A 57,047-nucleotide genomic window follows, 5' to 3' on the forward strand; every position below is an offset into this window, starting at 1 on the left:
CTACAAACCCCTGCCGGTTTTCAAGACCGGTGCATTCGACCACTCTGCCATCTCTCCACATCGTGATGCGAGAATAATACTTAGCTGAATCGGCTGTGTAAATAGGAAAAAGTTTGTTTGCTTGTTTTTTGAGCGTAAAGAGAGGGTTTTTTGTAAAAAGGTTTAATTATTTGCTGTTTTTAACTTAAAAGAAGGGGGTTGGGGCAGTAAACGGAGGAGCTAAAGAAGGATCTTCATTAGTGGTTGGGTGTTTACTGCACCGATAAAGTAACCATGGTTGGGGGTTACTTGTGTTGTACTGCGCCGCCAAGTGCTAGTTTTTTTCCGTAACGGTTTAACTTAGCAAGCATTTTTGCTTTTCTGTTAGTTGGTTTTACGGCAACATGAGTTGCTGCACTTTGATTGAGTGTATTAATCGGGTTCATTACTTTGCTCCAAGTTGTGTTTGGTTGAAAACATGGGTATTTTGCAACCAAACTGGACAAAAATAAAACGATAAAAATTGAGTCTATCGGATAACTTTTTTTAATCCGAATCTGCTTTATTAACAATGCGTTAAGTTTTCTTTTTTGCTATGGGTTGCATGGTTATGCAAGGTGTTTTTTTATTAACTTCAGGTATATAAAGAGTTTTTGTTTTATGTTGTTTTGTTTATGCGTTTTTAAATTTATAAAGTGACTAAATATTCAGATTAATATAATTTGAATGGGTGGCTATTTTTGCCCTGTCTGAAAAGAAGTAATCGCTGATGTTGATAATAATAAAGCCAAGCGACAAAAAAAATCATAAAAACAGTGTTGATTGGTTAATAAAAGAATGTAAAAAAAGACAGATCGAGCCTGAATTGTATTTAACCACAGGCAAGTTTGAGAATGATTGCGCTGATATTGCGCTTTTGGCTAAAAACCAAACTCAAGTCGTGGTGATTGGTGGTGATGGAACTTTACACTTAGCTGTTAATGCACTCATAGAGAGTGATTGTTCAATTGCGTTAATTCCTGCTGGCACAGGTAATGATTTTGCTCGCGGCTTTGCGTGTAAACAACAGGCTTGGTATGAAGCCGTTTTTAATAGCCGTACAGAGTTAATCGATATTGGGCAAATAAACCAGCGCTATTTTATTAATGTAGCGGGAATAGGCTTTGACGCTGAAGTGGTGGCTCAGCTAAATAAGACTGAAAGCTATGGTTCATTCGGCTATATTTGGCAGGGTGTAAAACAGCTGTTTTCATTTCAGGCTAAGCCTCTACACGCTGCGTTTAATGGTAAAGCACTCAACTACAGTAACTTAGTGACGATATTTGCCAATCATCAATATTTCGGTGGTGGTTTAAAAATCGCCCCAAAAGCACAGCTAAATGATGGTCAGCTTGACTGTTACTGCATGCCCGCAGATGGTTTGCTGAAAAACCTGCTCAGTTTTGTGTATTTACTACTGGTAAAGCATCATAGTTTGAAAAGGCTAGAATATTCACAACTAGTCAGTGCAGAAGTAACCACCCCTAGACAGCTTATTGAGGCAGATGGTGAGCTGGTGGGTTATACGCCTGCGAAGGTCAGTATTCACCCGCAAGCACTTCGTTTTCATGTGCCATAAAAAAGCGCCGGCAAAATTTGCCAGCGCTTGGTGTTAGAGGCGACATAGTCACTTCTAACTGGGGACGGAGCCTTTTTGCTGAATACTGCGAGCAGCAAAAAAAGCTTTAATCTGTTTTGTTGGTGTTAGCACAATGGCATTGCCAAATAAAACTAAGCTAAATCCGATAAAGGTGTTCGCTTGCCATTCGAATCCTTCAAATAAGGTACTTAGTACTACTGCAACCAGTGGGAATAATACGATCACATAACTTGCCCGTTCTGGGCCGATATTTTTTAGTAGTGCAAAATAACAAGCAAATGCGATAACTGTACCGAACACAGCTAAATAGAGCAGCGACACCCAATAACTTGTTGGAGCATTCAAGGTAAGCTCTACATCGCTTACTAAAACATAAGCAGCCAAGCCTAAAGCGCTATATAACATACCCCATGCGTTGCCTTGTAGTACGCCAATATTACGCTGAGAGTTTCGAACACTGACCATATTTCCCAATGAAGCCACAAAGGTTCCTGATAGCGCAAGTAGTAACCCGACCAACGCACCATTACTCAAGTTGAATTGCTGAATTTGTGGCCAAAACAAGCTAGCAATCCCCATCACTCCAAGAAGTGCACCAAAGTAAATTCGCTTGGCGATAGGTTTGGCAAAGAATAACCGTGTATTGATGATATTCATCAATAACAGCATGGAAAAAGCAATCGATGCCATGGCTGAAGTGAGGTAATTTTGTGCCCAATATAAAACAAGATAGTTTAAACCAAAGTTGAATAATGCCAGTAAAGCGAAAAAGCTATGATCACGCAGTGAATATTGCATAGGTAGCTTTTTTATCAGTACGAAAGCCCACATTAAAACGGCTGCAATAGCAAAGCGATAAAACAAGGAGATTTCAACGGCAACATCGCCTAGTTGAAACTCAATCGCTAGCCAAGTTGACCCCCAAATTAGTACCGTGACAAGGTAAAGAGCGGCACTTTTCATAGTTAGTACTCAAAAGTTTAAAGTATGTTCATTTTAGGCCTCTTCTGTATACTTAACATATACAGAAAACTAAAAATATAACCTATACAGTTTGGTGTCCGATGTCACAAGTGATCAGTCGCAGTAATAGTGAGTTTTTATATCAACAGGTGATTCAGCTAATAAGAGATCTTTGCTCACAAGGGTCGCTATTACCTGGAGAGAAGTTACCGTCGCTGAGAAAAATGGCTGATAAGTTAAATGTAAGTATCCCAACAGTGAAACAAGCTTATCAACTTTTAGAAGGGCAAGGGTTGATAGAAGCCAAAGAAAAGTCAGGATACTTTTTAAAGTCTTCTCAATTAAATCAATCGCGGCCGAAACGAGTGAAGCTAAGTCGCGAGCCAATGATGGTGAATAAGCAAGGCTTGATTGAGCAAGTTTATAGTGCCATACATAAAGCCAATGTTGTGCCATTCGGTATTGCAAACCCTATTGCAGCAGCACCTACAGATAAAGCGCTAGCACGAACAATGCGACGTGTAATGACACTGGCTGGCGCATCGGCAATTAACTACGGCCCAATGGATGGGTTTGCACCGTTGAAAAAGCAATTGATCCATCGCTATTTAGACTTTGGTATTGGTGTTGATAGTGATGAATTGGTGATCACCAATGGCGCACAAGAGGCATTGGCAATAGCACTTAAATGTGTCGCTAAAGCTGGCGATATCATCGCCATTGAATCACCTTGTTATTTTGGCATTATTGAATTGATTGAAAGCTTAGGCTTAAAAGCGTTGGAAATCCCTCTGTGTCCTGATGAAGGAATTTGGCTAGATGATTTGGCTCAAGCCCTCGATGAGCATGATATCAAAGCGTGTGTTTTTTCAACGTCGTTAAATAACCCCGTTGGTAGTTTTATGCCAGAGACGAAACGCGAGCAGTTAGTGACTCTTTTAGAAGAGCGTAACGTTGTGCTCATAGAAGACGATGTTTATGGCGATCTACATTTTACTGCTAAACGTGCTACGCCAGCGCAAGCTTATTCAAAAAAAGGCTTAGTGATCACCTGTGCGTCGTTTTCAAAAACAGCTGCACCAAGCTATCGTATTGGTTGGATCATTGCGGGCAAGTTTGCAGAGCAAGCAAGGCGTTATAAACGTGCTCTGAGTTGCTCCGCGCCACTTATTAATCAATGGACTCTGTATGAGTTTATCGCCAGCGGTGAGTACGATCGTAATCTGCGTTTGTTGAGGCAGCGCTTGAGTACAAATAAAGAACGTATGATTTGGTGCTTACAGCAATATATGCCAAGTTGTGCGCGCATTAGTAATCCGCAAGGTGGCTGTGTGATTTGGATTGATCTTGGGGGGCAGTATGATGCGGTAAAGTTATTCCATTTAGCGTTAGAGGCGGGAATTAGCATTACTCCAGGGTTAATATTTTCAGCGGGTAAAAAATACCGCAGCTGTTTTCGCTTAAGCTATGGTTTACCTTGGTCTGAGCATTTAGAACAAGCAATTAAAACCTTGTCACAGCTCACAGTATTAGCCAAAAAATAAAAAGCGCAGAGCAAGCTCTGCGCAAAACCAAGTGCGTTGGTTCAGGGATATCTTACTCAGCATGCTGTTTAAATGTGAACAGCTGGTATTCTTTTAATTCAGGTACTAAAGCGACGAGTTCTTGCTCTTTATGGGCAATATCTGCAAAACTGCCACAGAGTGCATCGGCACGCTCTTCTAGTTGTGCGGCTTGAGTTTCTACGCGCGCTTCGATTTGTTCACCCATGTTTTCCATGCGCTTTTCAAAAGCATCCATATCACCACCTGAGCCGATTAATTCAGAGCCAAGAGCAACTAAAATACTGCCCATTGATTGCATCATGGCTGACTCAACCGCTGATTCGATTTGCTCATCAAACTGATTCTCAAAGTTTTGGCCAAACTTTTCGAAATTTTGCTGACCTATAGTGAATGCACCTTGTTGATAGAAAGCGTTCTGCACTTCTGCGCTAATGTCATCCATTAATTCAGATATGTCGTTTAGGCCGTCAATGTTAAAAGCATTAGCAACTTCTTCGATTGCGACACCTGCGATTTTTACCCCATCAAGCGCGATGTTTGCCACCTCAGGGAGTTGGCTGCGTAAGCTGTCGGAATAAGCGGCAATAGCCTTTTGCTGTGAAGAGTTGAGGGATACGCTTTGACCATCAATATATAAATTATTTTGGTTGATGATTTTCATAGTACGATTATCGGCTGTGTAAACTTCTAACTCGCTTGGCGTAATACGAACATCATTTTTAAATTCAACATCACATTGCTCACCACTGAATGAAATATTTGTATCATTATCGTTATGAGCCATAGCACTTGTGGCGATAAATAAAGAACTTGCTAACAATAACTTTTTCATTTTTTTCTTTCCTGTTTGAAATGACAAAGTTTAGTAATCAAATAGAGTGCCAAACTTTTAAAGTTATTTAATATCAATCGGTTGGTTGTTTTTGTTTATTTTGGGAAAAGAAATAGAAATAAAATTTTAACCATTTTTTGGTCAAATTAACCAAAAAATTCATATGCATAAATGAGTTTTATCGAAACGATAAAAAACTCTCACTTTTCAGAAATCGAATTTAGCGCTATTTATTCACAATATTGACATATCACCTATTTAGCATGGGGGTATGGCTTTATTTTGGTAGTTTTTAGGTACTAAATTACTACTGAGCTTTTTAAACTTTGCTAATTCATGGAACAAATTTAAAACCGTTGAATTGGTCTCAAACACTTTATGGAGTGGGTTGTGGGTAAGACATTTAGTTATGACGCGCTAGATGACGATTTTGTTGAAGACGAGTACGAAATGGTCGGGCGTAATCAACACGACAAGAAAAAGCAACGCGTTAAGAAGAAGTTGGAAGACTATCTTGAACAAAAACGCTTGCGAAGAAACTTAGGTGAAGATGATTTTGATGATTATTTGAACGACTAAGTATAAATTTAGATAAAGAGGCGCTGCGCCTCTTTATTGCTTTTTGACGTACGCTTTATTTATGTAATGCCGCTACAATGGTTGATTCTATTTGTTCTGGTTTTGTTAGTGGTGCAAAGCGTTTAATGGCTTTACCATCTTTGCCAATTAAAAACTTGGTAAAGTTCCATTTTATTTTGCGGGTGATAAAGCCTGGCAATTCGGACTTTAGATGTCGAAAAACGGGGTGTGCGTGTTCGCCGTTTACATCAACTTTGCTCATCATTAAAAAGCTGACACCATAGTTGATTAGACAGCCCTCTTTTATTTCTCTAGCATCACCAGGTTCTTGCTTACCAAATTGATTACAGGGAAAACCTATAATGACTAAGCCCTTATCATGGTATTTTTCATGTAGCTTTTGGAGCCCTTCATACTGTGGAGTAAAACCGCACTCACTGGCTGTGTTTACCACGAGCACAACCTTATTTTCAAAGTCAGAAAAGTCGATAGTTTGGCCTTGAAGGCTAGTAGCAGAAAGTTGGTAAAATTCGCTCATAATGATAACTTTTTATTATTGTTACACTGATTCTAACGTGCTTGAGATTTTTCTAAAAGCGTAAATTTTAATCAGCGAATGCATCGGTTAAATGCTCTATCAATAAACGTACGCGAAATGGTAATAGATCTTTACGAGGGTATACTAGCCAAGATGCATTATCGCTGACTTGAAACTCATCAAGTACACTTACTAATTGGCCATTATTCAAATAAGGTTCAACAATATCTAGAGCAAGGTGTGCAATACCAACACCCGCAACAGCGGCACTTAAAATAGCTTGTGGGTGGTTGCTACGCCAATTACCATCAATGCGAACCTCTTTAATTTGATTATCAATATTAAATCGCCAGCGTTTTCGCATGGTAATTAGACAGTTATGCTCAGTGAGATCAAAAGGCGTATTAATAGTTGGGTGATTAGCTAAATACTCTGGGCTTGCAACGAGTGTCATTACGCGTTTACAGAGTGGTCGTGCAATTAAATTTGAGTCTTGCATTCTGCCAAAGCGAATGGCTAAGTCAAAACCTTCTTCAACTAAGTTAACGTTACGACTATTAAAGTCGAGGTCGACTTCAACCTCAGGGTAGCGTTTGACAAACTCTGCGACTTTGGGAGCGACTTGGTTTGCTACAAATTCACCTGCGCCAGTAATACGTATTAGGCCTTTTGGTTGGCGTTGTTCACCCTGTAGTTGGTTGTTTGCATCAATCAATTCTTGGCGTATTGCTTTTAATTTTACTGCGTATTCACGCCCTGCATCAGTAAGGTTGATTTTACGTGTGGTGCGTTGAAATAATACCGAACCTAAACGACTTTCCAACTGTTGTACTTGCCGACTTATATGTGAGGTTGATACTTCCATAGCCTTGGCTGCATGTGTAAAGCTGCCATGCTCAACGACATATAAGAATTCTTCCAAGCCTTGCCACATTTTCGATCCTTAGGGTGCTGCATCAAATTAAGACTATTTTATGCTGATTATTGTTGCATGTCTGCAAAAGTGATTATTTATTTTCATCCTTTATCCCTATATGAAAATAACTACAATAGTCGTGTCACTGATTAATACTCACAAATATGAGAGCGTAAGCATGTTAAATTTTAGCTTTGAGAATCCAACCAAAATTCATTTTGGTGAACAACAAATCAAAGAGATTCAAAATGAGATCCCAAAAAATGCCAAAGTACTAGTTACTTATGGCGGCGGCAGCATTAAGAAAAATGGTGTGTATGATCAAGTTAAAGCTGCATTAAGCGAGCATACTTGGTTTGAGTTTGCCGGTATTGAACCAAACCCTAGCTACCAAACATGTATGAAAGCAGTTGAACTAGTCAAAGAGCAGCAAATTGACTATATCCTCGCGGTTGGTGGTGGTTCTGTGGTTGATGGTAGCAAATTTATCGCAGCTGCAGCTGAGTTTGTTGGCGAACCATGGGATATTTTAGCAAAAGGCGCTGAAATAAAGTCAGCTGTGGCACTTGGCGTTGTTTTAACCTTACCTGCCACGGGTTCGGAATCGAACACCTTTAGTGTGGTATCAAACTTAGAGACGCAAGATAAACTGCCGTTTGCCAGTGAGTTTGTGCGTCCTCGTTTTGCTGTGCTCGACCCTGCTGTGACATTCTCATTACCTGAGCGTCAGATAACGAATGGTATTGTTGATGCGTTTGTACACACAATGGAGCAATACCTAACATATGATGTGGGTGCCAAGTTACAAGATCGCTTTGCTGAAGGGATTTTGATGACGCTTATCGAAGAAGGCCCTAAAGCATTCTCTGAACCCGATAACTATCAAGTGCGCGCTAATATTATGTGGTCAGCGACGATGGCACTCAATGGCCTAATAGGAGCTGGCGTCCCGCAAGACTGGGCAACTCACATGATAGGTCATGAAATGACTGCTGTGTATGGTTTGGATCACGCACAAACATTAGCGATTGTATTACCACGTATGATGGCAGAGCAAAAAGACACTAAGCGTGACAAGTTATTGCAATATGCTGAGCGAGTATTAGGCCTTGATATTAAAGATGAAGATTCAGCAATTGATAACGCGATAGCTGCAACAGAAGCATTTTTCCACAGTGTTAAAATGCCAACTCGTTTAAGCGATTACGAGTTGGATGAAAGTGTTGCCGATAAACTTGTGGCTCAGCTTGAACGTCATGGTATGACGGCTCTTGGTGAGCGCGAGCAAGTTACGCTTGAGAAAAGCCGCGCGATTTTACTTGCAAGTGTCTAACTTAAGATTATAAATAATCCCATCCCTGCCAGTGTTGTGTAGTAAATATTGTGTGTTTTATAAGCCACAATAACGGATACGATTGCAGCACTTAGGTAGGGATTTTGCCAATCTAGATTTATCTCTTCGTCATTAATAAACACAATGGGTACCCAAATTGCGGTAAGTACTGCAGGGGCACTAAAACTTAAAAATTGCTGCATTTTCGGGCCGACTTTAAACGGTAGCGCACGGTGTAAAAATAAGTAACGGCTGAAGAAGGTGATACACGCCATCAATAAAATAGTCATCATCATTGTACGTGCTCCTCTTTTGCTCTCCAGCGACTAATTACATAACCCACCGTCATAGCGATAAGGGCCGCTGTGACTAGCCACAGTTGAAAGCCTTGGCTTTTCAATAGCGTTGCGACAGCACCTGCGGTGATCACGGTCGCTAAGGTAGCAAGGTTCTTTACGCCAGGAATAACTAAAGCAATAAAGGTGGCTGCGATGGCAAAATCAAGGCCAAGATTTGTTAAATCGGGGAGTAAGCTTCCCGCGACTATGCCTAGCAGGGTCCAAATATTCCACGCAATATAAAAACTAAACCCAGCACTTAAAGCATAAATAAGGCGTACTTTTGTTCGATAGGCTTTGCGATGGTGTGAGAAAGCAAATAATTCATCAGTGAGAACAAAACTAACAGGAAGTCGCCAACGAAAAGGCTGATCGATGACCTTGTGGCGCACTGCTAAGCCATATAAAAAGTGCCGTGAGCTAATAATGAGTGTGGTAAACAAAATAGTTAAAAGCGGTGTATTGCCGGCTATTAATTCTATGGCGACCAACTGCGCAGACCCTGCAAATACCAGTAACGACATTGCTTGTGTTTCAAATGCGCTAAAACCATTTTGAATTGCTAAAGAGCCACATAAAATCCCCCAAGGTAACACCGCAAGGCATAAGGGGAGCATGTCGAAAAATCCTTTTAGCAAGGCTCTTAGAATGGGTTTTTGCATCTTATCGCTCTTGTTTGTTGTTATGGCTCAGATCAAAACACCTATTATTGGAGTGTGTCAAAATCGTCGAAGTTTGCAATAATATACATTTCTTAGGGAGGGTTACAATGTCTAAAGTCAAAGTATGGGATGGCTTTATAAGAAGTTTCCATTGGTTGTTGGTTGCGGCTATCGCGACACTTTATTTTAGTGCCGAAGAGGGCATGCTTGAGCTGCACTTTGCAGCAGGGTATTTCACCCTTGCATTGCTAGTTACTCGTCTTATCTGGGGTATTATTGGTAGTAAAACTGCGAGGCTATCAGCACTTATTCACTCTCCTGTTGCTGCGATTAAGTCGTTCACGAGTAGTGAACATAAAGCGGGTCATGGTGCGGCTGGTAGCTATATGGTGATAGCCTTTTTTGCTTTGCTTATCGTGCAGTTAACTTCTGGCTTAATGACGAGTGACGATATATTAACGGATGGTCCGTTAGTAGCGCATGTATCCTCAGATACCGTGGAGTTTGCAGGTTGGTTGCATCATCTTAATTTTGATATTTTGTTGTATGCTATTGTATTGCATGTTTTGGCGATTGTTATTTATCGTATAAAGGGTAAGAATTTAGTAAAGCCTATGCTTACGGGCAGTAGCGATCAAATCTCAGCCACGGAGCCTGTGACTAAATCACCCGTTATCGCATTCGTTATTTTTGCCGTGTGCTTAGTGTTGCTATTTACGACTTGGGGGGCAGAGCCACTCAGTTATCTGCTAGGGTAGCTATCTTAAGGCATTAAAAAAGGCGCTAATAAGCGCCTTTTTAGTTTAAGTTTTAATTAGTCTTTGAATGATTTATGGCAATCTTTACAACCTTTAGCCCACGCGCCGAATGCTTTACCAATCACTTTTTGGTCGCCACTTTGTGCAGCAACGGCTAGTTCGTCAGCATACTGTTGGAACGCCACTGCTTTTTTCATGAAGGTTTCGTTGTCGCTCCATACAGCTGCAAGTGCAGATGTATCGCCCTTATCAGAACCCGCTACGAAAGCTTCCCAAGGCATTTTTGATAGTGCTGCTGCATTGTTTGCACGCATCTGAAAACGTTCTGCATCAAAAGGTACTTTTCCTTTTAGCATATCGCCCATGTCACCAATTTGTACGCGAATCATTGAAAATGCCGCTTGGCGGTATTCGATAGCGTCACTTGGCTCTTCAAATACAGAGTCTGCCGATGCGCTAAGTGCCATAGTCGACAGTATCGTACCTAATACTAATTGTTTTAATTTCATTCCTTTTGCCCCTTAATATGTCATAAAGATAAATTAACCGAGTTTTATCTCAGCTAAATAGATTATTCAAGTGTAATGCGGTTAATCTTAACTTAAGTTTAATCTAGGGCGTATTTACCTTTGTAGATTAAAATTTGTTCACTCTAGGGGCGATTTAATCGCGGCGCGAGATTTGTAACCTAGTGGACTAAGTAAAAATCGAGCAACAAAGAGTTAATCGCCCCTAGGAAGAACCCGAAGGGCAGCGCGTGTTTGGCATTGATGCTGCGTTATCGCCTATTTATGTGGAGCAACCACACTACATAGGCTCTGCCTTGCCAAAATACCAAACACACTGCTGCAAAATTAATCATAAAAGGTCAATACGCCCTAATCATTTATATCAATATCTGCGAAGATCATGCCACGGCGCATACTTCGTGTTGCTAAGAAAACTTCACCTAGCAATGATAAAAAGGCAAAAATCAGTAACGCCATTGCAGCAACAAAGCAGCTTGCAATCGTCACACTTAAGTTAATAGATTGAATGTGTGAGAGAAACAAACACATGACCACAGCACAAACGAGTAGGGCACTAAGCACACTTAAGCTAAATGCAATATGGATGCAGCGCGAGCGTTTCAGCAAGGCTCTTAATTCGGTCGTTAACGATAGATTAAAGTCCTCATCAGTACTTACTTTTAGCTTACGCTCAAGCTGTCTTGCGCGGTCAGTAATGCGTGCAAGGCGATTAGATAAAACCCCTAGTGTTGCCGCAATACCAGTAATTAAGAAAACGGGGGCTACGGCTGTTTGGATTACCTTTGCCATCGTTAAAATGTTAATGACGTCTGAGTTCATTTTATCTCGCCTTGCGTTTAAAAAGACAATATTCGTTTACAAACATTTACAACTTACTGTTTTTTATAAAAATATTTTAAAAACAATGAGTTTGAAACAATGTTGTGTCTATTTTTGTGGTTATTGTAATCATAATGTAATTATTTTGTTGTTCCTGTTTGTGGTCCCGTTTTATATTGACGCCGAAACTCAGTTTCAATCACTGTCAAAACGATAACATAACATATCCTAGGGGACCCTATGTCTAATAATCTAATAAAAAGAACAACAGTCGCACTCGCTGTTGCAAGTGCGATGTGTGCAAGTGCTCAGGCAAATGATTTTTCAAAGTATAACCTAGCGGGTAAAAAACTAATTAAGCCAGTCGCTGTTACCAAACAAGAACGAAACGTAAAAGGTGAAGCAACAAGCTGGTTGGTTAAACTGAAAGTACCTGCAACAGTTAACGCAACAACCATGGGTGCTAATATTGCCTCAGTACAAGCAGTTGCTAAGACGGCGCAAGCATCAGTCGAGCAAACTATTGAGAGTATGGATTTACCTGTGCAAGTTATTGCTAAAACATCAACACTTGTTAGCTCAGTTGTTGTCAATGGTAGTAAGCAAGATGTCGCCATGCTTTTATCGAATCCTCAAGTCGAAGAGATATACCCTGTTTATGACTATGAGCTACATGTTGCGGATAGTGCTGATTATATAGAGGCAACCCCACTTGTCTCGAATGGTCTTGCTACAGGTGCAGGTGTTCGTGTTGCTGTACTTGATACCGGTATTGATTATACCCATACAGCGTTTGGCGGTGAAGGTACCGATGCAGCCTATGCGGCAGCGGCGGCCGATCCAACAAGCGTTGATTGGCCACAAGGTAAAGTGTTAGGTGGCTATGATTTTGTAAATGACGATGCTGATCCGATTGATGTAACAACTGATCATGGTACCCATGTATCTCATTCAGTGAACGGTATTGCGCCTAATGTGGACTTATTTGTTTACTCTGTTTGTGCCGCAGAATGTGAAGGAAAAGATCAATTACTTGCATTAGAAAGTGCAATGGACCCGAATGGCGATGGTGATATCTCTGACCGTGTAGATGTAATTAATATGTCTTTAGGTGGTGATTATGGTGATGTTGCCAACGATGCTGTGAGCTTATTTATAAATGAGGCTGTAAAGCTAGGCACAAATGTTGTTATCTCTGCTGGTAATGATGGTGCATATCCATTTATTGTTGGCGGTCCTAGTACAACTGAAAATGCACTTTCTGTAGGTGCTATGACTCATCCCACTGAACCTAGTAATGTGTTTAGTAATGAAGTAAATGGTGATCAAGTTGAAACAGGTCTTGCTTCATTTGGTAACACGGATGCGTTTGAATTGACCAGTGAAGATCATGAATTGGTTCACCCAAGTGATAACGCAACGGCATGTGTGGACTTTGCTGAAGATATTGATTTTACAGGTAAAGGCGTCATTATTGACCGTGGTGCATGTGGTTTCTCTGCGAAGGCATTGCGAGCACAACAACGTGGGGCTGCTTTTGTCATTATTGCAAATAATGCTGAAGGAAGCGCACCTGGTATGGCAGCAGGCCCAGAGGCAGACCAAGTAACTATTCGTGTACTATCTGTAACTCAAGAAGTCGGACGACAGTTAAAAGAGCAGCTAGCGGCAGGTGAGCAGCCTGAATACCAATTTCAACTTGAAAAGCTAGTTCTTACAGGAGCAATAGCTGATTTTACGTCTCGAGGCCCATCAATGGGAGGCTTACTTAAGCCTGAGATTACAGCCCCTGGTGTGAATATCATGACAGCGCAGCCTGGACTTGGTAATGGTTTAACTGGCGTATCAGGTACATCTTTCTCAGGACCTATTACCGCAGGTGCTGTAAGTCTTTTAAAAGAAGCACAACCAGAGCGCAATGCGTTAGAGCTTAAAGCGACACTAATGAATACGGCAAATTTAGATGTCACCATGGAGCCTCGTGCAATAAACCCAGATGCTGAACTTGCTCCTATTAGCTATATCGGCGCAGGCTTAGTTGATGTTAATAAGGCTGCTAACTTACCTGTTGCTGCATGGGCTGCTGATACTAAACAAGCGGCGCTTTCATTCGGTCTAGTTAACGCTTCTGAGACTGTTGAACTAACAAAGACCATTCAAGTAAAAAACTTCTCGAACGAAGTGAAAGTATATTCGTTATCACTTGAGCAGCGTTATCAAAATGACATAGAGCGCGGTTCATTTTCATTAGAGTACCCAGAAACCATCACTGTTCCAGCAGGTCAAACAATGTCATTTGATGTGACGGCAACAATTGACCCTGCTACGTTGCCTGAGTGGACGTTGACTGCTGGCAATATTGGTTCACAAGCGACAACGGCAGATTTAACCAACTTGGAGCTAGATGGTGCGTTAGTTTTCTCTGATGGCGGCGAGCCTGCTTTCCACTTGGTCTATCACGTATTACCAAAAGCGAATGCTGCTATGAGCTTTACACCCGTTGAAACTGAAAGTGGTGTAGCGCATCAGTTGACTAATACAGGCGCGACAACGCTAAACCCTGTTTTTGCACCAACAGTGATGACTGATGAGATTGATGAAGCGCATCGCTTTGATTTAGTTGGTGCATCAATAGAGACCTCTTCTATCGAAACAGAGTTTTGTGAAAGTGGTTTTGTGACTTCTACTACGATGGTATTCAATGAAGGTATTACCCATTCATACATCGCAGGCTTTTTGGCGGACTTCGACCTTGATCAAGATGGTATTTACGATATAACAGTACAAAATGGTAAGCTAGAATGGTTCTTTAGGGATATTGAGCCTGGTACAGCAATTACTTTCACTCATGGGTATGGCAGCGCTTCAGGTCAAATAAATAATATTTTTCAAATTATCGGTAACAATCATTTGACCCTTCAAACTTGTTTAGAAACATTTGGCTTAACAGCGGATGACCTAGACAATGTAACTGCAAATGTTCGTTTTAGAACTGAAGAGGAGCTGTTTACTCCACTGGCAACAAACCAAGGTGATGTTGCAATGGGAACTTATACATTCAGTGATGCATCTAAAAATGTCTACGCGGCTTTAATTGATGATGCTGGGAATACTGTTAGCTCATTAGCGCCTGGCGAGTCTGCAACTATGTTTAATGCAGGAGCTGATTTCTTAATTTTATCTGACTCAGGTTCGCAAGCATATGTTGCTACTCCGCAAAGTGATGCTAACACCTCGCCTGTTTTAGCGGATGCTGAGTTCTCAGTGGATGAAAATGCAGAGAATGGTACGGTAATTGGCACCTTAGAAGCTAGTTTTGGTGCAGACCTTGCTAACCCTATTTCTGAGTTTATTGTTTTAAACTCTACTTCTACAGCTGTTTCAGTCACTTCCGAAGGGGACGTTGTCGTGATGCAACAAGAAGTCTTAGATTATGATGCAGGAATGACCGCCATTGAACTTGAAGTGGTTGTCAGTGATAAGTCTGGCAATATCTCGGAGCCCGCCATGGTAACTGTACTTGTTAATAACCTTGCAGATGAAGCATCGGAGATGCCAGTAGAACCTGCGCCTTCAGCAAATAGATCGCGTTCATCGGGTTCACTTGCATGGTTAGCTTTGTTAGCTGCGCCGTTTGCATTTGTGCGTCGTCGTAAGCAAAAGTAGATAATCAATACGTTTATATAAAGGGAGCTGCGGCTCCCTTTTTACATTGCTTCACAAAGCCTACTTATATCAGGAGTTAATTTTACTTATATTAAAGTCGGGATAAAAAATAACTCAGGAACCCTATGAAAATTAGTCACTCTCTTTACTTGTTAGCTATACCACTTGCTATCGTTGCGGCGTGTAACAAAATACCGAGTTCTGTAAACGAGTCCAGCTCATTTTCAGCTGCAGATAAAGTAAACACCTTGGCACCTGTAGCCAAAAAAATACCTCATGAGATGACTATTCACGGTGATAGCAGAGTTGATAACTATTATTGGATGCGTGACGATACTCGCACCGACCCACAGGTTCTTGCCCATTTAGCAGCTGAAAATAGTTATGTAGAAAAAATGATGGCTCATACAAATGCTTTACAAAATAAGTTATTTGAAGAGTTGAAAGGACGTATTGAAAAAGATGATGAATCAGTACCCATAAAAAAGGGAAGCCATTATTATTTTTCACAAACTCATGGTGATAATGAATACCCTGTTTATATACGAAGTACTGATAAGCAAGGACAGCATCAGCAGGTTATTTTAGACGTAAATAAGCTTGCTAAAAATCATGATTATTTTGCAATAACAGGACTTGATGTAAGCCCAAATGGTGCTTTATTAGCCTATGGTAAGGATACGTTGAGTCGGCGTATATACACTATAAAAATTAAGGATTTGACAACCAATCAATTATTGCCGGATACAATTGAAGGCAGCGAAGGTGATGTTGTTTGGGCGAATGATAATAAAACCTTTTATTATATTAAAAAAGACCCGCAAACCTTATTGGGATATCAAGTTTTTCGGCACAGGTTAGGCACGTCTCAAGCGGATGATGAGCTCGTATATGAAGAGCTGGACATGAGCTATTACACCAGTATTGAGAAGAGCAAAGATCACCAAGAGATTTATATCAAGCATAGTAGCACGAGTGCTTCTGGGGTGTCGGTTATTGATGCAAACGATATCAGTGCCATGCCAAAACGTTTAATTCCACGTGAAACAGGACTCGAGTATGACATTAAGAAATTAGGTGACTGGTATTACATAGTCACTAATTTAAATGCCGTAAACTTTCAGTTAATGAAAGTGCATCGTGAACAAGCTCAGGATAAAGCGAAGTGGCAAACGCTGATTGCTGGGCGCGAAAATATAAAGCTGGAAAGTATTGAGTTATTTAATCATCACTTGGTATACGAAGAGCGCACAATGGGGCAGACCTCTTTAATTATTCGTGATTTACGTGATCAGCAAGAACAAGTGATTGCCTTTAAGGATCCGACATATACGGTTTCTAGCTATGGTAACTATGAGCTAGATAACCCTAACTTACGTGTTTACTACTCAAGTATGACCACGCCAAGTACAAGTTACGATATTAATTTAGAAAACGGTGAAAAAACGCTTCTCAAGCAGCGCAAAGTGTTAGGTGACTTTAATCCAGATAACTATATATCTGAGCGGGTGTATGTGACAACGCGAGATGGTGTCGATGTACCTGTGAGCCTCGTTTATCGTAAAGATAAGTTTGATAAAAACGGTACTAACCCGTTATTACAGTATGGCTATGGTTCGTATGGTGCGACGATGGATCCGAGTTTTTCGAGTTCGCGACTAAGCTTGCTTGATCGCGGTTTCGTGTTTGCAATTGCACATATCCGCGGTTCACAAATGCTTGGGCGCCCATGGTACGAAGATGGCAAGTTGTTACACAAGAAAAACACATTTAACGATTTTATTGATGTGACAGAATCTCTAGTTGCACAAAAGTATGGTGACAAAAATAGCATTTTTGCCATGGGGGGCAGTGCAGGTGGCTTGTTAATGGGGGCGATAGTAAACCAAGCGCCAGAACTTTATAAAGGAGTGATTGCAGCTGTTCCTTTTGTTGATGTTGTAACAACGATGCTTGATACCAGCTTACCGCTCACGACCAATGAATATGATGAGTGGGGTAACCCAAATGATAAAAAGTATTATGACTATATGTTGTCATATTCACCTTATGATCAAGTGAAGCAACAAGCCTATCCAAATATGTTGATCACAACGGGGCTACATGACTCACAAGTACAATATTTTGAACCGGCAAAATGGGTGACTAAATTGCGTGAGCTGAAAACGGACAACAATGTATTGTTATTCAAGACCGATATGGAAGCAGGACACGGTGGTGCGTCAGGGCGGTTTAAAAGTTTAGAAGATACCGCACTGTATTATGCGTTTATGCTTGATTTGGCAGGTATCAAACAATAATCAATATACGCACCAGTGGGTGATTCGACCTTAAACTGGTGCATGCTTCGTTAAGTTAAAGCGAAATTGGGTCCCCTTACCCAGGGTACTGTGTACTTCAATATCACTATTCATTAGTTTAAGTAGCTGTTTGCAAATAGCTAAACCAAGTCCACCTTGGCCTCGTTTAATACTATTACGTGCTTGGTAGTGAGGTTCGAAGATTGCCGTTAACTCATCAGCGTGAATGCCTACACCCGTGTCAGAGACTGAGACAAATACTTGTTCGTTGAGTTGAGACACTTCTACAGTGATTAATCCTTTGGAGGGGGTATGGCGTATCGCGTTTTCTATAAGGTTAGTCAGTACACGCTCTAGTTTGGCAATATCTGCTGTCACTGGAAAGTCACAAATTTTGGGAGTGACTTTTATTGTCACCCCAGCTGCTTCAGCGTTTAATGCTAATTTGGCGACACAGTCGTAAATTAATTCGCCAAGATTAAACGTTTCCGTTTTTATCTTTACTTGGCCACACTCTAAATTAGCCAGTTCAAAAATTTGTTCAATTAACAACTTTAATTGCTGGCAATTATCCATTGCAAGGCTGAGATAACGTTGTTGCTCGTGCTCACTCAGATGGGGGTGTGGTTTTTTTATAACCTCAAGAAAACCATGTAATGAAGCCAGTGGCGTTCTTAAATCGTGTGATAAATGAGTAAGTAATTCTCGGCGTTGTTTATCGATTTGCTGCAAAGATTTAAATTGCTCATCAATACGAGATAGCATGCCATAAATTCCCTTACTTAAGTTGCCAATTTCGTTATTCCCCATATAGCTCGGACTAAGCGCCATTTCTGTGAGGCTGTAGTTGGCTGCTTTTATTCGGCTGACCTCTTTATTTAATTGCTTAAGTGGTGAGGTGAAAAAGCGAAATAACAACAACATAGTGATAAATAGCGCGACCATAGCTGCTACAAACCACATTGCCCCTAGCCAAACTGGGTTATCACGTTTGACCTCGTTCAGCGTTGCATCAAAAGCTTGACCACCAATGATCATATACAAGTAACCTTGTAGCTTTTGTTGATTGTAGACAGGTGCAGCAGAGAATATTTTTTGACCTTCAACGTTACGCGGGTCGTCACCATAAATAGGTGTAGAGCTAGGCTGTGCAATTAACTTTTTTATTGGGCTTAGGCTTATTTTCTGTCTCACTACTTTGCCTGGTTTGGCTGAATAGGTCAGCAAATTACCTTCAGGGTCTACAAAGTAATATTCGAAAGCAGGTCCCAACACCATTAAGGTATGAAATAAGTTTTCTAACGCTTTATAGTCATACACACCTTGTTTTATTAATGGATTATCGTTTACAAGGTGCTCAGCGAGGTGGATGTGTAATTGCTGCTGTGCTTGGTGCTGAGAATGTTGTTCAAGCTTTTTACTCCAATTAAATATAAGCGCACACAACAGGCTAAAAATAATGACTAGTGACCAAGCTAGTTTTTGGTAAAGGGTCATCGAAAACATCATTGTATATTTAACTGCCCTGGATTTAATCTATAACCGACACCCCATACTGTTTCTATAAATAGAGCACGATGGTACTGTTCAAACTTATTGCGAAGGCGATTGATATGGGAATTAACGGTATGCTCGTAACCACTGTGTTGGTACCCCCAAACTTGATCAAGTAGCTGCTGGCGGCTGAAAACATGGTTAGGATGCTTTGCAAAGTGTACCAGTAAATCAAACTCTGTCGCGGTTAAGTTGACGGCTTGATTTGCTAGGTAAGCTTGATGACTCGAAAACTCTATGTGTAAGGCTCCGAGCTGAAGTTGTGCTTCATCGGGTTTCTTTTTTATAGAGGATTGAGCAATAAGTAATTGTTCTCGGTGACGTAATTGAGTTTTTACTCTCGCTTGTAATTCTCTTGCAAAAAACGGTTTACAAATATAGTCATCTGCACCCATTTCTAAACCAATAACTCTATCCATGTCACTGCTCAAAGCGGTAAGTAAAATAACCGACACTGTGGGGTAGTGTTCTTTAATTTTGCGGCATAAACTTAAACCATCCATTTGCGGTAAATTTATATCTAATATAACAAGCCCATAATCATTGCTTGCTAGTTTTTTTAATGCTGATTCAGCAGAATCGGCTTCATCAATATGTAAATTTAGGTTGCTAAGTTGAGTTATTACAAGTTGACGTATAGCACGGTCATCTTCAACAATTAAAAGTTTTTCTGGGCGCATAGTCTTGTCCAAATCGCTAAGGCACTTCCTTATGCCCTTAGCGCAAGTGAGTGCTATGTTATTGCGTCCGCGTAATGACAACTTGAGTCAATGGGTTATCAAACTTATGTTGACTACTAAGTACAGAGCTACTTAGACCATCATGTTGACTAACGACACCTGGGTGCATAGCCACATAGTTAACATCATTACGCTCTTCATTAAACCCTTCGCCTGAATCAGCTGGTCCAGGAATTGTCCCTGCGGCTTCTGAATTAGCCTCTGTTCCAGCATCATAAGCAAATGTAGTAAAAGTCAGCGCTTCATCGACAGCTAACGAAGACACATCTATTGCATTAAGACCGGTAAATGCATCATTTGTATTCACCAGCATGGTTGCTAAGCTTATTTTTAATGAATCTAGTTGCTCTGTTGTGAGTGATAATGTTACCTGACTACCTGGCGGTAGAGGCGCATCGGCAGATGCAACTGCGGTTGCAAAATCAACCGCTAATAGGTCGCTGTTGTTTCCTCCTTCGGCCATTACCTCAAGTGCTGTCGATGCAGGGCTACCAATTTCCCAAAGCATGTTTTCGGTATGAGAAATCACAGCAATTGGCGATAATGGTTGTGCAGCAGTTAAGTTACTTACTTGTATTGTAAATTCGTATGTAACGACTGGGCTAACAACGGGAGGTGACACGACTTCAGGTGGAGTCTCTGAGCGATTATTATTTGAGTCACCACAGGCCGCGAGGCTGGCGCCGAGCGCAATGATGATCAAGCTTTTTGTTAAACGAAGCATAATAGCTCTCCTACTTAACCGTTACTGTCAATTTAGCAACTGGGTTTAACCATCTGTGTACTGTGTTATCAAGGTCACTAATACCTGCTTCAAGATCATCATCACCTAAGTTACCAGGATGAATATGTACCATTGTGTTGCTTTCACTGCTTGTGACACCACTACCGCCTGTGCCTGCATTTCCGCCTGGTGCGGCAGGAATACCAGGAACGCCCAAAGCCCCTGAGCCTTCAACAACGCGTTCATCATTTGCTTCAGTGCCTGCATCATAGCCATTTAGGTAAATAGTGTAAGTACCTGCTTCTGTAGGTATTTTCCAGCTATTCAAGCCGACAAACCCATCATTTGTTGGCAACAACATGGCTGTTAGAGATAAGTAGTCGTTACCTTCTGTTGTTGTTAGGCTTGCCATTGTCGATGCGGCCGGAGCAAGTAACCCTTCTGCTGGGTTGGCAACCATATCGCTATTAGCGGCTGTTGCTTCATCAACAAGAGGTGCAATGTTGCCACCTTCAGCCATTGTTTGTAGCGCTGTAGATGCTGGCGTTGCGACTTCAAAAAGTGATGTATCACCGCTGTGGGCTGTAATCAGAATAGGTGTAAAATGAACACCTTGAGTGAGGTTTGTTAGTTTGATATCCAGCTCAGCTGCTTGGCTTGTGAAGCTAGAAATTGCTGTTGCAGCTAGCAAAGTTAAAGATAAAGTTTTCATTATTTGTTCCTGTTTTTGACTGTTCAAAAACAGTATCAAATAGCAATATCATAAAAGCCTCACGAAGTTATCACTTTTTTATCACAGTAACGAAGTGGGGTGAAAACAGCGGGTTAAATCAACTCATAGGTATATTAACTAGGCAAATATAACGCTATAGTGAAGGTGAGGAAAAATAACAAGGAGTCATAATGGACGATAATCAAAAGGTTGAAGTTATAACGGATAATAAGGACCATCGAACGTGGGCAATGCTATGTCATTTAAGCTCATTTGCTGGATTGTTAATCCCTTTCGGATCTGTCATTGGGCCACTCATTGTCTGGCTTGCCAAAAAGGATGAAATGCCGTTAGTGGCTGAGCATGGCCGTAAGTCATTAAATTTTCAGTTAACGATGATGATTGCATATATCATTAGTTTCTTGTTGATGTTTGTTGTTATCGGCGTCATTTTATTACCTGTCATCGCCATTTTTGCTTTTATTATGGTTGTTGTATCGGCAATCAAAGCCAACGATGGTAAGGAAGTGGATTACCCGCTGAGCATCGAATTTATAAAATAAAACTGAGAAATTAGATATACTAGAAAAGCTCAGCAGTGTTGCTGAGCTTTTCTTTTTTTGGGTATGTATGGCCTATCTTTCGCTTTTTTTTACTGCATTTATTTCAGCAACTTTGTTACCTAGTTCATCAGAGTTGGTAATGACGGCAATGATTGCCAAAGGGGGCTATTCACTTTGGTTGTTATGGCTTAGTGCGACACTCGGTAATGTGCTAGGTAGTTGTGTTAACTATTGGCTTGGCACACAGGTCATGCGTTTTAAAGATCGTAAATGGTTTCCGGTCTCTGAAAAGTCCATTAAAAAAGCTGAAAAACAATTCAATAAATACGGTATTTACAGTTTATTGTTTGCTTGGTTACCTGTGGTGGGCGATCCGCTCACTGTGGTCGGTGGAATTTTTCGCGTTAAGTTTTTAACTTTTCTCGTACTTGTCGCCCTTGGCAAAGGTGCACGCTATTTAGCTGTGCTTGCCTTTGCTGTTGGGCTTGAAAAGTTTTTTTAGTTTTTTTGCCAATCGAGAGTCAGCGATACTGAGTCTGCAAAACGCAGCGCATGTGGCTTATCAACACGAACTTTGGCGTAATGAACACTTTTATGCTGGTGGCAAATAGCTAAAATCTCGGCAACGAGCTTTTCTAGCAATAAGAAGTGACCTTCCTCGACTAACGCGATGACTTCTTTAGTAATGGTCTTGTAGTTAAGTGCTTTATCAACAGCATCAGTTTCACACGCCTGCTCAGCAGGGTAGTGAATTTCAAGGTTAATCACGACATCTTGCTTTTTTTCACGCTCTTCAGGGTTAAAACCAATAAAGGTTCTTAGCCTGAGGTTTGTTACATTGATAATTGCATTGGCCATGATTACCCTCTAACTAACTGCAAAAACTCATTACGGGTTTTTGGATCGGCTCTGAAGCTGCCAAGCATAACAGAGGTACGCATGCTTGAGTTTTGTTTTTCAACGCCGCGCATCATCATACACATATGTTTTGCTTCAACAATAACACCAACACCTTTTGCACCAGTGACCTCTTCAACCGCCTTGGCAATTTGATGAGTAAGCTGTTCTTGAATTTGGAAGCGTCGTGCAAACATATCGACAATACGAGCAAACTTAGACAGACCGAGTACTTTACCATCAGGAATGTAAGCAATGTGACAACGGCCAACAAAGGGCAGTAAGTGGTGTTCACACATTGAGTAAAGCTCAATATCCTGAATTAATACCATGTCGTCAGCATCAGAAGTAAAGACGGCGTTATTGGTAATTTCATCAAGTGTTTGGCGATAACCTTTAGTAAGGTATTCCATCGCTTTTGCTGCGCGTTTCGGCGTATCAAGTAAGCCCTCTCGTTGAGGGTCTTCGCCTACTGCGCTAATTATGTCTTGATAGCTCTTTTTTAAATCATCGTGCATAGATTTCTCAGTAATACGTTATTTTAAATGTCTGCCGCCATCGACAGGTAATGAACGCCCTGTGATGTAGCGGCTGTTAAGTAGTAGCTCGACGCTATTAATAATTTCTGTGCAGCCAGGTTCAATTTCCATTAAAGACTTTTTGATGGTTTTGGCTCGGTATTCTTCACTGTCATGATCATTAAAAATAATGAGTGATGGGGCAATTGCGTTCACTTTAATTGCTGGTGAAAATTTCGCTGAAAATGATTTAGTTAAGTTATCGAGTGCTGCTTTACTTGCTGCATAGGCTAGGTGTTTAGGACTGCCTTTTTCCACTACGTAATCTGTCATGTGGATGATATCGGCAGCTTGACCTGTATTCTGTTGATAATGAAGCAGTAGATCAGCCGCAGCTAGATTGATTAAGTAAGGGGTTTTAGCATGTATGCGCATCATATTATCGAACAGTGTCGCATAATCTTGGTTATTGGCTTCACAATCCCAACTCGACGCGTTATGAATGATTGCTTTTAGCTGATTAGTATGGCTTTTTAGTTGTTCAATAAAATGTGTAATTGCTGCATCACTGTCAAAGTCAGCATGAATACACGTTGCTCCTTTACCTGCGAGGATATCAATAGCATCGTGGCGGGTGCGGTATGTGACTATGATTGCTTGTCCTTGCGCTAAAAAGTGCTCGGCCAAGGCGAGTCCAATACGTTGGCCTGCGCCAGTAATTAAAATAGGCGATGACATAAACTATGTATAAATCCTTAGATGTCTGATGTGTTGGGCTTTCTATTCAGTGTGAACTGTAACCACTATAAACCAAATTACAGAACTATTTCATCTTTACTGCAATCATGTTGCAAAACTTTTTACGGGTAAAGTTTTAACACCGATCATTTATCATATTGAGAAATGAGGATATTGCTAAGGGGGCGATATCAGTGTAGCGTGGAAGAGAGGGCAACTAATTTGCTTATTGCTTTAAATTGCCCTTGGGTATTTTGCCGCTTAAAGCTCGTCATAAATAGTAGGAATTGCTTGGCGCTTATGTTGAGTACGTAAGTAAATAGCGATTAATTTATCTTCTACTTCGCTTGTCACATCTTTGCCTTCTAAAAAGTCATCAATTTGTTCGTAGGTTAGGCCAAGTGCCTCTTCATCTGTTAAACCTGGGCGATCACACTCTAAATCAGCTGTTGGTGCTTTATGAACCAGCAACGACGGGGCTCCTAGCTGCTCAGCAAGCGCTCTTACTTGACGTTTCGAAAGACCAAATAAAGGCGCTAAATCACACGCGCCATCACCAAATTTAGTGTAAAACCCCGTAATGTTTTCAGCACTGTGATCGGTGCCTACAACTAAACCTTGGCTAAAACCGGCAATTTCATATTGTGCCACCATTCGCTGACGCGCTTTCACATTACCTTTAATAAAGTCAATTTTTGCTTGCTCAGGAAGCTCAACGCCGCCACCGACCACAGCTGCCATTGCTTGTTCGTGCATCCCATCAACCGCCGCTTTAATGTTTACAGTCATGCGCTTACTGGGTTTAATAAAATCAACGGCCATTTGTGCTTCATCTTCATCTGCTTGCACACCGTAAGGTAGGCGCACCGCAATGAATTGGTATTCGTTGGTGTTGTGTTCTTGGTTTAATTCATCAATGGCTAATTGGCATAAACGACCACATGTTGATGAGTCAACACCACCACTAATACCTAAGACAAGCGAACGGGAATGCGCAGCTAAAAGTCGGCTTTTTAGAAAGTTGACGCGGCGCGTAATTTCCGCCTTCACATCAATCGTGGGTTGGACTTTCATTTCTGCCAGAATATCGGCACGCATGGTTGAGCTCCTATTTTCGTTGTGGTTGTTCAGCGTCTTATACATTATGTTACGAGCAACGCTTTTATTAAAGACCTAAATGCGCTTTTATCGCGTTAATTTGTTGCTTAAGTTCTTCGATTTCGGCACGTAATTGTTGAACTTCGCTGTTGCTGGCCTGTTCAGGCTCATGATCAGCTATATCTTTTGCTAAGCTATCTGAGTCAGCAAATAAGTGCATATAACGGCTTTCTCGTTTACCTGGTTCACGGGCTAAACGGATAACATGTTCTTGCTCGATAAGGGCATCAAGGGCGATTTCAACGTCATTCACATTAGAGAACTCGGCGAGGCGATTACTCCGGGTGCGTAACTCGCCAGGGGTCTGCGGCCCTCTTAGCAATAATAAGCAAATAATCGCACGCTGTTGCTCAGTAAACTGTAAGCTGCCAAACTGAGTATTGCAAAAGCGATGCGCGTATTTGTTTACTCGACCCGAAAGACCTTCATCAACAGTGACTAAACGTAAATGGGTCAGTTCATCTATGATATTTTGTACATCCGACTCGCTCAGTGATAGAACCGGTTCACGGTTTGATTTTTGATTGCAGGCGTTGGCTAATGCGTTTAAAGAGAGAGGGTAGTGCTCAGGTGTTGTGATTTGCTTTTCAAGTAAGCAACCTATAACGCGTTGTTGGTTTGGTGTTAAGTGCATTGTTTTAGTCTCTGTGTTTATGAGGGCTTAGCCACATTTGTAATTTTTTATTTAAAGCATCAAAGTTAAGTGGTTTGGTTAAATAGTCATTCATGCCAGCACTGAGGCAGCGTTCTTTATCGCCTTGCATTGCATTCGCGGTTAAGGCCACGATATTAACGTCTTGATGTGCATCTCCCGCTTCTGACGATCTAATTGAGCGTGTTGCTTGATAACCATCCATTTCAGGCATCTGGCAGTCCATTAGAACAAGCTCGTAAGGAGCCTCTTCTCTGTTGAGCAAATATGAGATCGCTTCAAGGCCATTTTCTGCGATATCAAAGCTCACTCCAGCTTGTCTCAACAATGCACTTGCCACTATTTGGTTTACTTTATTATCCTCGACTAAAAGTACTTGTGATTCAGTGTCAGAGTTAACTTCTGCTATTTTTGCGTTTATCGGCTCTTTGTTGGTTTGCTGCTGCTCAATGTATTTTTCATTAGCAAGCGAGTTAAATAAGTCCGAAGGAGTGAGGGGTTTAAAAATAATACTCTCCACTTTTAACACGTGTCTTGTTTGCTTTTCAGTTAAACTCATCGGTGCCATTAGAATACGCTTACCACGGCTTGCATTAAAGTGGGTTTGAAACGCTTTTTGTTGAGCTTTGGACGCTTTAGTGAATAGATCGTAGTCGATAAAAATAGCATCAAAATGACAGTCAGTTGGTTGTTGTGCACGGGCAAGTAAGCCGTCAATATTATTAATTACTTCTACTTTAGCACCCCATAGCTGTAATTGTTTTTTAGCAATACCACTGCTTAGCTTGCAGTTATCTGCAATGAGTATCAATTTCTTGTCGATAATATGACTCGGCTCGGGTTGTTGTTGTGCATAGTCTAGTTTTACTTTCACAGTAAAATTAAAGGTGCTGCCTTCACCTAGCGCACTTACTACCCCAACATCTCCCTCCATTAGTTGACAGAGCTGCTTCACAATTGCAAGGCCAAGTCCCGTACCGCCATACTGACGAGTTGTTGATGCATCAGCTTGAGTAAAAGAGTCGAACAATGTGGCTTGTTTATCTGCTTTGATGCCAACTCCCGAATCAACTATGGAACAACACAAGAAGGTGTCGTTGTTTGCTTCTTCGTAGCTAGCTATGACGATTATTTCACCGTTGTTAGTAAACTTGACAGCATTTCCTAGTAGGTTATTGATAATTTGACGAATTCGATTTGGATCACTAATGATAAATTCATGTTTGATATTAGTGGCATCAAGAATCAGCTTGGTGTTGTTTTGTTCAGCTTTGATTGCAAAGGATTCAATGGTATCTCCCAGTAGTTTCGATACATTGAACGATACATTCTCTATGTCTAGTTTGCCGGCTTCGATTTTTGAGAAATCTAAAATATCATTAATGATATGCAGCAAAGATTCAGCTGATGACTGAGCAAGTGCAATGTGATGACTTTGTTGAACATCAAGCTTGCTTTGTTTAATTATATTAAGCATGCCAATCACGCCATTCATTGGGGTTCGGATTTCATGACTCATACTGGCTAAAAATTCGCTTTTGGCTTTTACCGCTTGCTCTGCCGCTTCTTTTGCTTGGACAAGCTGCTGTTCGGTTTCAATTCGTCGTTGACTGGCGTGTAAACTGCCAATGAGTGCCGCCACTGCAATTAAAAAGCTTTCCTCATTTTTGCTCCACTTACGCCGGTGGTGACACATTTCTGCGCAAACTACCCCCATCGTTTTGCTACCTGTGGGAATGATAACAGTTAGCATCGAACGAATATCAAAGTGTTCTAGGTAATCAACAGATAAGTCTTTTGTTAGGGAATCACATTGTGCATCACTTACGCTTATCACAGCATGGTTATTTATGGCGTCAAAATAATTAGGGAAGTCGATTTGCTGTAGAGCAATAGATTCGCTGAATTGGGGGCTGCTTTGGTCGTGTATCGCAAACCTATTAAGTGATTGTCTATCATCACTGAAGAGCCAGATTCCTGCACGGTCAACGCCAAGGGCATGGCAAATTGCTTGCACAATAATATGTTTTGATAGGTTGAGGTTACCTGTTAAAACCGCATCATTAACAGTTAAAGATGCTAAAATTTCATTGTGGAGGGCTATTTTGCTGTTTTCAAGTTCAACACGTTTACGGGCATCTATATCTTGCAAAGAGCCAAACAGTTTCACGCATCGTTGGTTGTGATGTTCAGCTTCGCCATTGACAAGAACCCAAACAGGATTGCCTTCGTACGTCATTATTTGTACTTGTGTTTCAAAGCTCTCGCCATTTTTAATCGCTTTTTCTGTTAGGTGGCGAATTTTGTCTCTGCTGTAGCCTGGTTTGAAGTAATCAAAATTACTGGGCCATTCGGGCTGGCTTGAAAATGGTAGTTTAAAAATCAATTTGGTCATTTCTGACCAATATACTGTTTTAGTTTCGAGATTAAAGGACCAAGCCCCTATTTTTGCTAAACCGCTCATGGTCTCGAGCATGCGCTCGTTTCTATATTGGCGCTCAAGCATTTTCAGTAAAAAAACAGATGCACCTGCAAATAAAGCACAAATTAGAATAATCGCCAGCCGTAATGGCCAAATAGAAGAATTAGCAGGCTGCCAGCCTTGTTTAGGTGTGGCGTACATTTGCCACTGACCGCCTGAGAATGAAATGCTAAAGCTGAGTGGATTAGTCTCTAGAATCTGTTCATTACCATAAAAAAACTCGCCATCAAGCCCTTTACCATTTCGTCCTTGTAGCGCGAGTTCATATTCATTACTAGGCGAAGTGAGCCCTGCGTTTTGATACACTTTATTTATATCTAAAACGACAGACAGTAGACCCCAAAATTGATTGTTTGGCTGGGTAAATACGGGCACTCGAGCAATGAGCGCTTGGCCGCCTTGTACCAGTTCAAGAGGACCTGCCATAATAATTTTATTTTCGTCCCGTGCTTTTATGGCATCTGAGCGTTGAGCTTTATTTTTTAAAAAATTTAACCCAATTGCCTTTTCGTTTCCCTCCATCGGGTAAGTCATTTTTATAACCATATCGGGTGCACCGCCGATGTTTCTGAGCTCAGAGGAGGTTTCAAATAGTGGTGTTGCGATTTGTGAGAAGCGGGCTTGGTTAAGATTAGGCTCTGCAGCCACTGCAACCGCAAGACCTCGTACGAGTTGAATGTTTGACACCAATATTGATTCCAACTCAGCGCGGTAAGTACTTATTTTCGCAAGCTCTTGTGAGCGGTAGGCGTCTTTCTCTCGCGTATAGTTGATATGGTCAATGACTAGACCGATTAGGATAATTAAACCTAAAGAAAGCCAGAAGGTGAGCTTTAGTTTTTTTAGCTTTTTATTATCATTTTCAGTAGCGAGTGGCATGAGAAGTATCGGTTTTTATACTATCTACCTACTATAGACAATTTCTGTCGTAAATAAAAATGAAGCACACAATCGTAAAACTAAATTTAATTATTTGTATCGAAACACTATTTTTTCATAAAACACTGGTTACTATAGGCTTATAACTCCTTCGGAAGCGTATTTAATATGTTTAAAATAATTAAATGGTTGTTGATGAGTCTACTCGTCGTTGCGTTATTGGCTACGGGCCTTATTTATGGCGCGTTGAACTTAAGCTTGCCCGCTCTGGATGGCAAGGGAAAAAGTACAGCAATTGAACAATCCCTTAAAATCGAACGAGATGTGCTAGGTCAAGCTGTGATTCATGCACAAAGTCGTTTAGATGCGGCATATGCGCTTGGCTTTGCTCATGGACAAGATCGCTTTTTTCAAATGGATTTATTGCGTCGAAATGCAGCTGGAGAGTTAAGTGAATTATTTGGCAAAGCCGCGCTGGAACTTGATAAAACAATGCGCTTTCATCAGTTGAGAAAACGAAGCCAAATTTTACTCGAGCAATTACCTTCGTCAGATCGAGCACTATTGGCGACATATGCAAAAGGTGTGAATGAGGGACACGCACAAACGGGCTTTGATAGTTTTGAATATTTACTAACAGCTGCTACAGCGAAACCATGGCAAAGTGAAGACAGCCTACTTACTATTTTTAGTATGTATTTGGATTTGCAAACTGCGACTTTTGAACGAGATAAAACCTTAATTCAAATAGAGCAACTATTTGGTGAAGAGATGGTTGCTTTTATTACGCAACCTAGCCTGTATCAAGCTGCTCTCGATAACAGTCAGCTAGCTCCTTACAATCACTCGATTCCTTCCTTATCAGCACCTTTGAGTATGATCACGCATATTGAAGATACTAAGGAGTTAGGCAGTAATAATTGGGCTGTTACGGGGGATTTAACGCAAACAGGTGCTGGGATGTTATCTGATGATATGCATTTGTCGTTTGCGGTGCCGATTATTTGGTATAGAGCGCAGTTAAATTACCCTTTAAATGGCCAGATGCAACAAATAACAGGCGTTTCGCTACCTGGTGCCCCTGCAATTGTGGTTGGCACGAACAATAAAGTCGCTTGGGGTTTTACCAATGGCTACTTGGATACAGCAGATTGGATTGCACTCGACGGGCGCGACAAAACATGGCAGATAGATGAAGCGATTTTACTTAATGATGGCAGTAGTGAAAACTATACGCTGACCATGAGTGAGTATGGTCCGGTAAAAAATATAAACGGTAAGCCTTATGCGCTAAGTTGGGTGGCACATCATGATTATGCGGTTAATATGGACCTAATAAAGCTTGAGCAAGCAAATAACGTTGATGATGCGTTAGCGCTTGCAGCGGATGTTGGTATTCCTGTACAAAATCTAATGGTTGTAGATGATAGTGGGAGTGCAGCTTGGAAGAACATGGGGGCGATTCCTGCACGCAAGGTCCCTAACGAACTTGCTGTCTCAGAGCAAAATTACCCAGTAGGGTGGCACGAAAATGAAACTGAGCGACCCTATGTTAAGAACCCTGCAAGTGGTCGACTTTGGACGGGGAACTCACGTGTTGTTTCGGCTGAAGATAATAAACGCTTTGGTAATGGTGCTTATGCAATGGGCGCACGTTCGGCTCAGATCCGCGATCGTTTATTTGAAAAGCAGCAATTCACAGAGAGCGATTTTTATCAGTTGCAGCATGATAATGAAGCTCGCTTTTTAACAAAATGGCATAACCTACTTGTAAAGCAACTTGAAAGTAGACCCAATGAGTATAAAGCTTCCCTAACAGAGTTAAACAATTGGCAAGCATGTGCATGTGCAGATTCGATTGGTTATACGTTAGTGAAGTACTACCGTGATGAAGTGATTAATGGCCTGTTCAGCCCATTGGAAAATGAACTGCAAACGTATGATGGCAGCTTAAAGCACGTGAAGCGAGATCTTGAGCCTGCAGTTTGGCAGCTAATAAATACTCAACCGAAAGGTTGGCTAAACCCTGATTATGCTGATTGGTCTGAGCAAATGCGAGCAGCATTTGATCGCACCCTTGATAAGCTGACCACTCAATATGGACAGAACATGCAAAATTGGCAGTGGGGAAGCGTGAATAAGCTCGTTATTGAGCATCCATTTGCAAAACAAATTCCCGTACTCAAAAAGTTGCTCAACATGCCAGCGGCTCCAGGGTTTGGTGATACCTTCATGCCAGCAGTACAAGGGCGTAGTTTTGGTGCCTCACAACGATTTATTGTACAGCCAGGACACTTAGATAAAGCTATAATGGCAATTCCTGGTGGTCAATCTGGGCATCCGCTGTCTGAGTTCTATCGTGCGGGATTTGATGACTATGTTAACGAAGGTCTCACCCCTCTTATGCCACAGAGCATTATGCATAGTATTACGATAGATGCGGTTAATTGACCGCATCAGTATCATCCAGTTGTAAACAGAATGCTTTTACAACCGTGGTAGTATTTCTTCCTGCATCTTTACTGTCATAGAGTGCTGCATCAGCTTGCTGCAACATGCGCTCTAAAGATGCAAGCGGTTGCCATTCAATTAAGCCAAAACTCATTGTCACCGATAAGTTTGGTAGCTCTTGGTGAGCGTCTAATGTCGCAATATGTTCACGCAAGGCTTCTATTTTTTGTAACCCGTGATACTCATCGGTATTATCGAGTAAGAGCAAAAACTCCTCACCACCCCAGCGTACAGCTATATCTGTTTCATTTAAGAATTCACCTATTGCTTGTGCAATATTGACTAAAATCGCATCGCCTTTGTCATGGCCATAGGTATCGTTAATTTGTTTAAAGTGATCGATATCAGCCATAACAAGGCACAGGCTTTGATCTGTTTCGATGCTTTTTTTGTAAGTTGCTAAAATTAATTTTTTAGCAAAGCGACGATTATAAAGTTTGGTGAGTGGGTCTCGTGATGCCATTTCGGTTAATTCAACACGCTGTGAAAGCGTAATCTCTCTGATCAGCCCAATAGCGTAAACCATAGGCAAACCAGCAATAATAATATTTGTTAAATGTACATAAGGAATAAGCTGTGGGTAGGTATATTGATAAGGTACATCGTTGAAAAAGATGTATAGAAGAGCAAAGGTAGTGATCATCAATAAGCTGTATAGTGCAGCGCGTTTTAGTGATAATTGGTAGTCAATCATCAAAATACAGGAGATAGTCCACAAATAAAATTGAAACCCTAAATCGAGCCCTAATGTGGCGCATACCACTACAGCATGAATAAGTACTTCTAAACAAAATACCCTCAATGCTAAAGAGGTCAAGCCTTGTTTTATTAGAAAGATACCGCTGCCCCACGCAACGACACTAAGAATATTGACTAAAGCTAAAGTAATAGCGCCCACATGGGCAAAAAGTGGAATGAGCAACGCATGCACTATCAGTGCGAAATATGCGATTTTAGAAATGATTAAAAACTTTACTTGTTCTATTTCTTCTAAACCTGACTGCTTTGATTGTTTTAGTAAATGTTTTATCAAATGAACCTCATACAAGCAGGCGCTTAAACGCAAAGTATAGATGAAAATAGCCTAGCTGATGAATAAATCACCAATATCACCTTCACTCATTAATAAGTTTATTGTGGGTCGATTTAATTAAACGCATATTCATACGCTGTTTATTATGCTGATACTTGGCATAGTGTGTAATTGATGCCACTCTAAAAGAGCTATTTTAAACGTGCTACCGTATAGTTTGCTTTGTGTTTCCTGTTATGCCCTAAAGGAGTATGTATGTCGGCTGAAAAAACGCATCTAGAGATTTGTAACTTAACCAAAGAGCAGTATCCACAAATCAAAGTTCTGATGGATCAAGCTTACCCAGGCTTAGGTGGAGCGTGGCCAAGCCACACCATTTTTCGTTTAATTGACCAATTCCCTGAAGGTCAAATTGGCATTGTTGATGACGGTGTGCTTGTGGGTATCGCTTTGAGTGTACAAGTAGATTACGCTCGTTTTTCTAACCCGCATACTTACGAAGATATTGTTGATGGCCACGACCGTGTTTTTAGCGACTCAGAAGGCGATGCTTTATATGGTCTAGATGTTGTTATCTCGTCAACCCACCGCGGTATGCGCTTAGGCAGGCGTTTATACGATGCGCGAAAAGAATTATGCCGTCAGTATAACTTACGTGCGATTTTGGCGGGTGGGCGCATTCCACGTTATTACAATCATAGCTCTGAAATGTCACCTATGGAGTACATCGAAAAAGTGGATCATAAAGAGCTTTACGATCCGATTTTAAGTTTTCAACTTTCTAACGATTTCCAAGTAAAACGCTTACTTAAAAAATATCTACCAGAAGACCAAGAGTCAGTGGGTTATGCCACGTTGTTAGAGTGGAATAACATCATGTTTGAACCTACAGATACTGTGCTTGAATCAACCAAATCTATAGTGCGTGTAGGTGCTGTGCAGTGGCAAATGCGCTGCGTCGACTCAGTTGAGGAGTTACTTAAGCAAGTTGAGTATTTTGTCGATACGGTGTCTGACTATAAAAGCGACTTTATTTTATTTCCGGAATTTTTCAATGCGCCGTTAATGGGGCTCACCGAGCAATGCAATCAAACTGAGGCAATTCGTTATTTAGCCGAATACACTGAAACGTTCCGTGATGCGATGTCGCGCATGGCGGTTGAATACAATGCCAATATTATTACCGGCTCAATGCCGCTGGCAGAAGGCGATAAGATTTATAACGTTAGTTACTTATGTCATCGAAGCGGTAAAATTGATGAGCAGCGCAAAATACATATCACGCCTCATGAGCAAAATGACTGGGTGATCCAAGGGGGTGACAAGATTGCCGTATTTGAAACGGATGCGGGTCGTGTCGGTATTCAAATTTGTTACGATGTAGAGTTTCCCGAGCTGTCGCGTATTCTCGCTAAGCAAGGGCTAGATATCTTATTTGTACCTTTCTGGACAGATACTAAAAACAGTTACTTACGTGTTCGTCATTGTGCACAAGCACGCGCAATCGAAAATGAATGTTATGTTGTAATTGCAGGCTCTGTTGGTAATCTACCTGAGGTAGAGAGCTTAGACGTACAGTACTCGCAATCGGCGGTGCTTACTCCTTCTGATTTCTCATTCCCCCATGATGCGACCTTGAACGAAGCAACACCGAATACCGAAATGCTGTTATTCAGTGATTTAGATATGGATAAACTGAAAATCCTGCACAGTGAAGGTACCGTTAGAAACTTAAAAGACCGCCGTGAAGATTTATATGACGTGATCTTGAAAAAGCGAGATCAATAATGGCGTGGTTGTATTTAATTGTCGCAGGTCTGTTAGAAATTGGCTGGCCTGTTGGCCTTAAGATGTCTCAAGAATCAGAGAGTCGCTGGTTAGGCATTGCTATTGCTGTCGTCTTTATGGTCGCCAGTGGCTTTATGTTGTGGTTGGCACAAAAAGATATTCCGATGGGGACATCCTATGCAGTATGGACAGGTATAGGCGCTGCAGGCACCTTCTTGGTGGGTATTTTATTTTACGGTGATGCCGCCACATTTGGCCGTATTGCCGGAGTACTGTTGATTATCAGTGGTGTGATAACACTAAAAATTAGTCATTAAAAAAGCGGCATAGCCGCTTTTTTAATGACTAGAAATGCACCTAATTGGGTAGCATCACCAAAATGGCAGCCAAGGCAATTAATACTAGACCCGCCGTGTCTTGGCGTTTTAACGGCTGTTTTAACCAAAGAATCGATACCAAAATGGTAAAGAACACTTCAACTTGCCCGAGTGTTTTTACATAAGCAACATGCTGCAGGCTCATGGCGCTAAACCAACCGATTGAACCTAAACAGCTACAAACACTGACAGCGGTAGTAGTGCCTTTATGCTGCCACATTTTCTTAAATGTATCGGGCTCTTTGAGTGTAATATAAGCGCATAGCATTAGCGTTTGTAAGCTGATTATCAGTACCAGTACCCATGCGGCTGAGTGCGGGAAAGTCAGTCCTGAATTTAAACTTGCTTCACGGATCCATGATGATGAAAGAGCAAATGAAGTACCGCAAGCAAGCCCAAGGAGTGCAGTGCCCAAATTAAAGTGTTTAACATTCGCGATGCCACTTAATAGCAATACGGCGATTGCACCAATAAATACCCCAACCCAACCTAGCAATGACAGTGCGGAGCCAAAAAACATAACCCCTAAAATAGCCGCCATCAGTGCTTCACTTTTGGCAAGCCCAGCACCGACTGCAAAGTTATTCATTTTAAATAGTTTTACCATCAAACCTGTGGCAACAATTTGGACGATACTGGCACCAATAATGTAGCCAATAAAAGCCAGGTTAAAGTCTGGTAGTGCGGCGTCTTGGTATTGATAAAGTGCAAATAAATACAGGGCAGCAATTGGGCTCGCAACAATAAAACGAGCAAGCGTCACCCCTGCTACACTCACTGTTGCACTGAGTTTACTTTGCAGCGCATTGCGCCACGACTGCATAAATGCCGCAAAAATGGTTAAGAAAATCCAAGTCATATTGAAAATAAATTAATGAGGGGGCTTGGGTATAGAGTAACAAAACCAAAGTATTTGGGCATTAGCTTATCGACCAACTTGAGGAAAACTCAGCTGTGACAATATGCCGCAGGGCTTTTATGTCGTCATTAGGCTATAGTGACAATGATGCTATTGCTGGCCGCTGCTGTTATAAGTAGCGGCTTTTTTTTGTTTGCGTTAGGGTAAGCTAATACAGTTAAAAAATAAGGAAATATCATGACAACACTGATTATCTGCGCACTCATCGCAGTTCTTCTACCTTATTTAGCAAAAGCTCCCGTGGCTTTTGCGCAAAATAAGCTTCAAGGATATGACAATAAACACCCGAGAGATCAACAAAGTAAGTTGACAGGTTTTGGGGCGAGGGCGCTGGCTGCTCATCAAAATAGTTTCGAGTCATTAGTTGTTTTTGCTGTTGCTTTAGCGGTGGTGATTGCGACCAACAATATCTATCAAGCCACTGAAATGTTAGCTGTTGTGCATATAATTACTCGTGTCCTATATTGTATTTTTTACTATATAAACCAAGATATTTTGCGCTCGTTAGTTTGGCTGATTGGCTACGTGAGCTGTGTGGCGATGATTGCACTGTGTTTATAATTCATACTGATTAAAACAGTAAAAACCACAAAGCAAGCGGCTTAAATAAGGCGCTTGCTTTAAGGTCTTAAGTTGATACAGCTTATTTCGAACTAACTTTAATTTTCTCTATTAAATCTTTTGCTTGATAGTTTTCGTCTAAGGCAAAATCGAGTTGCACTAAGGCGTTTTTAAAGCCCGATTCAGATGGCGCATATTGCCATTGTTTTAAGGCTCTTTTTGCTTCTCGATTGAAAACAGCTTCAGGCTCCGCACTAACCACACTGACATTGCTGGTGGCGCCACTTGGTAAAATATCGTATTTCAGAACGACTGAACCGCTAATGCCTTGCTCTGCAGCTTGTATTGGGTAGATTGGTTCCACACGCATAACCGCTTGGTAATCTTTTGTTTTTTCAACTGACATCGGCTGCTTTGCAATTGCAAAGCTGCTAAGCATGCCCATTGTAAAAATAACTAACGCTGTTTTTGCGATAAATGAACTGTTGTCGATCTGCTTTATTTGATTTAGACGTTGTAACATGGTGTTTTTATCTCCGTATTGTGAATAAGCCATTAAGCCTGCTCTGCTAAAGCTGGCACAGTGCACTAATGCCTTACTGTATAAAATTCGTTGTTCTGTCGATTTATTTTTGAGCACTTGCTCATCACATGAAAGCTCTTGAATACGACGTAGGCTTGCATAGCCAAGCCAAGCGACAGGGTTAAACCACAGCAAAATAGTGGCACTTAAGGCGAGGGCATTAACTAGGTTGTCTTTGCGTTTAATGTGCACTGATTCATGCTCTAAAATAAGCGCTAAAGCATGGCTATCGTAGTGGCTTTGGTAGTTTGTTGGCAGCACTAGCTTGGTGTTTATAACTCCTACAACCATCGGTGAGCTCACTTGTTTGCTTTGGTATAAGCGCATATTTTGGCTACTGTGCTGATCAAGCGCAATTGGTGCTAATTGCAGTTTTGTTAAGAAGCGGTAATGAAAATACACAGCAGTGATCAGCAGTGCAGCACTAATAAAACCATAAATAGCAAACCACGTTAGCGTAAATTGCGGCATTACTTCTGTATTTGGCGTGATAGTCAGCTTACTGATAAAGTCGTTTTGAATTGGCTTTAAGTGATCGGGTAAGTTCGCTAACAATAAACTAATAGGTAATAGTGCCCACAGTGTATAAACCAAGCGTGCCGATAGCTGACTTAGTAGTTTTCGCTCTAGCAGCAATAAAAACAAAATTGCAGATGAGATCAAAAGCTGTTGATCTAACAGCCAATTAAAAAATGCATCTAACATAACAACGCCTTACTTTTGCTGTTTTTCCCAATCATCAATGACCTTTTTTAGCTCATCAATATCATGTTGCGAGAGTTGCTCTGATTTAGCAAAACCACTTACTAATGGCGCAATGTGGCCGTTAAAAAAGCGTTCAATAAAGCTTTGGCTTTCTTTTAATGTGTATTCTTCACGGGCAATGCAGGGAGTGTAGTTATATTGGCGACCTTGCTTTTCGAAGCTTAGCGCGCCTTTTTTAACTAAACGACTTAGCAGCGTTTTTATGGTTTTTTCGTGCCATTCTTTATCGTCACTTAAACGCGCAATTACTTCACTTGCCGTGGCAGGGTAGTTAATCCACACAGCATCTAATACTTCGAATTCAGCTTTAGAAAGTTCAATCATTTTTATGCCTACAGATGTAATCTTCAATTTAAGATTACACGCGTAATCAATTAATGCAAACTTTTTTGTTAGATAATGTCACTTTTTTTGATACTAACTATCTGTCCTTCGGGCAAATTCAGCGTGGTGAGTGACAGCTTTGCGATATCTGTGCGGTACAAGTCGATGACTTTGTAGCCACAAAAACGTGCCATTTTTCGTATTTGACGGTTTAAGCCTTGTTTTAAGACGATGCAAAACTGCTTTTCGGTGACTTGAGTCACCTCACAAGGGAGCGTTAGTTGTTTATCTACGGGCACACCGGCCGCCATTTTTTTACAGAAGTCGCTATCAAGTGGCTTATCTACCGTGACTAAATAGCGTTTGGGTTGGTGGTAATCAGGGTGGATCAGTTGATTACAAAACTCGCCGTCATTGGTCAAAATCAATAAACCTCGGGAGTCTTTGTCGAGCCGGCCAATTGGGTAAACGCGAGTGGTTTTAGGCAGGCTATGAATAAGGCTTGTTGGGTCGTCAGCATTTAATTTGCAATCTATACCAACGGGTTTGTGATACGCAAAGTAGGTGAGTGGCATTTTTGCTGAAATTTTTTCGCCAAGTACCATCACATCATCGTGCTCATCGACGTGATCTATGTGATTTGCAGCACGGCCATTTACTGTTACCTCACCTTGATCTATCAAGCGTGATGCTTGCTTTCGAGAGCAAATACCCGCATGAGCAATAAATTTAGCAAGGCGTACTTTTTCTGGCATGAGTGATTTTTGTACAGTTAATTTGATCATAGTATATCAAACCCGCGTATAAGAAGTACTACATATAAAAGGGGTTCGACATGGCAATTAAGTTATCTGAACTTGCAGCGCACCAACCACTGCAAAAGGTTATCCTTCACTCGTTGGAAATGGCACTCTACCAAGTGTCTGTGGTGATCAATAACGTTGAATATTATGTCACTGATGAACATGGTGAGTTTATACGTGATCTCAGCCCATTACATATTCAAAAGAGGCTCGACCATCTAAGCTACGGTGAAATGGTGCTACGTCATACTAGTGCTTACGATGAAATGTGTGGGCAGCCAGAGAAGCTCGCCAGCAATATGCTTGAGGTTCCTTATGGCAAGAATCATCTATACTGATTGATTTTAAAGCGTATACTGAGTCATAACATTTTATGGGTATGCTATGTATCAATTAAAAAGTGATGATTCAGTAGAGTTAAGTGACCAGCTAAGAACGCATATTGTTACGTATAATAAGCAGCATTTTAATGCACAACGTATTCCGTTAGGCTTTAAGTTTGTCGATAAAAAGCAGGTAGTGGTTGCAGGTATTAGTGGCCAAGTATTTGGCAATTGGTTATTAATAAGTTGGCTATGGTGCGATGACTCTGTTAGAGGCAGGGGCCTTGCTTCGCGACTGTTGAATGAGCTTGAAAGCAAAGCGACTGCGCTTGGCGCAAAGATGGCTCAACTTGATACACTTGACTTCCAAGCAAAGCCTTTTTACGAAAAAAATGGTTACCAAGTGAAGTACCAAATGGCAAATTACCCACTTGATGGTTGCCGCTACTTTATGGAAAAAAGCCTATCGCTCAAATTTGGCCGTTAGAACATTTTCTTCTGTGAAAGTTATGCCCAAGAAAGGTGTGGCCTCTGGTGCGAGCATAAATGTTCGAATATTCATGTGATCATGTGCATCAGGGTGTTTCAGTACATCATCACGATAAAAAGCACCAAAACAATCTAACGTATTTTGCTTACTCAATTGGTTAAGTTTGGCAAAGGCAAAGATCTTACATGAGCCATTATTTTCATTTGCTGAGCTAATAAGCCCATGGTTATTAAATCCACTGGGAGTGAAATGGTAGTTTTGCTCGATAACGGCCATTGTATCAGTGAATTCAATCAATGTCGGTGTATCTGCCAGTTTTGCTAAAAATGCATTGAGTGTCATGCTTTATCCTTAATTGTTATTTTTTATCAACTCTAACTCATCCTGTTGTTGATTGATATTAAACTTATAATTTCCGAGAAAGTTCATACCTAGCAATCCCACGCCTGAGTGATTGTCCATCACTAATACATCAAAATTATCTATATACTGCTGACCAATTTGAAAAGAGCGTACCCTATAACGTTTAGCTTTGACGGTGCCATTTGCAGTATTCACTTGTAGCGTACCGACAAAAATGGCTGGCTCTGCGAGGTTATCTAGTTGCGCGTGGTTTATCACGGTGAAGCTGGCCCCCGTATCTATCATTAATCTAACGTGCAGAGTGTCATTAATAACACTATTAACCAAGTAGTGCGCGCCATGGGGGATGAGTTCAATAATATCCACGCCAGTTAACGCTTGCTGTAATTTATGATGTAACTCATTCGCTTGGCTTGTAAAAGCGTGATTTTCAGGTAGTTGCTCAAGGGCTACTTGACTTGCAACATAGTCACCTAACTGATAATAAGCCATTGCGTAAGTATATAAGTAGTGTGGGTTGTGTGGTGCATAGTCTAGCCACTGTAAGCTGTGCTCTAGTAGTTGTTGCCATTGTTGTGCTTGAGTGAGGGCAGTGATCTGCAAGGTGACTAACTCTTCAATCTGTTTAGCTAAAGAACCTTGTTGATTGCTATCCAGTCGGTTTGCTAATGCCATTAAGCTCACGATCCCTTGCTGAAGATGACCTTGATTGATAAGTCGTTTAGCATCAAGTTTTAGCATTGTAATGTCATAGGGGTGACGCTTTAAAAATGCACTTAGAAATAGCTCGCTTACATCTTCATCGTGACCTGAGAGCCAAGCTTCAACCTCTTGTTGCCAAGCTTTTTTTAATTGCTTGGCTTGGTGAGGATCGCTTGCAAGAAGTTGTGTATAAAACTCAATTGCTTTATCAAATTGTTGATTATCAAAAAATACAATAGCTTGTTCAAACTCACTGGGCAAAACAGTGGTTTTTTCTAGCGAGATAGAAGTGGCTTGCTCTGGCGTTACTTCAGAGGCGTATTGAGAGTTTATTTGCCATATAAAATAAGTATTTAAACAAAGAGAACACACCAATATTAATTTGAGTAGAGTATTCATCTATTTTGCCTGTACAAAGACTCCTCTTAATATGGTTACTTTATCAGCATAAAACACATTAAAAAATAGTTAGCTTTTAACTAAGTGACGAAGGGCTAGAATGTTACTTATTTCGATATCTGCTAGACCCTTGTATTTGTACTGTGTTTCTTGATTATTCAACCAAACACTTTGACAGCCTGCGTTATTAGCCCCTTGTACATCCGTGTCTAAGCTATCACCAATATGCAAAATTTCACTGTGAGGGATGTTTAGCTTTGCAGCCGCAGTATCAAATAAGGCGCTGTGTGGTTTTGCTTTACCGTGCGGGCCTGCTTGTAGAACTAACTCAAACATGCCATTAAGGTTAAACTTTTCTACCTCGACATTACCATTGGTGATGGCAATTAAACGGTATTGTTTATTTAGACTAGCAAGTAACTCAAGTACATCATTCGCAACGGTTATTTGGCTGCGGGCATCGGCAAAAGCTTGATAGGCCCCATGTGCATGCTGCTGAGCGGTTTCTTTATCAAACCCCAGATTGGTCATGGCATATAATAATGCTGCTTGTCGCCAGCGCGTCACGTCATCGATTAAAGTCGCATCTTGCTTTAAGGCATTATCGCGGCATTTTAACCAGTAGCTCATGCTATCGACAGGCCATTGTTCTAGCGTTTCAAGATAATCAGCTTGTGCTTGCAAAGCTGATTTGATGATTGGATGGTTGTTATAGAGTGTGTCATCTAAATCAAAACTTAACACAGAAACTGGCGATAAGGCACGATTAAATCGGATCATAATTACAACGGATTACTCAGGTGTTGAGCGCTTTTTAGCGCGTGGATGGGTATTGTCATACACTTTGGCTAAATGCTGAAAATCAAGGTGTGTATAAACTTGTGTTGCTGATAAACTGCTATGGCCTAATAACTCTTGCACAGCACGTAAATCACCGGATGATTCTAGAATATGCGAGGCAAATGAGTGGCGTAACTTATGTGGATGCACTTGCGAGCTTATGCCTTGTTTAATGCCCCATCCTTGCATACGCAGGCGAACTTGGCGTACTGAAATACGTTTTTTTTGGCTACTTACAAAGACTGCGGTTTCATCTGGGTGTGCAAATTGTGGGCGAATTTTTAGCCACGCTTTTAAAGCGTTGAGGGCTTTACTTCCAACAGGGAGTAAGCGCTCTTTGTTACCCTTACCACGGACTAACATTTCGCCTTCTGTAGGGTTAATATCTTGTATGTTAGCGCCAACTAACTCGCTAATGCGCAGACCGGAGGAGTACATTAATTCCATCATTGCTTTGTCGCGAATAGCCAATGGGTCATCATCGGGGAGTTCTAATAGCTTTGCCATTTGATCAACGTCTAAATTTTTGGGTAATGGCTTAGAAAATTTAGGTCCTTTAATAGCTTCGGCAGGATTGTGGTAATGTGTTTGGTTTGCAATGTTTTTGGCTTTTAAAAATTTATACAAGCTACGAATACAGCTCAGTTTTAAACTAATCGTGCGGCCGCTTAATTGTTTACTTCGCAATTGCATACTGTAACGACGAATATGCTCACCTTGTACATTAAACCAGCTTTCACAAAGCTTACTAAAGTACAAAGCTGCAAAGCTTAGTTGGCTGGTGTATTGACTTATCGTGTGCGCTGAATATTGTTTTTCATAGCGCAAGTAGTCTGCAAAAAGTTGGATAGGCGTGCGCCAAGCATCGCTTAACTCGTCTGTGTTTGGCGCAATTTCCTCACTCATGCAAGTTCCAGTAAGCGTAGCTGTAATGAGCGCACAAAATCGAGTACGAAGAAGCTATCTTTAGCAGGTTCGAAGTGATTCACATCATCGCTGCCAAACGCCAAGATGGCCACTGGATGTTTAGTATTACCAATTAAATATAATGCGGTAGATTGCGTTGAATCAGAAAACAGTAAGTCGCGCTCTTGTTGATTTACACGGCCTAAATAAGTGCCCGTATCTTGTAAGCGGTGCGCGATTAAATCATCAAACTTTTTATCATACTTAACAAGGTGGCACTCATTTATTGAGGGGTTGGTACAAATTATATTGCGTAGGTTACTTGCCAGTGTTGTAAAGTCGTAATTGGTCCAAAGCTGACGATGGCATTCACTAAATAAGCGATAAATTAGCTCATTTTCTTTTGCTTGCTCAATTAACGTCGCAATTTTGTTTTTCAGTAAGGTGTTGTGTTCTCGCAGTTGGCGTTGCTGAATATGCACTAACGACGTTGCTGCCTCTGTTTGTTGGTGCAGTTCAAGCCCTGCAAGTACATCAGGGTTGTTAACTAGAAAATCAGGGTGCGCCTTTAAGTATTCTGCAATTTGTTGTTCTGTTTGTTTGCTCATAATGCTACTTGCCCATCAAAAACATGCTCCGCAGGACCGGTCATTCTTACGGGGTGGCCTTCCCCTTGCCAGCGTATTTGCAGGCTACCGCCTGGTAAATCGACCTGTACTGTGTTTGCTAGCTTGCTTTGGGCTTGACCAATCACAACCGCTGCACATGCGCCCGTTCCACAAGCAAGGGTTTCACTAACACCGCGTTCCCACACCCTTAGTTTAATATGATCTTGCGAAATTACCTGCATAAAGCCCACATTGACTCGTTGTGGAAAACGTTCATGGTTTTCAAGCAGTGGCCCTAAAGTGTCAACATCAGCTGTTTGAATATCATCGACTTCTAATACGCAGTGTGGGTTACCCATTGAGACTGCGCCGCTAAAGATGGTGTGTTCTTCAGTGCGAAGAATATAGGTGAGCTCTCGTTTACTGGCTTTAAGTGGAATTTTACTTGGTTCAAAAGTCGGATGGCCCATATTGACCGTTACTTGGCCGTCTTTCTCAATATATAAAGTTAAATTTCCCGATTTGGTTGATACGGTGATCTTGTGCTTGTTTGTTAAGCCTTTCATGCGTACAAATCGAGCAAAGCAGCGGGCACCATTACCACATTGTTCGACTTCGTTACCATCAGCATTAAAAATACGATAGTGAAAGTCGAGATCAGGAGAATAGGGAGCTTCGACCATGAGTAATTGATCAAAACCTATGCCGAAGTGGCGATCTGCCAGCTTTTTAATTTGATCTCGTGATAAGAAAACATTTTGAGTAATGTTATCAATAACAACAAAGTCATTACCTAGGCCGTGCATTTTTGAGAAATTAACTAACATAACGCTCTAATTCGGGTTTGCTCTGAGCTAATCATGCCACAGAGCAGGGCGGTTATAAAAACGTTTATGGTAAAATTTTCTCACCTTGCCAAAGGCTTTCAAGAGTTTCACGTTGACGGATTAAATAACTTTGTTCTCCATCAACCATTATCTCTGCAACACGAGGGCGTGAGTTATAGTTTGAACTCATCGTAAAGCCATAAGCCCCCGCACTGCGCTGTGCAAGTAAATCGCCCGCTTGAAGAGCAAGTTGACGATCCTTACCTAAAAAGTCACCGGTTTCACACACAGGACCCACAATATCGTAGTTGTGGCTTTTAGTATCGTCTTCGCGCGGGATAACAGGAACAATACTTTGCCAGGCTTGGTAAAGTGACGGGCGAAGCATATCGTTCATGCCGGCATCGACAATGGCAAAGTATTTGTCTTGGTTTTGTTTAATGAACTCAACTTTAGTTACTAAAATCCCAGCATTGGCTGCAATAGCGCGGCCAGGCTCGAAAATAAGCTCTAAATCCTGATAATCAGCTAGTCGAGCCGTGATTTTGTCAACATACTCGCTTGGGTGAGGAGGTGTTTCGTCGTTATAGGGCACGCCAAGACCACCGCCAATATCAAGGTGAGTTAGTTCAATGCCAACGGCTTTTAGTTGTTCAATTAAAGTAAGTACTTTTTCAAGCGCTGCTAAGAAGGGTTTGATTTCTGTTAACTGTGAACCAATGTGGCAATCAACACCTGTTATTTTTAGGCTTGGTAAAGATGCAGCATGCTGATAAACAGCAACAGCGGTTTGAATATCAATACCAAATTTATTCTCTTTTAAACCGGTAGAGATATACGGATGGGTTTTTGCGTCGATATCAGGGTTTACACGAATCGAAATAGGTGCAATACGCTTTAGCGAAGTGGCGACTTCTGAGATACGCTCAAGTTCCGCCACTGATTCAACATTAAAGCATTTAATCCCCAATTCAAGTGCATAGGCGATTTCATCAGTTGTTTTGGCCACCCCAGAAAAGACCACTTTAGATGCATCGCCACCGGCTTGAATTACTCGCGCAAGTTCCCCTTTCGAAACAATATCGAAACCAGAACCAAGGCGCGCTAGGATGTTGAGTACAGCAATATTTGAATTCGCTTTTACGGCATAGCATACCAAACTTTTATGCGATTTTGCGGCTTCGGCAAAGGCCAGGTAGTGACGTTCAAAGGTTTTTCGGGAGTAGATATAACAAGGTGTACCATATTGTTCGGCAAGCTCTTTGACAGCGATGTCTTCAGCGAACAGCTGGCTATCTTTGTAATTAAAAAAGTCCATCAATTAGTCCTGTTTTTGTTCTGGTTGTTCGGATGGAGCAGCCTCAGGCTGAGAGTCTGTTGACTGCGGCGTATCATCTGGTAGGTAAAGAGCACCACTTTGTCCGCAGCCGGCTAAGGTGAGCAGAAGGGCAAAGGGTAAAATGGTCTTTAATTTTTGGCTATGAGTCTCTTTCATTAGATTAATACGGTTGCTGGCTTTATAATCGCAGAGTAACAGAATATTTAAAAAATGCAGCTATTCGCGGATGAATTTATTCCTGTTACACTTGATGTACATAATCTGCCCCCAGATCTAGGCTTATAAGCCAGTTAAAGGACATAAAAATGACTGATCATGAATACCACACATTAGCCGATGCATTAATGCTAACGATTGAAGAGCAAATCGATGACTGTGATGCTGATTTAGACTACGAGTCTGCATCAGGTATTTTAGAAATCATCTTTGCAGATCGCAGTAAAATTGTGATCAATAAACAAGCACCACTGCATCAGGTGTGGGTTGCGACTAAATTTAATGGTCATCACTTTGAATTACGTGACGATAAGTGGATTGATAACCGTTCAGGTGCTGAATTTTGGCAATTTATGTGTGATGCTGCGACTCGTCAAGCGGGCCAACCTATTGAATGGCGTTCTGAGCTATGAGTTTAGAGTGCGTAGAGTACCCTGCTCAAGGGGAGCATAAAGCAAGTGTTATTTGGCTGCATGGTCTGGGCGATTCAGGTGATGGGTTCGCTCCTGTTGCCCCACAGTTAGCTTTACCAAAAGAGCTGGGAGTGCGCTTTGTATTTCCCCATGCGCCAGTACAACCGGTCACCATTAATGGTGGAATGGCAATGCGCTCTTGGTACGACATAAAGTCGATGGATTTAGATAAGCGTGCTGACGAGCAAGGTGTCAGAGACTCCGCAGCAAAAGTCGCCGAGCTTATTGAAGTAGAAATAGCGAAAGGTATTCCTGCCAATAAGATTGTCCTTGCTGGGTTTTCACAAGGTGGTGTTGTATCACTGCATTTAGCACCACGTTTAGAGCAAAAACTAGCGGGTGTTATGGCGCTATCAACTTATATGTGCGTACCTGATAAGCTCGCTGATGAGGCGAAGCAAAATAGTTTAAATATATTTATGGCGCATGGTCGTCTTGATGATGTCGTACCGCATAGTGCGGGCAGGCAAGCGTTTGATGTATTATCTGCAAATAACATGGAAGTAAGCTGGCAAGACTATCCGATGGCGCATCAGGTGTGTGGTGAAGAACTGATGGCAATCAGAGAGTGGTTAATTGCTCGCTTGAGCTAACATAGCTTGTAAAGAGGCCAATATGACAAAAAAACTGGTAATAAAAGCAAATATGGGAAGTGCCGAATCAGTCAATACTACACCTTCTTCAGTAACGTATCAATGGCATTGGCGGCGTATTGTGCTAGTTGGCAGTGTGTTATTTATTGCGCTTGCTATTGTGGCGTATAGCTTTTTAGGTGCAGTAAATGCAGAGCAATCAGAACAGCAAGCTCAGCAAGAAGCATCATTGGCCACTGAAACAGATTTAAGTCGCGAGCTTGACGAGCTGCCGCGCTTGGCGCATAACACGGAGCAGGCCAAAGGCCCTGCAACAATGAGTTTGCAAGATGAACCTACCTCGTCAATTAATACTCAAGTGCAAACCGATTTGCAGCAACAAAGCGACTCACCGCAAGTGCTAGCAGAAGTTATTGAGCCAGATCAAAACGACGAAGTATTAGCAAGCGTTGATGAGACGCCTCCTGAAATTAGTGAGCCAAAAGACGAAGCGCAGCCCGAAGCTGTTCAAAATAAACAGCAGTTTGCTCACACAGCCCATATCGCGAGTGTGGCAATTGGCGCTAAAATAGATACGGATAAAGTGAGTCGAGCGGTATTAACGACAGATGTTGTTGATCGAGAACCAGTCAATGTTCTAAAAAGCGATGTAAAATTGCTTGATATTAGCCAAAGCCTTAGCTTTTTCAGTGAGCTTAAAAATATGCAGGGGCAAACTGTACGTCATGTATGGTATTACCAAGATCAGCAACTGGCTTCAATTGAGTTAGCGATAAGCAGTCCGCGTTTTCGCACTTACTCGACTAAAAATATTATGCCTGAACAAGTAGGTGATTGGCGTGTTGAAGTTGTTGATACCGATGGCAACTTACTTGCACAAAAAGAATTTAGAATTTTAGCTGATTAGCGTCAGCTTAGTAAATAATTGGATTTTTCATGACTCAGACAACAAAATACGTTCGCATTGCGACCCGTAAAAGCGCACTCGCTTTATGGCAAGCTGAATTTGTAAAAGCTCAACTTGAGCACTTTCATGATGATGTCACCGTTGAGCTTGTTCCCATGTCAACGCAGGGAGATATTATCCTTGATACACCACTTGCCAAGATTGGTGGTAAAGGTTTATTTGTTAAAGAACTTGAGCAGGCCATGTTAGATGGACGAGCGGATATCGCTGTTCACTCAATGAAAGATGTGCCGGTTGAGTTTCCGGATGGTTTAGAACTTAATACTATTTGTGAGCGCGAAGATCCTCGCGATGCGTTTGTATCAAATAATTACAAAAGCTTAGATGAATTGCCACAAGGCGCGATTGTGGGCACATCAAGTCTTCGACGTCAGTGTCAAATTCGCGAAGCCCGTCCAGACCTTGTTATTCACGATTTACGTGGTAACGTCAATACGCGCTTGGCAAAGCTTGATAACGGCCAATATGATGCGATTATTCTTGCTGCTGCGGGTCTAATTCGTCTGGAAATGCCTGAGCGCATTGCCGCATTTATTGAGCCGGAAGTATCTCTGCCTGCAAACGGCCAAGGTGCAGTAGGCATAGAGTGTCGTATTGACGATGAAGTGACCAAAGCCCTACTCGCTCCCCTTGAGCATACTGAAACACGTATTCGTGTTAATGCAGAACGTGCGATGAATCGACGTTTAGAAGGTGGTTGTCAGGTACCTATTGGCGCATTTGCACTTGTTGACGGGGAGCAGGTTCATTTACGTGGTCTAGTGGGGGCGGTTGATGGTAGCCAAATGCTCCGTGACGAAGTAACTGGCCCAGTCGCTGACGCACAGAAACTAGGCATTGAACTTGCCGAAAAGTTACTTGCTCAAGGTGCTGATAAAATCTTAGCTGACGTATACAGAGACGCGTAATATGCATATTTTGATAACTCGTCCAGCAGGTAAAGGCACTGAACTTGCTCTTCAGCTTCAGCAGGCGGGTTATCAAACAACCCAGTGTCCAGTATTGACCCTTGACTACTTAACGCCGAGTAGTGAAGAGCTCGCCCCGCTGGAAAATGCAGATAAAATTATTTTTATATCGCAAGATGCGGTTCATGCATTGCTTCGCCTCACTCCTTCTATAAATAAAGCTGCTCAGTTATATGCCGTTGGGCAGCAAACTGCCGATGCTGTTTATGAGGCGTTTGGTCGTCGTGCTGCGGTGCCAAAACAGCATGATTCTGAAGGGTTGCTTGAGCTAAAAACACTGCAAGATGTTGAACTGAGTAATATTGTTTTAGTGAAAGGCGAAGGTGGGCGCACCACCATCGCGAAAACATTGAAGCAGCGCGGTGCATTATTAAATCAGTTGGTTGTGTATAAACGCAGTGCCATTGAAAGTGAACCTAGCAAGTGGATGGACCACTGGCAAACAATTAATGTTGAAGGTATAGTCATTACAAGTAATGCCGCTGTGGATGCCATTTTTAATGGTCAAAATGAATCACAGTTAGGATGGTTAATTAAGCGTCAGTTTTATGTTGCAAGTGAACGTATTGCTGATTATTTGCAGCAAAAGAATGTAATAAGAACACATATACATATTGCTGCGGGGGCAAGCGATAATGCGATGTTCACCTGTATCAATGAGCAAGGTAGCAAAATGAGTGAATCAGATTTAAAACAGTCAATTAAACCAGCAGCCGAGTCCACGAAAAAGGCGCAAGCAGGTAAGACGGCCTCTGGGCAAACGGTTCATCACAAAAAAGGGATTAGTAAAACCGGTAGCTTAGCTTTACTTATCTCCGTGGTAGTTGCTTCTGCGGTTGGCTATGAGTTTTATCAAAAACTTAATAGTGATCAGCAATCTTCACGTGCATTGATTGAACTGACAACCGAAAACCAGCGTTTACAACAGCAACTTGATGCTGTGAAAAGTACGCAGCAAACATTACAGCATTCACTGTATAACAATGAGCAAAAAGTAGCTGATGCATTGAGTGAAAATGTGCAGCAAACTCAGCAACAGTTAGACGCTGCATTGAAACGTGCTGAACAACAGGCTTATACCTTAAATCCGCAAGAAGTAACAAGTTTACAGCGTATGGCTGAGTTTAAGGTTTGGGCGGAGCATGACTATCAAGGTGCGGCTGCGGTATTAACACGTTTAGATTCTTTATTGGCAGAGCATCCTGGCACTGGAAACATACGTCAGGCAATTCACCAAGATTTACAAACCTTAAATGCCATTGAGCCTGTTGCAGTTGAAGCTATCTATCTAAAATTACATGGGGTTGCGCAGCATATTGATGAACTTGTTTTTAACGCGATTTCTTTACCTGAAGAAGTGAGTCAAGAAGACCCAAATAAACTCAGTGAAAATGTTAGCGAGTGGCGTCAAAACTTAGCTAAGTCATGGCAACAATTTAAAGACTTCTTTGTTACCGTGCGTACCCGTGAAGACATGGTTGTTGCGCCATTTTTAAGTGAGCAAGAACGTCATTTAGTGAAGCAGCGTTTGAGCTTGTATCTAGCGCAAGCACAAGATGCTGTGTTATCGAAACAAAGTAGCGTTTACTTCACTGCCGTTGATGCTGCGCATGACTTAGTACAGGACTATTTCAAGCAAGATGATACGGTGACTAAAGCTGCTCTGAAGAGTTTGCTTGAGCTTTCAAAAGAGCAACTCGATTTTAACCCTAATGTATCGCTGAAAAGCACTGAGCAGGTGAAGGAGTGGGCGCAATGATCCGCTTTTTACTGTTAATAATTGCTATTGCAATCTGTTTAGGGATCGCCCCTTTTTTCATCGATCAAAAAGGCTATGTATTAATCTCATTTAATAAAACGACCGTAGAAGGCACTATTTGGGGCGTCTGTGCACTGATCGTTTTGCTATCTGGTGCTGGGTTTTTACTCTACAAATTGGTGCGTTATTTATGGTCTTTGTACAGCCATACACGTCATCGCTTTTTTGCGCGCAGTGAAGAGCGAAAGCAAGCGGCTATTGAGCAAGGTGTATGGAGTCTTATTAACAATGATTACACTGAAGTTGAATTAGCACTGCATAATAATAGTGTCGCTGAACAGTGGGCTGACGTCCGTTATGCCTTACTTGCAAAAGCTGCACTGGCTGAAAATGACACCGAAAAAGCGATTAGTTACCTTGATAAGATTAGTCAAAGCAAGCAACTGAAAGTGGCAAATCTGTGGATTGCTAGTGGTGAAACCAGTACGATTTTTGCTGATTTGAAAGCATTAGCTGAGCATAAAAAAGCATCAAATCTTGAACTGAAAATGTATGCTCACGTATTAGTTCAAGAGAAAAAGTGGGCTGCACTCAATGACTTTATGCCGCGTCTACTTCGTAAAAAAGCACTCACAGACAAAGAATGGCAGCAATTATTCAATCGCTATTTTGACGCAGAATCTAGCAGCACGTTAACAGAGCGATTTGAGCAATTAGCAAAGAATTTGAAACCTTTGGCTGAAGTTAGTTACTTCACTGCCATGGCGAAAGCAGGCGATTTAAATAAAATTGAGCTAAGCTTAATTAAAATGATTAAAAATCCGCGGCAGCATAAAGACTTAGCACATATTCTAAGAACTAGTGCTGCAGGGGATGCATTAAAATTACAGGCGAGTTTGCAGGATGTGTTGAAAAAAGACACTGACAATACTCAGTTGCTTTTAGCTTTGGCTTGTCTTGCGAATGCCCATGGTGAGTACGATTTAGCTGCGCGTGTTTTTGATAAAGCGCTTAATGCCAATAATCGCCATGAATACCTTCAGCAGGCTGCGCTTAGTTATAGTAAAAGTGCCCAACCAGATAAAGCGCTGGTGTTATATCAATAGAGTCCCATTTGCCTAAAAGGAGTTAAATGGCTTGAAGAACTTGTTTACGCTGACAATAAGTATTGCGCTTGCTTACTTTCTTACAGGGTATTTAAGTAATTCGTTACTCGCTATTGATGGTTATGCGGTTGCAGCGTGGCCACCCGCAGGGATTGCCCTTGCAAGTATTCTACTACAACGCAACCGAGCCTTAGCAGGGATTATTCTTGGTGCTTTTTTAGTTAATTTGATTCACCTAGACCGTGTTTCCGATATTCTTCATTGGCAGATTATGCTCCAAGCTGTTAGCGTAACAGCTGCATCTACCTTTCAAGCTTGGGCTGCATATTACATTATCACCCATATTGTAAAAATACCGCTTGAGTTGTCATCTCTTAAAAACAGTGTACAAGGGCTCGTTATCGGTGGCCCTATTTGTTGTTTAATTGCGCCATTGACAGGGACCGCACTGTTAATAATAAATCAGGTTATTCCTAGTTATATGGCACTGAATAATTTTATTGCTTGGTGGATAGGTGACAGCATTGGTGTATTGATTTTCACACCACTTGTATTGGCGGCATTTAGTTATAACCTTATGCAACAGCGGGCGCAGATTATTGTTCCTTCACTGCTTATCTATTTGATCATTTGTATTAGCTTTTATGGTGCAGCAAGTGTGAAAAAGGACAAAGATGATCAGCGACAACAAGCGAAGGTCAGTGCTATTAAAGCCAACCTAGAGCACAAAGTAAGTGAAATACAATCACACCTAGCTTTACTTGCTACATTTTTTGCCAGCAGTGATGATGTCGACTTTCAAGAGTTCAAGCGCTTTACTTCTCGACAATTACAAGACAGTAACGAAATTGCAGCTTTTGAGTGGGCTCCTAAAGTGATGCATTCACAATTACCTGATTACCAAAGGTCACTACGCGAAGAGTTAGGGGCATCATTTTATGTGAAAGAAAAAAATGCGGCGGGCGAGTGGCAAGGCGTCTCTCAGCGAGCTATTTATTTCCCTGTTCAATATATTCACCCACTACAAGGAAATGAGTCAGCTCAAGGGTTTGATTTAGCCTCAAGTGAAGTGCGAAGAGAAGCGCTAACAAACTCCCGTTTAACTAAAAATATATCTGTTAGTGAACCCATTAGTTTAATGCAAGGTGATGGTAATGAGCGTGGGGTTTTATTCTTTAACCCCGTTTATGCTGATTTACATCGTCAGGTTGGCTTTAAAGGTTATGTCGTGGCAGTCATTAATTTAGATACTTTAGCGCAAACGCTGAATTACAATCAAACGACCGATATAGAAGCCAGCTTTTATGATGTAAGCGATGCTCAAAACCCTATTGAAATTTCAAACTCTGGGCGCATTGGGATGAAGCAAATTGCACATTTTGATTTTCATATTAGCGAACGGGTGTGGCAAATAAAGTTATCGGAGTCAGTGGCACAGTCATCTTGGCTTATGTATTGGTTTGCACAGATAGTAGGCATGTTATTTGTTTGGTTATTAATTATTTTTTTAATTTCAGTAACGGGCACAAATATACAAATACGCCAACAGGTTGCGAAACAAACCCAAAGCCTACGTAATGAAAAATTAAAAGCGGATAAAGCGAGTCAAATCAAAAGTGAATTTTTAGCCAATATGAGCCATGAAATTCGCACGCCTATCAACGGTATTAAAGGGCTTCATTATTTGGCATTGCAAGAGCAGGACTGGCAGCAAGCGCGTGATTATATTGAGCAAGCTGATAGTGCGCTCAATGTGTTATTGCGAGTGTTAAACGATGTGCTCGACTTTTCAAAAATTGAAGCAGGTCGCTTAGACTTGCATCAAGAACCAATTAATGTCTGTAACTTGGTCAGTGAAATGAGTAATTTACTGCAATTTGAACTGAACTCTCGTGCATTGCAGTTTATTGTCGATTACGATAATACACAGCCGCTGGTGATTCATACCGATGCCATTCGACTGAAACAAATATTACTAAACCTGCTGAATAACGCAGTTAAATTTACCCCCCAAGGAACCATTACCCTAAAAATTTGGCAGCAAAACGATACGACATATTTTAGTGTTATCGACACCGGCATAGGGATTAAAAAAGAGGTGCAAGAAACACTGTTTCAGCCATTTTCACAAGCCGATAGTTCGACCTCACGCCGCTTTGGTGGTACAGGGCTTGGATTAAGTATATGTAAAAAGCTTATCGACTTGATGGGCGGGGATATAACCTTGTCTAGTTCAGAGGGACAAGGGGCACAATTTACGTTCAGCCTGCCCCTAGTATCACCTTTAGAAGCTATCACACATGAAAATGAAGATTTAAGTGATATTGATATCAGCGCTGTTTCATTTGCTGAACTCGCTATTTTATTGGTTGAAGATAATCCATTAAATCAACATGTGGCGTGCGCTATTTTAGAAACCAAAGGCTGTAAGCCTGATGTCGCGAAGGATGGATATGAAGCGATCAAGATGATCAGCGAACATAAATATGATGTTGTGCTTATGGATATTCAAATGCCCAACATGGATGGCTTGCAAGCGACCAAAGTGATTCGCCAAGAGCTGATGATGACAGAGCTTCCCATTATTGGTTTGTCTGCTAATGCCCATGATGATGATTATAAAAAAGGCATTGCATGTGGTATGAACGGTTATTTAACGAAACCGATTGATGCAGAAAAGCTTTTTAAAACTATTTGGCGACTTATACAAACACAGCGCTAATAGAAAGAGGCAGACATTTGACCTCAAAAAAGTAAATAAAATCATCTAAACTTGAAATATCGTCGTGGGTACGTATGATCCGCGCAAATTTACTGAACCTGAGTGCTAATTATGATCAATAACAAACTCCCTTTGCTTGATATTCACCGTCACCTTGACGGGAATGTTCGCCCACAAACGATCTTAGACCTTGGTCGTCAGTTTAACCTTGAATTACCTGCTGATAATATTAAAGCGCTTATTCCTCATGTACAGGTAATAGACCCTGAGCCAAATCTAGTGGCATTTTTGCAAAAGCTAGATTGGGGTGTCAAAGTACTCGGGGATTACGATGCGTGTCGCCGTATTGCTATTGAGAATGTTGAAGATGCAATCGCTCAAAAACTTGATTATGTAGAGCTGCGTTTTAGTCCTTACTATATGGCTCAGAGCCAAGGGTTACACCCAGAAGGTGTTGTTGAGGCCGTGGTCGATGGTATTAAAAGTGCCTGCCAAGGTGCTCCAATTAAAGTGAATCTGATTGGTATTATGTCGCGTACCTATGGTACTAAAATTTGTCAGCAAGAGCTTGATGCTCTGTTAGCATTTAAAAATGACTTAGTCGCTGTTGACCTAGCCGGAGACGAGATGGGCTTCCCTGGTGAGTTATTTATTGATCATTTTAAGCAAGTGCATAATGCTTACTTGGCGGCGACTATTCACGCCGGTGAAGCACGGGGCAGTGAAAGTATCTGGCAAGCAATTAACGAGTTGGGTGCAACCCGTATTGGTCATGGCGTAAAAGCCATTGAAGATGCTGCGCTTATGGATTACTTACGTGACAACCGTATTGGTATTGAGTCTTGTTTAACCAGTAATATTCAAACAAGCACGGTAGCCGAACTTGCTACCCATCCATTAAAAACCTTTTTGGATCATGGTATTTTAGCGTCAATTAATACCGATGATCCCGCTGTAGAAGGTATTGAAATTGCGCACGAATATCAAATTGCTGCTCCTGCTGCTGGTTTAAATCAAGCTGATATGGAAAAAGCACAAGCAAATGCGCTTGAAATAGCCTACCTAAGCGATACTGATAAAGCTGTATTACAGCAGCTGGCTGCAAATCGATAATAGCGAGCTATTTATACTTGGTGCTCTTGGCATGAAAGGTAATTTTCATACAATGCTTTGAGCACATCTCCGCGACTGATCATACCGACCACTTTCGTTCCCTCGACAACCGGATAGTTTTTGGGTTTTCCTGTTTTCATGTTATCAGCAAGCTCAATAATATTTTGATCACTACTGACAGTCACCACATCGGTGCGCATGAGCTGTTTAACTTTTACAACACCATCGCAGAAATAGCTATTTTGCATTAAAGGTTGCAGCAATTCTTGCTCTGAAATAAAGCCGACCAAACATTGCTTGTCATCAAAAACAGGCGCACCCAAAAGTTTAAATTTTTGTAATTCACTGATGGCCGTAGTCATTTCTGTTTCTGGCGTAATATGCGGTAACTTACGTTGCATGAAATCTTGTACTTTGGTGTTTAGCATGTGGGTTTCTCCCCATTCGTTATTCTAAACAAAGTATGGTCAATGAAACGCTGTTTGTGAAATCGTTTGTATGGATTTGATGATTATTAATTGGACAAAATAGATCGTTGAAGGCATTAATAAAAAAGGCATTCTATATTGAATGCCTGTGAGAGTTTTTGAGTCTTTATTTACTTGATGAATGCGAATGCGTCGGCATACATATTCTCACGGATTGCGCCATGATTAATAAAGTCATCACGTACAATACCAATCATGTCGAAACGACCTGCCATATAAATATCATAGGGTTCGAGTGACACGATATCTGCCATAACAGCTTTGTGAACATAGCCTGTTTTACCTGTCCAGCTTGCTGATGCCTTTTCGACGACAGGGATGTATTGAAAGTGTGGATTACTGTTAGCCCATGCTTGCATTTCATCATGAGCATACAATGCTGCTTGTTCGCGAACACCCCAGTAAAACAATACGGTGCGTTCACAACCAATTTCTGCGAGGTGATCAGCCATTGACTTTGCGTATGAGAAGCCTGTTCCGCCAGCAAGTAAAATGATTGGACGCTCACCTTCCGCACGAAGTTGCGATACACCTAAGCCAACTTCTACGTTTACTTGCTGCTGCTTAGTATGTGCTTGGCGTAAATGCTCAAGTGCTTGCATAGCATATGAGTCTGCACCAGATGCACCAATATGCAGTTCAATTTGCTCTGTGTGAGAAGGACGGCTAGCAATTGAAAAGGCACGCTTATCTTTTTCGCCTAATACAAGTTGCATATATTGGCCTGCCTCGAATGACACAGGCTGCTGTGGTTTCAAAATGACTTTATGTACATGGTCTGTAAGCGGGCTGATCGCAACAACGTCAGCGAGTAATGTTTGCATAGTTTACCTTTAATAAGCAGAAACGCATGTCGCGGTTGTAGGTTTATACAACCGTTAATTTTTGAACAGTTTATCATAGACACAGGCTAGAGAATATCTAAGCTGTCCCATATTTCATCAACACGTTGTTTAATTTCAGGACTCATTACAATGGGTTCACCCCACTCACGGTCTGTTTCTCCAGGCCATTTATTGGTGGCATCCATCCCCATTTTTGAGCCAAGGCCAGATACTGGCGATGCAAAATCCAGATAATCGATAGGTGTATTTTCGATCATTGTAGTATCACGCGCAGGATCCATACGTGTGGTAATTGCCCAGAT

General features: G+C 41.4%; 58 protein-coding genes and 1 tRNA gene (2 of these 59 only partly in view). 23 read left to right on the forward strand and 36 right to left on the reverse strand.

Features of this window, described 5'->3' with window-relative positions; translation table 11 throughout:
• Positions 1–57, reverse strand: a tRNA-Ser gene (locus PAARA_RS20665); it reaches 195 nt to the left of the window's first position.
• Positions 58–284: 227 nt separating this feature from the next.
• Positions 285–425, reverse strand: coding sequence for a hypothetical protein (locus PAARA_RS20635; protein WP_165381466.1), 141 nt, complete (start codon positions 423–425; stop codon positions 285–287).
• Positions 426–748: 323 nt separating this feature from the next.
• Between PAARA_RS20635 and PAARA_RS12895 the strand changes: the two genes are divergently transcribed.
• Entirely contained in the window at positions 749–1,597 is an 849-nt protein-coding gene (locus PAARA_RS12895; RefSeq protein ID WP_062569440.1) for a diacylglycerol/lipid kinase family protein, read from the forward strand.
• A 54-nt stretch (positions 1,598–1,651) separates the two neighbouring features.
• Here the strand turns inward: PAARA_RS12895 and PAARA_RS12900 are convergent, their stop codons facing one another.
• The gene (locus PAARA_RS12900; RefSeq protein WP_062569441.1) at positions 1,652–2,581 is read right to left on the reverse strand and encodes a DMT family transporter; all 930 of its coding nucleotides are present in this window, start codon (positions 2,579–2,581) and stop codon (positions 1,652–1,654) included.
• Between the two features lie 101 nt (positions 2,582–2,682).
• Here PAARA_RS12900 and PAARA_RS12905 point away from each other — a divergent pair, with 101 nt between their 5' ends.
• Positions 2,683–4,125 (forward strand): aminotransferase-like domain-containing protein, encoded by a 1,443-nt coding sequence (locus PAARA_RS12905; RefSeq protein WP_167346343.1) that lies wholly within the window; start codon positions 2,683–2,685, stop codon positions 4,123–4,125.
• Between the two features lie 52 nt (positions 4,126–4,177).
• On the opposite strand, the gene PAARA_RS12910 is transcribed toward PAARA_RS12905, so the two are convergent.
• Positions 4,178–4,978, reverse strand: a complete 801-nt coding sequence (locus tag PAARA_RS12910; RefSeq protein WP_062569442.1) for a YggN family protein — start codon at positions 4,976–4,978, stop codon at positions 4,178–4,180.
• 390 nt (positions 4,979–5,368) lie between these two features.
• On the opposite strand from PAARA_RS12910, the gene PAARA_RS12915 reads away from it, so the two are divergent.
• Entirely contained in the window at positions 5,369–5,557 is a 189-nt protein-coding gene (locus PAARA_RS12915) for a PA3496 family putative envelope integrity protein (protein ID WP_083515317.1), read from the forward strand.
• Positions 5,558–5,612: 55 nt separating this feature from the next.
• Here PAARA_RS12915 and PAARA_RS12920 read toward each other — a convergent pair whose 3' ends face one another.
• Both PAARA_RS12920 and PAARA_RS12925 read right to left on the reverse strand, forming a co-directional pair.
• On the reverse strand, positions 5,613–6,095 hold the full coding sequence (locus PAARA_RS12920) for a glutathione peroxidase (protein ID WP_062569444.1): 483 nt from the start codon (positions 6,093–6,095) through the stop codon (positions 5,613–5,615).
• 67 nt (positions 6,096–6,162) lie between these two features.
• Positions 6,163–7,029 (reverse strand): LysR family transcriptional regulator, encoded by an 867-nt coding sequence (locus tag PAARA_RS12925; RefSeq protein ID WP_062569445.1) that lies wholly within the window; start codon positions 7,027–7,029, stop codon positions 6,163–6,165.
• 160 nt (positions 7,030–7,189) lie between these two features.
• Here PAARA_RS12925 and PAARA_RS12930 point away from each other — a divergent pair, with 160 nt between their 5' ends.
• On the forward strand, positions 7,190–8,344 hold the full coding sequence (locus tag PAARA_RS12930) for an iron-containing alcohol dehydrogenase (RefSeq protein WP_062569446.1): 1,155 nt from the start codon (positions 7,190–7,192) through the stop codon (positions 8,342–8,344).
• On the opposite strand, the gene PAARA_RS12935 is transcribed toward PAARA_RS12930, so the two are convergent.
• Positions 8,341–8,640 (reverse strand): AzlD domain-containing protein, encoded by a 300-nt coding sequence (locus PAARA_RS12935; RefSeq protein WP_062569447.1) that lies wholly within the window; start codon positions 8,638–8,640, stop codon positions 8,341–8,343. The two genes, PAARA_RS12930 and PAARA_RS12935, sit on opposite strands and share 4 nt — an antisense overlap.
• A complete protein-coding gene (locus tag PAARA_RS12940) occupies positions 8,637–9,344 on the reverse strand; it encodes an AzlC family ABC transporter permease (protein ID WP_062569448.1) in 708 nt (235 codons plus the stop codon). Before PAARA_RS12940 ends, PAARA_RS12935 begins: the two co-directional genes overlap by 4 nt.
• Positions 9,345–9,451: 107 nt before the next feature.
• Here PAARA_RS12940 and PAARA_RS12945 point away from each other — a divergent pair, with 107 nt between their 5' ends.
• Positions 9,452–10,102, forward strand: a complete 651-nt coding sequence (locus PAARA_RS12945) for a cytochrome b/b6 domain-containing protein (RefSeq protein ID WP_062569449.1) — start codon at positions 9,452–9,454, stop codon at positions 10,100–10,102.
• Positions 10,103–10,158: 56 nt separating this feature from the next.
• Here the strand turns inward: PAARA_RS12945 and PAARA_RS12950 are convergent, their stop codons facing one another.
• Both PAARA_RS12950 and PAARA_RS12955 read right to left on the reverse strand, forming a co-directional pair.
• Positions 10,159–10,611: a c-type cytochrome gene (locus PAARA_RS12950; protein WP_062569450.1), complete on the reverse strand. Its 453-nt coding sequence runs from the start codon at positions 10,609–10,611 to the stop codon at positions 10,159–10,161.
• A 369-nt stretch (positions 10,612–10,980) separates the two neighbouring features.
• Complete coding sequence (locus PAARA_RS12955) at positions 10,981–11,451, reverse strand: DUF2721 domain-containing protein (RefSeq protein WP_062569451.1); 471 nt, start codon at positions 11,449–11,451, stop codon at positions 10,981–10,983.
• A 240-nt stretch (positions 11,452–11,691) separates the two neighbouring features.
• Between PAARA_RS12955 and PAARA_RS12960 the strand changes: the two genes are divergently transcribed.
• Positions 11,692–15,117 (forward strand): S8 family serine peptidase, encoded by a 3,426-nt coding sequence (locus tag PAARA_RS12960; protein ID WP_062569452.1) that lies wholly within the window; start codon positions 11,692–11,694, stop codon positions 15,115–15,117.
• A gap of 125 nt (positions 15,118–15,242) precedes the next feature.
• Entirely contained in the window at positions 15,243–17,417 is a 2,175-nt protein-coding gene (locus tag PAARA_RS12965) for a S9 family peptidase (RefSeq protein ID WP_062569453.1), read from the forward strand.
• 30 nt (positions 17,418–17,447) lie between these two features.
• Here PAARA_RS12965 and PAARA_RS12970 read toward each other — a convergent pair whose 3' ends face one another.
• From PAARA_RS12970 to PAARA_RS12985, 4 genes are read right to left on the reverse strand one after another with little or no spacing between them, the layout of a single operon-like run.
• A complete protein-coding gene (locus PAARA_RS12970; RefSeq protein WP_228074381.1) occupies positions 17,448–18,914 on the reverse strand; it encodes a sensor histidine kinase in 1,467 nt (488 codons plus the stop codon).
• An 8-nt stretch (positions 18,915–18,922) separates the two neighbouring features.
• A complete protein-coding gene (locus tag PAARA_RS12975) occupies positions 18,923–19,651 on the reverse strand; it encodes a response regulator transcription factor (RefSeq protein ID WP_062569454.1) in 729 nt (242 codons plus the stop codon).
• A 58-nt stretch (positions 19,652–19,709) separates the two neighbouring features.
• Positions 19,710–20,435: a spondin domain-containing protein gene (locus PAARA_RS12980; RefSeq protein WP_062569455.1), complete on the reverse strand. Its 726-nt coding sequence runs from the start codon at positions 20,433–20,435 to the stop codon at positions 19,710–19,712.
• A 10-nt stretch (positions 20,436–20,445) separates the two neighbouring features.
• On the reverse strand, positions 20,446–21,147 hold the full coding sequence (locus PAARA_RS12985) for a spondin domain-containing protein (RefSeq protein WP_062569456.1): 702 nt from the start codon (positions 21,145–21,147) through the stop codon (positions 20,446–20,448).
• A gap of 191 nt (positions 21,148–21,338) precedes the next feature.
• Here PAARA_RS12985 and PAARA_RS12990 point away from each other — a divergent pair, with 191 nt between their 5' ends.
• Together PAARA_RS12990 and PAARA_RS12995 are read left to right on the forward strand one after the other, a co-directional pair.
• Positions 21,339–21,710 carry a DUF4870 domain-containing protein gene (locus PAARA_RS12990; protein ID WP_062569457.1) on the forward strand — a complete coding sequence of 124 codons (372 nt, stop codon included), beginning with the start codon at positions 21,339–21,341 and terminating at the stop codon, positions 21,708–21,710.
• Between the two features lie 67 nt (positions 21,711–21,777).
• Positions 21,778–22,212, forward strand: coding sequence for a YqaA family protein (locus PAARA_RS12995; protein ID WP_062569458.1), 435 nt, complete (start codon positions 21,778–21,780; stop codon positions 22,210–22,212).
• Here the strand turns inward: PAARA_RS12995 and folX are convergent.
• The 6 genes from folX to PAARA_RS13025 form a co-directional block, all read right to left on the reverse strand.
• Complete coding sequence (folX, locus tag PAARA_RS13000) at positions 22,209–22,568, reverse strand: dihydroneopterin triphosphate 2'-epimerase (protein WP_062569459.1); 360 nt, start codon at positions 22,566–22,568, stop codon at positions 22,209–22,211. The genes PAARA_RS12995 and folX overlap by 4 nt on opposite strands.
• A 2-nt stretch (positions 22,569–22,570) precedes the next feature.
• Entirely contained in the window at positions 22,571–23,125 is a 555-nt protein-coding gene (gene folE / locus PAARA_RS13005; RefSeq protein ID WP_062569460.1) for a GTP cyclohydrolase I FolE, read from the reverse strand.
• Positions 23,126–23,143: 18 nt separating this feature from the next.
• A complete protein-coding gene (gene folM / locus PAARA_RS13010) occupies positions 23,144–23,863 on the reverse strand; it encodes a dihydromonapterin reductase (RefSeq protein ID WP_062569461.1) in 720 nt (239 codons plus the stop codon).
• Between the two features lie 261 nt (positions 23,864–24,124).
• A complete protein-coding gene (gene nadE, locus PAARA_RS13015) occupies positions 24,125–24,961 on the reverse strand; it encodes an ammonia-dependent NAD(+) synthetase (RefSeq protein WP_062569462.1) in 837 nt (278 codons plus the stop codon).
• Positions 24,962–25,028: 67 nt separating this feature from the next.
• Positions 25,029–25,655 (reverse strand): YceH family protein, encoded by a 627-nt coding sequence (locus PAARA_RS13020; RefSeq protein WP_062569463.1) that lies wholly within the window; start codon positions 25,653–25,655, stop codon positions 25,029–25,031.
• A gap of 4 nt (positions 25,656–25,659) precedes the next feature.
• Positions 25,660–29,034 carry a response regulator gene (locus tag PAARA_RS13025; protein WP_062569464.1) on the reverse strand — a complete coding sequence of 1,125 codons (3,375 nt, stop codon included), beginning with the start codon at positions 29,032–29,034 and terminating at the stop codon, positions 25,660–25,662.
• A gap of 168 nt (positions 29,035–29,202) precedes the next feature.
• On the opposite strand from PAARA_RS13025, the gene PAARA_RS13030 reads away from it, so the two are divergent.
• Positions 29,203–31,485: a penicillin acylase family protein gene (locus tag PAARA_RS13030; protein WP_062569465.1), complete on the forward strand. Its 2,283-nt coding sequence runs from the start codon at positions 29,203–29,205 to the stop codon at positions 31,483–31,485.
• Here PAARA_RS13030 and PAARA_RS13035 read toward each other — a convergent pair.
• Positions 31,478–32,578 carry a GGDEF domain-containing protein gene (locus PAARA_RS13035; RefSeq protein WP_228074382.1) on the reverse strand — a complete coding sequence of 367 codons (1,101 nt, stop codon included), beginning with the start codon at positions 32,576–32,578 and terminating at the stop codon, positions 31,478–31,480. The two genes, PAARA_RS13030 and PAARA_RS13035, sit on opposite strands and share 8 nt — an antisense overlap.
• Before the next feature lie 255 nt (positions 32,579–32,833).
• On the opposite strand from PAARA_RS13035, the gene PAARA_RS13040 reads away from it, so the two are divergent.
• Both PAARA_RS13040 and PAARA_RS13045 read left to right on the forward strand, forming a co-directional pair.
• Positions 32,834–34,366, forward strand: coding sequence for a carbon-nitrogen hydrolase family protein (locus PAARA_RS13040; protein ID WP_062569466.1), 1,533 nt, complete (start codon positions 32,834–32,836; stop codon positions 34,364–34,366).
• Positions 34,366–34,683: a DMT family transporter gene (locus PAARA_RS13045; protein WP_062569467.1), complete on the forward strand. Its 318-nt coding sequence runs from the start codon at positions 34,366–34,368 to the stop codon at positions 34,681–34,683. Before PAARA_RS13040 ends, PAARA_RS13045 begins: the two co-directional genes overlap by 1 nt.
• Before the next feature lie 40 nt (positions 34,684–34,723).
• Here the strand turns inward: PAARA_RS13045 and PAARA_RS13050 are convergent, their stop codons facing one another.
• Positions 34,724–35,602 carry a DMT family transporter gene (locus PAARA_RS13050; RefSeq protein WP_083515318.1) on the reverse strand — a complete coding sequence of 293 codons (879 nt, stop codon included), beginning with the start codon at positions 35,600–35,602 and terminating at the stop codon, positions 34,724–34,726.
• A 237-nt stretch (positions 35,603–35,839) separates the two neighbouring features.
• On the opposite strand from PAARA_RS13050, the gene PAARA_RS13055 reads away from it, so the two are divergent.
• Positions 35,840–36,223, forward strand: coding sequence for an MAPEG family protein (locus PAARA_RS13055; protein ID WP_062569468.1), 384 nt, complete (start codon positions 35,840–35,842; stop codon positions 36,221–36,223).
• Positions 36,224–36,305: 82 nt separating this feature from the next.
• On the opposite strand, the gene PAARA_RS13060 is transcribed toward PAARA_RS13055, so the two are convergent.
• The 3 genes from PAARA_RS13060 to PAARA_RS13070 form a co-directional block, all read right to left on the reverse strand.
• Positions 36,306–37,511 carry a M56 family metallopeptidase gene (locus PAARA_RS13060; protein ID WP_062569469.1) on the reverse strand — a complete coding sequence of 402 codons (1,206 nt, stop codon included), beginning with the start codon at positions 37,509–37,511 and terminating at the stop codon, positions 36,306–36,308.
• Positions 37,512–37,520: 9 nt separating this feature from the next.
• Positions 37,521–37,895, reverse strand: a complete 375-nt coding sequence (locus PAARA_RS13065) for a BlaI/MecI/CopY family transcriptional regulator (RefSeq protein WP_062569470.1) — start codon at positions 37,893–37,895, stop codon at positions 37,521–37,523.
• Between the two features lie 68 nt (positions 37,896–37,963).
• A complete protein-coding gene (locus tag PAARA_RS13070) occupies positions 37,964–38,650 on the reverse strand; it encodes a pseudouridine synthase (RefSeq protein WP_062569505.1) in 687 nt (228 codons plus the stop codon).
• Positions 38,651–38,730: 80 nt separating this feature from the next.
• On the opposite strand from PAARA_RS13070, the gene PAARA_RS13075 reads away from it, so the two are divergent.
• A complete protein-coding gene (locus PAARA_RS13075) occupies positions 38,731–39,036 on the forward strand; it encodes a DUF6482 family protein (protein WP_062569471.1) in 306 nt (101 codons plus the stop codon).
• 46 nt (positions 39,037–39,082) lie between these two features.
• Positions 39,083–39,508 (forward strand): GNAT family N-acetyltransferase, encoded by a 426-nt coding sequence (locus PAARA_RS13080; protein WP_062569472.1) that lies wholly within the window; start codon positions 39,083–39,085, stop codon positions 39,506–39,508.
• Here PAARA_RS13080 and PAARA_RS13085 read toward each other — a convergent pair.
• The 8 genes from PAARA_RS13085 to lptM form a co-directional block, all read right to left on the reverse strand.
• The gene (locus PAARA_RS13085; RefSeq protein ID WP_062569473.1) at positions 39,485–39,853 is read right to left on the reverse strand and encodes a HopJ type III effector protein; all 369 of its coding nucleotides are present in this window, start codon (positions 39,851–39,853) and stop codon (positions 39,485–39,487) included. The genes PAARA_RS13080 and PAARA_RS13085 overlap by 24 nt on opposite strands.
• A gap of 9 nt (positions 39,854–39,862) precedes the next feature.
• Positions 39,863–40,975, reverse strand: coding sequence for a retropepsin-like aspartic protease (locus PAARA_RS13090; RefSeq protein WP_062569474.1), 1,113 nt, complete (start codon positions 40,973–40,975; stop codon positions 39,863–39,865).
• Positions 40,976–41,044: 69 nt separating this feature from the next.
• Positions 41,045–41,755, reverse strand: a complete 711-nt coding sequence (locus tag PAARA_RS13095) for an HAD-IA family hydrolase (RefSeq protein WP_062569475.1) — start codon at positions 41,753–41,755, stop codon at positions 41,045–41,047.
• Between the two features lie 12 nt (positions 41,756–41,767).
• Positions 41,768–42,721, reverse strand: a complete 954-nt coding sequence (locus PAARA_RS13100) for a tyrosine recombinase XerC (protein ID WP_062569476.1) — start codon at positions 42,719–42,721, stop codon at positions 41,768–41,770.
• On the reverse strand, positions 42,718–43,329 hold the full coding sequence (locus PAARA_RS13105) for a DUF484 family protein (protein WP_062569477.1): 612 nt from the start codon (positions 43,327–43,329) through the stop codon (positions 42,718–42,720). Before PAARA_RS13105 ends, PAARA_RS13100 begins: the two co-directional genes overlap by 4 nt.
• A complete protein-coding gene (gene dapF / locus PAARA_RS13110; protein ID WP_062569478.1) occupies positions 43,326–44,156 on the reverse strand; it encodes a diaminopimelate epimerase in 831 nt (276 codons plus the stop codon). The genes PAARA_RS13105 and dapF overlap by 4 nt, the downstream gene beginning before the upstream one ends.
• Before the next feature lie 64 nt (positions 44,157–44,220).
• A complete protein-coding gene (lysA, locus tag PAARA_RS13115) occupies positions 44,221–45,474 on the reverse strand; it encodes a diaminopimelate decarboxylase (protein WP_062569479.1) in 1,254 nt (417 codons plus the stop codon).
• A gap of 3 nt (positions 45,475–45,477) precedes the next feature.
• The gene (lptM, locus tag PAARA_RS21000; protein WP_157066204.1) at positions 45,478–45,651 is read right to left on the reverse strand and encodes an LPS translocon maturation chaperone LptM; all 174 of its coding nucleotides are present in this window, start codon (positions 45,649–45,651) and stop codon (positions 45,478–45,480) included.
• Positions 45,652–45,800: 149 nt separating this feature from the next.
• Here lptM and cyaY point away from each other — a divergent pair, with 149 nt between their 5' ends.
• From cyaY to add, 8 genes are all read left to right on the forward strand, one after another.
• On the forward strand, positions 45,801–46,124 hold the full coding sequence (cyaY, locus tag PAARA_RS13120) for an iron donor protein CyaY (RefSeq protein WP_062569480.1): 324 nt from the start codon (positions 45,801–45,803) through the stop codon (positions 46,122–46,124).
• Positions 46,121–46,777 carry an alpha/beta hydrolase gene (locus PAARA_RS13125; protein ID WP_062569481.1) on the forward strand — a complete coding sequence of 219 codons (657 nt, stop codon included), beginning with the start codon at positions 46,121–46,123 and terminating at the stop codon, positions 46,775–46,777. Before cyaY ends, PAARA_RS13125 begins: the two co-directional genes overlap by 4 nt.
• 22 nt (positions 46,778–46,799) lie before the next feature.
• Positions 46,800–47,684: a DUF2914 domain-containing protein gene (locus tag PAARA_RS13130; RefSeq protein WP_062569482.1), complete on the forward strand. Its 885-nt coding sequence runs from the start codon at positions 46,800–46,802 to the stop codon at positions 47,682–47,684.
• 29 nt (positions 47,685–47,713) lie between these two features.
• Positions 47,714–48,652, forward strand: coding sequence for a hydroxymethylbilane synthase (gene hemC, locus PAARA_RS13135; RefSeq protein WP_062569483.1), 939 nt, complete (start codon positions 47,714–47,716; stop codon positions 48,650–48,652).
• A gap of 1 nt (position 48,653) precedes the next feature.
• Positions 48,654–50,471, forward strand: coding sequence for a uroporphyrinogen-III synthase (locus PAARA_RS13140; protein WP_062569484.1), 1,818 nt, complete (start codon positions 48,654–48,656; stop codon positions 50,469–50,471).
• Positions 50,468–51,577, forward strand: a complete 1,110-nt coding sequence (locus PAARA_RS13145) for a heme biosynthesis HemY N-terminal domain-containing protein (RefSeq protein ID WP_062569485.1) — start codon at positions 50,468–50,470, stop codon at positions 51,575–51,577. Before PAARA_RS13140 ends, PAARA_RS13145 begins: the two co-directional genes overlap by 4 nt.
• A 31-nt stretch (positions 51,578–51,608) precedes the next feature.
• Positions 51,609–54,299, forward strand: coding sequence for a CHASE domain-containing protein (locus PAARA_RS13150; protein WP_062569486.1), 2,691 nt, complete (start codon positions 51,609–51,611; stop codon positions 54,297–54,299).
• A gap of 111 nt (positions 54,300–54,410) precedes the next feature.
• Positions 54,411–55,412 carry an adenosine deaminase gene (gene add, locus PAARA_RS13155; protein WP_062569487.1) on the forward strand — a complete coding sequence of 334 codons (1,002 nt, stop codon included), beginning with the start codon at positions 54,411–54,413 and terminating at the stop codon, positions 55,410–55,412.
• A gap of 11 nt (positions 55,413–55,423) precedes the next feature.
• On the opposite strand, the gene PAARA_RS13160 is transcribed toward add, so the two are convergent.
• From PAARA_RS13160 to ubiD, 3 genes are all read right to left on the reverse strand, one after another.
• The gene (locus PAARA_RS13160) at positions 55,424–55,840 is read right to left on the reverse strand and encodes a CBS domain-containing protein (RefSeq protein WP_062569488.1); all 417 of its coding nucleotides are present in this window, start codon (positions 55,838–55,840) and stop codon (positions 55,424–55,426) included.
• Between the two features lie 170 nt (positions 55,841–56,010).
• The gene (gene fre / locus PAARA_RS13165) at positions 56,011–56,724 is read right to left on the reverse strand and encodes an NAD(P)H-flavin reductase (RefSeq protein WP_062569489.1); all 714 of its coding nucleotides are present in this window, start codon (positions 56,722–56,724) and stop codon (positions 56,011–56,013) included.
• An 86-nt stretch (positions 56,725–56,810) separates the two neighbouring features.
• Positions 56,811–57,047, reverse strand: partial view of a 4-hydroxy-3-polyprenylbenzoate decarboxylase gene (gene ubiD, locus PAARA_RS13170; RefSeq protein WP_062569490.1) — the end only. Its footprint extends 1,230 nt past the window's final position; 237 of the gene's 1,467 nt are visible here — the last part of the coding sequence; the start codon falls outside the window, past its right edge — the gene reads right to left on this strand; the stop codon is at positions 56,811–56,813.

It is taken from the genome of Pseudoalteromonas arabiensis (assembly GCF_001550155.1).
Taxonomy (GTDB): domain Bacteria; phylum Pseudomonadota; class Gammaproteobacteria; order Enterobacterales; family Alteromonadaceae; genus Pseudoalteromonas; species Pseudoalteromonas arabiensis.

Excerpts from the sequence above, each read along its gene's own strand:
- PAARA_RS20635 (WP_165381466.1), bottom strand. The coding sequence starts at position 425 with ATGAACCCGATTAATACACTCAATCAAAGTGCAGCAACTCATGTTGCC.
- PAARA_RS12895 (WP_062569440.1), top strand. The coding sequence starts at position 749 with ATGTTGATAATAATAAAGCCAAGCGACAAAAAAAATCATAAAAACAGT.
- PAARA_RS12900 (WP_062569441.1), bottom strand. The coding sequence starts at position 2,581 with ATGAAAAGTGCCGCTCTTTACCTTGTCACGGTACTAATTTGGGGGTCA.
- PAARA_RS12905 (WP_167346343.1), top strand. The coding sequence starts at position 2,683 with ATGTCACAAGTGATCAGTCGCAGTAATAGTGAGTTTTTATATCAACAG.
- PAARA_RS12910 (WP_062569442.1), bottom strand. The coding sequence starts at position 4,978 with ATGAAAAAGTTATTGTTAGCAAGTTCTTTATTTATCGCCACAAGTGCT.
- PAARA_RS12920 (WP_062569444.1), bottom strand. The coding sequence starts at position 6,095 with ATGAGCGAATTTTACCAACTTTCTGCTACTAGCCTTCAAGGCCAAACT.
- PAARA_RS12925 (WP_062569445.1), bottom strand. The coding sequence starts at position 7,029 with ATGTGGCAAGGCTTGGAAGAATTCTTATATGTCGTTGAGCATGGCAGC.
- PAARA_RS12930 (WP_062569446.1), top strand. The coding sequence starts at position 7,190 with ATGTTAAATTTTAGCTTTGAGAATCCAACCAAAATTCATTTTGGTGAA.
- PAARA_RS12935 (WP_062569447.1), bottom strand. The coding sequence starts at position 8,640 with ATGATGATGACTATTTTATTGATGGCGTGTATCACCTTCTTCAGCCGT.
- PAARA_RS12940 (WP_062569448.1), bottom strand. The coding sequence starts at position 9,344 with ATGCAAAAACCCATTCTAAGAGCCTTGCTAAAAGGATTTTTCGACATG.
- PAARA_RS12945 (WP_062569449.1), top strand. The coding sequence starts at position 9,452 with ATGTCTAAAGTCAAAGTATGGGATGGCTTTATAAGAAGTTTCCATTGG.
- PAARA_RS12950 (WP_062569450.1), bottom strand. The coding sequence starts at position 10,611 with ATGAAATTAAAACAATTAGTATTAGGTACGATACTGTCGACTATGGCA.
- PAARA_RS12955 (WP_062569451.1), bottom strand. The coding sequence starts at position 11,451 with ATGAACTCAGACGTCATTAACATTTTAACGATGGCAAAGGTAATCCAA.
- PAARA_RS12960 (WP_062569452.1), top strand. The coding sequence starts at position 11,692 with ATGTCTAATAATCTAATAAAAAGAACAACAGTCGCACTCGCTGTTGCA.
- PAARA_RS12965 (WP_062569453.1), top strand. The coding sequence starts at position 15,243 with ATGAAAATTAGTCACTCTCTTTACTTGTTAGCTATACCACTTGCTATC.
- PAARA_RS12970 (WP_228074381.1), bottom strand. The coding sequence starts at position 18,914 with ATGACCCTTTACCAAAAACTAGCTTGGTCACTAGTCATTATTTTTAGC.
- PAARA_RS12975 (WP_062569454.1), bottom strand. The coding sequence starts at position 19,651 with ATGCGCCCAGAAAAACTTTTAATTGTTGAAGATGACCGTGCTATACGT.
- PAARA_RS12980 (WP_062569455.1), bottom strand. The coding sequence starts at position 20,435 with ATGCTTCGTTTAACAAAAAGCTTGATCATCATTGCGCTCGGCGCCAGC.
- PAARA_RS12985 (WP_062569456.1), bottom strand. The coding sequence starts at position 21,147 with ATGAAAACTTTATCTTTAACTTTGCTAGCTGCAACAGCAATTTCTAGC.
- PAARA_RS12990 (WP_062569457.1), top strand. The coding sequence starts at position 21,339 with ATGGACGATAATCAAAAGGTTGAAGTTATAACGGATAATAAGGACCAT.
- PAARA_RS12995 (WP_062569458.1), top strand. The coding sequence starts at position 21,778 with ATGGCCTATCTTTCGCTTTTTTTTACTGCATTTATTTCAGCAACTTTG.
- folX (WP_062569459.1), bottom strand. The coding sequence starts at position 22,568 with ATGGCCAATGCAATTATCAATGTAACAAACCTCAGGCTAAGAACCTTT.
- folE (WP_062569460.1), bottom strand. The coding sequence starts at position 23,125 with ATGCACGATGATTTAAAAAAGAGCTATCAAGACATAATTAGCGCAGTA.
- folM (WP_062569461.1), bottom strand. The coding sequence starts at position 23,863 with ATGTCATCGCCTATTTTAATTACTGGCGCAGGCCAACGTATTGGACTC.
- nadE (WP_062569462.1), bottom strand. The coding sequence starts at position 24,961 with ATGCGTGCCGATATTCTGGCAGAAATGAAAGTCCAACCCACGATTGAT.
- PAARA_RS13020 (WP_062569463.1), bottom strand. The coding sequence starts at position 25,655 with ATGCACTTAACACCAAACCAACAACGCGTTATAGGTTGCTTACTTGAA.
- PAARA_RS13025 (WP_062569464.1), bottom strand. The coding sequence starts at position 29,034 with ATGCCACTCGCTACTGAAAATGATAATAAAAAGCTAAAAAAACTAAAG.
- PAARA_RS13030 (WP_062569465.1), top strand. The coding sequence starts at position 29,203 with ATGTTTAAAATAATTAAATGGTTGTTGATGAGTCTACTCGTCGTTGCG.
- PAARA_RS13040 (WP_062569466.1), top strand. The coding sequence starts at position 32,834 with ATGTCGGCTGAAAAAACGCATCTAGAGATTTGTAACTTAACCAAAGAG.
- PAARA_RS13045 (WP_062569467.1), top strand. The coding sequence starts at position 34,366 with ATGGCGTGGTTGTATTTAATTGTCGCAGGTCTGTTAGAAATTGGCTGG.
- PAARA_RS13050 (WP_083515318.1), bottom strand. The coding sequence starts at position 35,602 with ATGACTTGGATTTTCTTAACCATTTTTGCGGCATTTATGCAGTCGTGG.
- PAARA_RS13055 (WP_062569468.1), top strand. The coding sequence starts at position 35,840 with ATGACAACACTGATTATCTGCGCACTCATCGCAGTTCTTCTACCTTAT.
- PAARA_RS13060 (WP_062569469.1), bottom strand. The coding sequence starts at position 37,511 with ATGTTAGATGCATTTTTTAATTGGCTGTTAGATCAACAGCTTTTGATC.
- PAARA_RS13065 (WP_062569470.1), bottom strand. The coding sequence starts at position 37,895 with ATGATTGAACTTTCTAAAGCTGAATTCGAAGTATTAGATGCTGTGTGG.
- PAARA_RS13070 (WP_062569505.1), bottom strand. The coding sequence starts at position 38,650 with ATGCCAGAAAAAGTACGCCTTGCTAAATTTATTGCTCATGCGGGTATT.
- PAARA_RS13075 (WP_062569471.1), top strand. The coding sequence starts at position 38,731 with ATGGCAATTAAGTTATCTGAACTTGCAGCGCACCAACCACTGCAAAAG.
- PAARA_RS13080 (WP_062569472.1), top strand. The coding sequence starts at position 39,083 with ATGTATCAATTAAAAAGTGATGATTCAGTAGAGTTAAGTGACCAGCTA.
- PAARA_RS13085 (WP_062569473.1), bottom strand. The coding sequence starts at position 39,853 with ATGACACTCAATGCATTTTTAGCAAAACTGGCAGATACACCGACATTG.
- PAARA_RS13090 (WP_062569474.1), bottom strand. The coding sequence starts at position 40,975 with ATGAATACTCTACTCAAATTAATATTGGTGTGTTCTCTTTGTTTAAAT.
- PAARA_RS13095 (WP_062569475.1), bottom strand. The coding sequence starts at position 41,755 with ATGATCCGATTTAATCGTGCCTTATCGCCAGTTTCTGTGTTAAGTTTT.
- PAARA_RS13100 (WP_062569476.1), bottom strand. The coding sequence starts at position 42,721 with ATGAGTGAGGAAATTGCGCCAAACACAGACGAGTTAAGCGATGCTTGG.
- PAARA_RS13105 (WP_062569477.1), bottom strand. The coding sequence starts at position 43,329 with ATGAGCAAACAAACAGAACAACAAATTGCAGAATACTTAAAGGCGCAC.
- dapF (WP_062569478.1), bottom strand. The coding sequence starts at position 44,156 with ATGTTAGTTAATTTCTCAAAAATGCACGGCCTAGGTAATGACTTTGTT.
- lysA (WP_062569479.1), bottom strand. The coding sequence starts at position 45,474 with ATGGACTTTTTTAATTACAAAGATAGCCAGCTGTTCGCTGAAGACATC.
- lptM (WP_157066204.1), bottom strand. The coding sequence starts at position 45,651 with ATGAAAGAGACTCATAGCCAAAAATTAAAGACCATTTTACCCTTTGCC.
- cyaY (WP_062569480.1), top strand. The coding sequence starts at position 45,801 with ATGACTGATCATGAATACCACACATTAGCCGATGCATTAATGCTAACG.
- PAARA_RS13125 (WP_062569481.1), top strand. The coding sequence starts at position 46,121 with ATGAGTTTAGAGTGCGTAGAGTACCCTGCTCAAGGGGAGCATAAAGCA.
- PAARA_RS13130 (WP_062569482.1), top strand. The coding sequence starts at position 46,800 with ATGACAAAAAAACTGGTAATAAAAGCAAATATGGGAAGTGCCGAATCA.
- hemC (WP_062569483.1), top strand. The coding sequence starts at position 47,714 with ATGACTCAGACAACAAAATACGTTCGCATTGCGACCCGTAAAAGCGCA.
- PAARA_RS13140 (WP_062569484.1), top strand. The coding sequence starts at position 48,654 with ATGCATATTTTGATAACTCGTCCAGCAGGTAAAGGCACTGAACTTGCT.
- PAARA_RS13145 (WP_062569485.1), top strand. The coding sequence starts at position 50,468 with ATGATCCGCTTTTTACTGTTAATAATTGCTATTGCAATCTGTTTAGGG.
- add (WP_062569487.1), top strand. The coding sequence starts at position 54,411 with ATGATCAATAACAAACTCCCTTTGCTTGATATTCACCGTCACCTTGAC.
- PAARA_RS13160 (WP_062569488.1), bottom strand. The coding sequence starts at position 55,840 with ATGCTAAACACCAAAGTACAAGATTTCATGCAACGTAAGTTACCGCAT.
- fre (WP_062569489.1), bottom strand. The coding sequence starts at position 56,724 with ATGCAAACATTACTCGCTGACGTTGTTGCGATCAGCCCGCTTACAGAC.